The sequence below is a fragment of the Sporosarcina sp. P25 genome (genome assembly GCF_002743235.1).
Taxonomy (GTDB): domain Bacteria; phylum Bacillota; class Bacilli; order Bacillales_A; family Planococcaceae; genus Sporosarcina; species Sporosarcina ureae_B.
This window is the reverse complement of the sequence record NZ_PDYV01000004.1, coordinates 57,672-115,342: the sequence shown is the minus strand read 5'-3', so window position 1 is coordinate 115,342 and position 57,671 is coordinate 57,672. Positions and strand designations below refer to the sequence as shown.

56 protein-coding genes, 1 tRNA gene and 1 other annotated feature (2 of these 58 cut by a window edge) are annotated in these 57,671 nt (G+C 41.2%); of the genes, 6 read left to right on the top strand and 51 right to left on the bottom strand.

Going from position 1 to position 57,671, the window contains the following annotated elements; translation table 11 throughout:
- The 7 genes in view from CSV70_RS05395 to CSV70_RS05365 are tightly spaced (at most 41 nt apart) and all read right to left on the bottom strand, a layout consistent with a single transcriptional unit that may run on beyond the window.
- Positions 1–709: the 5' portion of an SDR family NAD(P)-dependent oxidoreductase gene (locus CSV70_RS05395; RefSeq protein ID WP_085131126.1), read on the bottom strand. The gene continues 92 nt to the left of window position 1, outside the view; 709 of the gene's 801 nt are visible here — the first part of the coding sequence; the start codon lies at positions 707–709; the stop codon falls past the left edge of the window.
- 36 nt (positions 710–745) lie between these two features.
- On the bottom strand, positions 746–1,792 hold the full coding sequence (locus tag CSV70_RS05390) for a CaiB/BaiF CoA transferase family protein (RefSeq protein WP_255397405.1): 1,047 nt from the start codon (positions 1,790–1,792) through the stop codon (positions 746–748).
- Between the two features lie 41 nt (positions 1,793–1,833).
- A complete protein-coding gene (locus CSV70_RS05385) occupies positions 1,834–2,985 on the bottom strand; it encodes an acyl-CoA dehydrogenase family protein (protein ID WP_085131128.1) in 1,152 nt (383 codons plus the stop codon).
- 12 nt (positions 2,986–2,997) lie between these two features.
- On the bottom strand, positions 2,998–3,462 hold the full coding sequence (locus CSV70_RS05380; protein ID WP_085131129.1) for a MaoC/PaaZ C-terminal domain-containing protein: 465 nt from the start codon (positions 3,460–3,462) through the stop codon (positions 2,998–3,000).
- 15 nt (positions 3,463–3,477) lie between these two features.
- Complete coding sequence (locus tag CSV70_RS05375; protein ID WP_085131130.1) at positions 3,478–4,632, bottom strand: thiolase family protein; 1,155 nt, start codon at positions 4,630–4,632, stop codon at positions 3,478–3,480.
- Positions 4,629–5,072 (bottom strand): Zn-ribbon domain-containing OB-fold protein, encoded by a 444-nt coding sequence (locus CSV70_RS05370; protein WP_158232282.1) that lies wholly within the window; start codon positions 5,070–5,072, stop codon positions 4,629–4,631. Before CSV70_RS05370 ends, CSV70_RS05375 begins: the two co-directional genes overlap by 4 nt.
- Positions 5,073–5,092: 20 nt before the next feature.
- Complete coding sequence (locus tag CSV70_RS05365) at positions 5,093–5,836, bottom strand: SDR family NAD(P)-dependent oxidoreductase (protein WP_085131132.1); 744 nt, start codon at positions 5,834–5,836, stop codon at positions 5,093–5,095.
- A gap of 152 nt (positions 5,837–5,988) precedes the next feature.
- Here CSV70_RS05365 and CSV70_RS05360 point away from each other — a divergent pair, with 152 nt between their 5' ends.
- Positions 5,989–7,875, top strand: a complete 1,887-nt coding sequence (locus CSV70_RS05360; protein ID WP_085131133.1) for a helix-turn-helix domain-containing protein — start codon at positions 5,989–5,991, stop codon at positions 7,873–7,875.
- Positions 7,876–7,964: 89 nt separating this feature from the next.
- Here the strand turns inward: CSV70_RS05360 and CSV70_RS05355 are convergent, their stop codons facing one another.
- The 27 genes from CSV70_RS05355 to zapA form a co-directional block, all read right to left on the bottom strand.
- On the bottom strand, positions 7,965–9,260 hold the full coding sequence (locus CSV70_RS05355) for a TRAP transporter large permease (protein WP_085131134.1): 1,296 nt from the start codon (positions 9,258–9,260) through the stop codon (positions 7,965–7,967).
- 1 nt (position 9,261) lies between these two features.
- The gene (locus CSV70_RS05350; protein WP_085131135.1) at positions 9,262–9,759 is read right to left on the bottom strand and encodes a TRAP transporter small permease; all 498 of its coding nucleotides are present in this window, start codon (positions 9,757–9,759) and stop codon (positions 9,262–9,264) included.
- Between the two features lie 67 nt (positions 9,760–9,826).
- The gene (locus CSV70_RS05345) at positions 9,827–10,906 is read right to left on the bottom strand and encodes a TRAP transporter substrate-binding protein (RefSeq protein ID WP_158232281.1); all 1,080 of its coding nucleotides are present in this window, start codon (positions 10,904–10,906) and stop codon (positions 9,827–9,829) included.
- 51 nt (positions 10,907–10,957) lie between these two features.
- Positions 10,958–11,428: an acyl-CoA dehydrogenase family protein gene (locus CSV70_RS05340; protein WP_232319193.1), complete on the bottom strand. Its 471-nt coding sequence runs from the start codon at positions 11,426–11,428 to the stop codon at positions 10,958–10,960.
- Positions 11,429–11,755: 327 nt separating this feature from the next.
- A tRNA-Arg gene (locus CSV70_RS05335) sits at positions 11,756–11,829 on the bottom strand.
- Positions 11,830–11,902: 73 nt separating this feature from the next.
- On the bottom strand, positions 11,903–12,394 hold the full coding sequence (locus tag CSV70_RS05330; protein WP_085131137.1) for a metallophosphoesterase: 492 nt from the start codon (positions 12,392–12,394) through the stop codon (positions 11,903–11,905).
- The gene (locus CSV70_RS05325) at positions 12,391–13,005 is read right to left on the bottom strand and encodes an XTP/dITP diphosphatase (RefSeq protein ID WP_085131138.1); all 615 of its coding nucleotides are present in this window, start codon (positions 13,003–13,005) and stop codon (positions 12,391–12,393) included. Before CSV70_RS05325 ends, CSV70_RS05330 begins: the two co-directional genes overlap by 4 nt.
- Positions 13,002–13,760 carry a ribonuclease PH gene (gene rph, locus CSV70_RS05320; RefSeq protein ID WP_029052969.1) on the bottom strand — a complete coding sequence of 253 codons (759 nt, stop codon included), beginning with the start codon at positions 13,758–13,760 and terminating at the stop codon, positions 13,002–13,004. Before rph ends, CSV70_RS05325 begins: the two co-directional genes overlap by 4 nt.
- Positions 13,761–13,889: 129 nt before the next feature.
- Entirely contained in the window at positions 13,890–14,678 is a 789-nt protein-coding gene (gene racE / locus CSV70_RS05315) for a glutamate racemase (RefSeq protein ID WP_085131139.1), read from the bottom strand.
- Between the two features lie 9 nt (positions 14,679–14,687).
- Positions 14,688–15,095, bottom strand: a complete 408-nt coding sequence (locus tag CSV70_RS05310) for a MarR family winged helix-turn-helix transcriptional regulator (RefSeq protein WP_085133535.1) — start codon at positions 15,093–15,095, stop codon at positions 14,688–14,690.
- A 191-nt stretch (positions 15,096–15,286) separates the two neighbouring features.
- Positions 15,287–15,499 carry a helix-turn-helix domain-containing protein gene (locus tag CSV70_RS05305; protein WP_085133536.1) on the bottom strand — a complete coding sequence of 71 codons (213 nt, stop codon included), beginning with the start codon at positions 15,497–15,499 and terminating at the stop codon, positions 15,287–15,289.
- A gap of 75 nt (positions 15,500–15,574) precedes the next feature.
- A complete protein-coding gene (locus CSV70_RS05300) occupies positions 15,575–16,024 on the bottom strand; it encodes an acyl-CoA thioesterase (protein ID WP_085131140.1) in 450 nt (149 codons plus the stop codon).
- Positions 16,025–16,246: 222 nt separating this feature from the next.
- Positions 16,247–17,041, bottom strand: coding sequence for a succinate dehydrogenase iron-sulfur subunit (gene sdhB / locus CSV70_RS05295; RefSeq protein WP_198166058.1), 795 nt, complete (start codon positions 17,039–17,041; stop codon positions 16,247–16,249).
- The gene (gene sdhA / locus CSV70_RS05290; RefSeq protein ID WP_085131142.1) at positions 17,038–18,792 is read right to left on the bottom strand and encodes a succinate dehydrogenase flavoprotein subunit; all 1,755 of its coding nucleotides are present in this window, start codon (positions 18,790–18,792) and stop codon (positions 17,038–17,040) included. Before sdhA ends, sdhB begins: the two co-directional genes overlap by 4 nt.
- 48 nt (positions 18,793–18,840) lie before the next feature.
- A complete protein-coding gene (locus CSV70_RS05285) occupies positions 18,841–19,449 on the bottom strand; it encodes a succinate dehydrogenase cytochrome b558 subunit (protein ID WP_085131143.1) in 609 nt (202 codons plus the stop codon).
- Between the two features lie 412 nt (positions 19,450–19,861).
- Positions 19,862–21,664 carry an excinuclease ABC subunit UvrC gene (uvrC, locus tag CSV70_RS05280; protein WP_099626809.1) on the bottom strand — a complete coding sequence of 601 codons (1,803 nt, stop codon included), beginning with the start codon at positions 21,662–21,664 and terminating at the stop codon, positions 19,862–19,864.
- A 51-nt stretch (positions 21,665–21,715) separates the two neighbouring features.
- Positions 21,716–22,030: a thioredoxin gene (gene trxA, locus CSV70_RS05275; protein ID WP_085131145.1), complete on the bottom strand. Its 315-nt coding sequence runs from the start codon at positions 22,028–22,030 to the stop codon at positions 21,716–21,718.
- An 85-nt stretch (positions 22,031–22,115) separates the two neighbouring features.
- Complete coding sequence (locus tag CSV70_RS05270) at positions 22,116–23,090, bottom strand: electron transfer flavoprotein subunit alpha/FixB family protein (protein ID WP_085131146.1); 975 nt, start codon at positions 23,088–23,090, stop codon at positions 22,116–22,118.
- A 36-nt stretch (positions 23,091–23,126) separates the two neighbouring features.
- Positions 23,127–23,900: an electron transfer flavoprotein subunit beta/FixA family protein gene (locus CSV70_RS05265; protein WP_085131147.1), complete on the bottom strand. Its 774-nt coding sequence runs from the start codon at positions 23,898–23,900 to the stop codon at positions 23,127–23,129.
- 24 nt (positions 23,901–23,924) lie between these two features.
- Entirely contained in the window at positions 23,925–24,698 is a 774-nt protein-coding gene (locus tag CSV70_RS05260; RefSeq protein ID WP_099660912.1) for an enoyl-CoA hydratase, read from the bottom strand.
- 26 nt (positions 24,699–24,724) lie between these two features.
- Positions 24,725–25,309, bottom strand: coding sequence for a fatty acid metabolism transcriptional regulator FadR (locus tag CSV70_RS05255; RefSeq protein ID WP_085131149.1), 585 nt, complete (start codon positions 25,307–25,309; stop codon positions 24,725–24,727).
- Between the two features lie 89 nt (positions 25,310–25,398).
- Positions 25,399–27,102: an AMP-binding protein gene (locus tag CSV70_RS05250; protein WP_085131150.1), complete on the bottom strand. Its 1,704-nt coding sequence runs from the start codon at positions 27,100–27,102 to the stop codon at positions 25,399–25,401.
- A 390-nt stretch (positions 27,103–27,492) separates the two neighbouring features.
- On the bottom strand, positions 27,493–27,906 hold the full coding sequence (locus tag CSV70_RS05245; protein ID WP_029052954.1) for a DUF350 domain-containing protein: 414 nt from the start codon (positions 27,904–27,906) through the stop codon (positions 27,493–27,495).
- A gap of 63 nt (positions 27,907–27,969) precedes the next feature.
- The gene (locus CSV70_RS05240) at positions 27,970–30,327 is read right to left on the bottom strand and encodes an endonuclease MutS2 (protein WP_099626808.1); all 2,358 of its coding nucleotides are present in this window, start codon (positions 30,325–30,327) and stop codon (positions 27,970–27,972) included.
- A gap of 16 nt (positions 30,328–30,343) precedes the next feature.
- Positions 30,344–32,050, bottom strand: a complete 1,707-nt coding sequence (polX, locus tag CSV70_RS05235; protein ID WP_099626807.1) for a DNA polymerase/3'-5' exonuclease PolX — start codon at positions 32,048–32,050, stop codon at positions 30,344–30,346.
- Between the two features lie 86 nt (positions 32,051–32,136).
- Positions 32,137–32,676 (bottom strand): CvpA family protein, encoded by a 540-nt coding sequence (locus tag CSV70_RS05230; protein WP_085131153.1) that lies wholly within the window; start codon positions 32,674–32,676, stop codon positions 32,137–32,139.
- 10 nt (positions 32,677–32,686) lie between these two features.
- A complete protein-coding gene (gene zapA / locus CSV70_RS05225; RefSeq protein WP_085131154.1) occupies positions 32,687–32,947 on the bottom strand; it encodes a cell division protein ZapA in 261 nt (86 codons plus the stop codon).
- 173 nt (positions 32,948–33,120) lie between these two features.
- On the opposite strand from zapA, the gene rnhC reads away from it, so the two are divergent.
- Complete coding sequence (rnhC, locus tag CSV70_RS05220; protein WP_099628365.1) at positions 33,121–34,050, top strand: ribonuclease HIII; 930 nt, start codon at positions 33,121–33,123, stop codon at positions 34,048–34,050.
- Positions 34,051–34,113: 63 nt separating this feature from the next.
- Here the strand turns inward: rnhC and pheT are convergent, their stop codons facing one another.
- The 3 genes from pheT to CSV70_RS05205 form a co-directional block, all read right to left on the bottom strand.
- Positions 34,114–36,525, bottom strand: coding sequence for a phenylalanine--tRNA ligase subunit beta (pheT, locus tag CSV70_RS05215; RefSeq protein ID WP_099626805.1), 2,412 nt, complete (start codon positions 36,523–36,525; stop codon positions 34,114–34,116).
- A 12-nt stretch (positions 36,526–36,537) separates the two neighbouring features.
- Positions 36,538–37,575: a phenylalanine--tRNA ligase subunit alpha gene (gene pheS, locus CSV70_RS05210; RefSeq protein ID WP_099628364.1), complete on the bottom strand. Its 1,038-nt coding sequence runs from the start codon at positions 37,573–37,575 to the stop codon at positions 36,538–36,540.
- Between the two features lie 75 nt (positions 37,576–37,650).
- Positions 37,651–37,889 (bottom strand) — a binding site (T-box leader).
- Between the two features lie 53 nt (positions 37,890–37,942).
- On the bottom strand, positions 37,943–38,713 hold the full coding sequence (locus CSV70_RS05205; RefSeq protein ID WP_099628363.1) for a TrmH family RNA methyltransferase: 771 nt from the start codon (positions 38,711–38,713) through the stop codon (positions 37,943–37,945).
- 83 nt (positions 38,714–38,796) lie between these two features.
- Between CSV70_RS05205 and sspI the strand changes: the two genes are divergently transcribed.
- Positions 38,797–39,012: a small acid-soluble spore protein SspI gene (gene sspI / locus CSV70_RS05200; protein WP_085131159.1), complete on the top strand. Its 216-nt coding sequence runs from the start codon at positions 38,797–38,799 to the stop codon at positions 39,010–39,012.
- A gap of 315 nt (positions 39,013–39,327) precedes the next feature.
- On the opposite strand, the gene CSV70_RS05195 is transcribed toward sspI, so the two are convergent.
- From CSV70_RS05195 to CSV70_RS05175, 5 genes are all read right to left on the bottom strand, one after another.
- Positions 39,328–40,950, bottom strand: coding sequence for a long-chain fatty acid--CoA ligase (locus CSV70_RS05195; RefSeq protein ID WP_099626886.1), 1,623 nt, complete (start codon positions 40,948–40,950; stop codon positions 39,328–39,330).
- A 225-nt stretch (positions 40,951–41,175) separates the two neighbouring features.
- The gene (locus CSV70_RS05190) at positions 41,176–41,634 is read right to left on the bottom strand and encodes a small multi-drug export protein (RefSeq protein ID WP_099628362.1); all 459 of its coding nucleotides are present in this window, start codon (positions 41,632–41,634) and stop codon (positions 41,176–41,178) included.
- A 105-nt stretch (positions 41,635–41,739) separates the two neighbouring features.
- Positions 41,740–42,705, bottom strand: a complete 966-nt coding sequence (argF, locus tag CSV70_RS05185; RefSeq protein WP_233191758.1) for an ornithine carbamoyltransferase — start codon at positions 42,703–42,705, stop codon at positions 41,740–41,742.
- A gap of 147 nt (positions 42,706–42,852) precedes the next feature.
- On the bottom strand, positions 42,853–43,938 hold the full coding sequence (locus CSV70_RS05180; protein ID WP_085131162.1) for a M42 family metallopeptidase: 1,086 nt from the start codon (positions 43,936–43,938) through the stop codon (positions 42,853–42,855).
- A 48-nt stretch (positions 43,939–43,986) separates the two neighbouring features.
- Positions 43,987–44,973: a diaminopimelate dehydrogenase gene (locus CSV70_RS05175; protein ID WP_099626800.1), complete on the bottom strand. Its 987-nt coding sequence runs from the start codon at positions 44,971–44,973 to the stop codon at positions 43,987–43,989.
- A 157-nt stretch (positions 44,974–45,130) separates the two neighbouring features.
- On the opposite strand from CSV70_RS05175, the gene CSV70_RS05170 reads away from it, so the two are divergent.
- A complete protein-coding gene (locus tag CSV70_RS05170) occupies positions 45,131–46,282 on the top strand; it encodes an MFS transporter (protein WP_099626799.1) in 1,152 nt (383 codons plus the stop codon).
- Between the two features lie 153 nt (positions 46,283–46,435).
- On the opposite strand, the gene recQ is transcribed toward CSV70_RS05170, so the two are convergent.
- The 3 genes from recQ to pssA form a co-directional block, all read right to left on the bottom strand.
- Positions 46,436–48,208, bottom strand: a complete 1,773-nt coding sequence (recQ, locus tag CSV70_RS05165; RefSeq protein WP_099628415.1) for a DNA helicase RecQ — start codon at positions 48,206–48,208, stop codon at positions 46,436–46,438.
- A 29-nt stretch (positions 48,209–48,237) separates the two neighbouring features.
- Positions 48,238–48,654: a hemerythrin domain-containing protein gene (locus tag CSV70_RS05160; RefSeq protein ID WP_085131165.1), complete on the bottom strand. Its 417-nt coding sequence runs from the start codon at positions 48,652–48,654 to the stop codon at positions 48,238–48,240.
- A 107-nt stretch (positions 48,655–48,761) separates the two neighbouring features.
- Complete coding sequence (gene pssA / locus CSV70_RS05155) at positions 48,762–49,295, bottom strand: CDP-diacylglycerol--serine O-phosphatidyltransferase (protein WP_085131166.1); 534 nt, start codon at positions 49,293–49,295, stop codon at positions 48,762–48,764.
- A 56-nt stretch (positions 49,296–49,351) separates the two neighbouring features.
- Here pssA and asd point away from each other — a divergent pair, with 56 nt between their 5' ends.
- The gene (gene asd, locus CSV70_RS05150; RefSeq protein WP_085131167.1) at positions 49,352–50,131 is read left to right on the top strand and encodes an archaetidylserine decarboxylase; all 780 of its coding nucleotides are present in this window, start codon (positions 49,352–49,354) and stop codon (positions 50,129–50,131) included.
- 295 nt (positions 50,132–50,426) lie between these two features.
- Here the strand turns inward: asd and CSV70_RS05145 are convergent, their stop codons facing one another.
- The 4 genes from CSV70_RS05145 to CSV70_RS05130 form a co-directional block, all read right to left on the bottom strand.
- On the bottom strand, positions 50,427–51,773 hold the full coding sequence (locus CSV70_RS05145) for an arsenic transporter (RefSeq protein ID WP_369822338.1): 1,347 nt from the start codon (positions 51,771–51,773) through the stop codon (positions 50,427–50,429).
- A gap of 174 nt (positions 51,774–51,947) precedes the next feature.
- Positions 51,948–52,967 carry a hypothetical protein gene (locus CSV70_RS05140; protein WP_143560402.1) on the bottom strand — a complete coding sequence of 340 codons (1,020 nt, stop codon included), beginning with the start codon at positions 52,965–52,967 and terminating at the stop codon, positions 51,948–51,950.
- A gap of 184 nt (positions 52,968–53,151) precedes the next feature.
- Positions 53,152–53,742, bottom strand: coding sequence for a hypothetical protein (locus CSV70_RS05135; RefSeq protein ID WP_199171593.1), 591 nt, complete (start codon positions 53,740–53,742; stop codon positions 53,152–53,154).
- 503 nt (positions 53,743–54,245) lie between these two features.
- Positions 54,246–54,740, bottom strand: a complete 495-nt coding sequence (locus tag CSV70_RS05130; RefSeq protein ID WP_085131170.1) for a hypothetical protein — start codon at positions 54,738–54,740, stop codon at positions 54,246–54,248.
- Between the two features lie 335 nt (positions 54,741–55,075).
- Here CSV70_RS05130 and CSV70_RS05125 point away from each other — a divergent pair, with 335 nt between their 5' ends.
- A complete protein-coding gene (locus tag CSV70_RS05125) occupies positions 55,076–56,500 on the top strand; it encodes a catalase (RefSeq protein WP_233191761.1) in 1,425 nt (474 codons plus the stop codon).
- Positions 56,501–56,549: 49 nt separating this feature from the next.
- Here the strand turns inward: CSV70_RS05125 and CSV70_RS05120 are convergent, their stop codons facing one another.
- Positions 56,550–57,365 (bottom strand): DUF368 domain-containing protein, encoded by an 816-nt coding sequence (locus tag CSV70_RS05120; protein ID WP_099628357.1) that lies wholly within the window; start codon positions 57,363–57,365, stop codon positions 56,550–56,552.
- A 190-nt stretch (positions 57,366–57,555) separates the two neighbouring features.
- Positions 57,556–57,671: the 3' end of a polysaccharide deacetylase family protein gene (locus CSV70_RS05115; RefSeq protein WP_099628356.1), read on the bottom strand. 1,261 nt of this gene lie beyond the right edge of the window; only the last 116 of its 1,377 coding nucleotides appear in the window; its start codon lies beyond the right edge, outside the window; it ends in the stop codon at positions 57,556–57,558.

The following is a 57,671-nucleotide window of genomic DNA, read 5'->3' as shown; positions in this document are numbered from 1 at the left end:
CTCTCGGTTGCCCTGTCCTTTTTTGAGGGATTTTGTCAATAAACATTTGACGCACTTTATCTGGAACGCCTGTCTGGTCTTCACTGGACTCAAGCGATTGTGTCATCCTTGTTTCGATGAACCCGAACGCCACCGCATTCGAATTGATGTTATAGCGTCCCCATTCCTGGGCAACGACCTTTGTTAAGCCGACGACTCCCGCTTTGGCAGACGAATAGTTGGCTTGCCCCACATTCCCTCTAAGTCCTGAAACCGATGATACGTTAATAATTTTCCGGTAATTTATAATTCCTTGTTCCTTCTCCGCTTTTGCCGCTTCCCGCATATAGGGAGCCGCCTCGCGGATTAGACGGAAAGGGGCGACCAAATGAATATCCATCACTTGTTGAAACTGTTCGTCCGTCATTTTATGGATCAAGCTATCGCGCGTGACGCCGGCGTTATTTACCAAAATATCCAATCTTCCAAACTCCTCAACGGTTTTTTCCATCAAAGTCCGTGGAAACTCCGGATCTGTAATATCGCCGCAAATCGCGAGTGCCCGACCACCCTTTTCCTCGATTTCGCTTACCACTTCCGCCGCAGGTTGTGCATCCAAATCTGAAATGATAACGGTTGCACCGTTTTCCGCAAACACCAATGCGGTTTCCCTACCTATCCCTCTTCCCGCCCCCGTTATGATTGCAACTTTCCCATTTAATAGCCTCATCCTTAAAACCCCTTTACTTTCAATATTTTGGGCGTATCAGTTTTGACTAAGCCCTTCCATTGGAATCATCTTCGCTGGAAATGGAATCTCTACCCGTTCCCCTTCTATGCTGATTGCGTTTCGATACTTCAAATGTGGATCTTTCGACAAATCGTTAATCGTGTTGACACGACTAACCGGTAAATCGACCTCACCGAAAATCGACAACCACTCGGACAATGTTTTTTTGACTATGATTGTTTCAATCCTTCGATTAATGATTTCTGCTTTCTCCATCCTCTTTGTCCAACTATTGAATAAATTATCGAGCATAAACTCTTTCATGCCCACCGTTTCACAAAATGTTTCCCAAAACTTCTCTTCTACACAAGCAATGGAAATATATTGTCCATCTTTTGTCAAATATGTTCCATAGGCCCCTCGACCCATGAAATCGGATTTCCTCGGTTCATTGCGTGCGTAATATTCCACAATGCGTGGAGACATTAAAGCAAGTGCGCTTTCCACTAAAGACACATCGATGTAAACCCCACTCGAATGGGATCGAGCCTTGTTCAACAATGCCCCTAACACCGAAATCGTAGCGTATAACGATGCCGCAAGATCCGCTATTTGGATTCCCCCTGCCGCTTCAGGACCTCCGTTTGGCTGACCACTGATTCCAAGGACCCCTGATACTGCCAAATAGTTCAAATCATGTCCCGGAACATCACGGTAAGGACCGCTTTGCCCGTATCCCGAAATCGAACAGTAGATAAGATCCGGATTCAGTTTCGCAACCTCGTTCTTACTAAAACCCAATCGATCCATGACGCCGGGTCGGAATCCCTCAATCAACACATCACTTCCCTGCAACAGTTCACGAAGAACTCCTTTATCTTCCTCATTTTTCAGATCTAGCGTCAAACTTTCTTTTCGACTGTTCAAAGTTTCATATAATCCAGGAATCATCTGTCGCACAGGATCGCCTCCGTCAGGTCTTTCCACTTTTACGACTTCCGCTCCCAATTCCGCTAAAATATTTGTCGCAAATGGACCTGGCAATAAATTCGTCAAGTCCACAACTCGTATACCCTCCAGCACTCTCACTTCCGTCACCTCTCATCCAGTCTATTTCCTTACGGTCACACGAATGCGGAAATGCCTAGCACTTCTCGTCCGATGATTAATTTTTGCATCTCATTCGTACCTTCTGCAATGGTAAAATAACGGATATCACGATAATATCGCTCAACTGGAAACTCCTTCGTATAGCCATATCCACCATGGATCTGCAAAGCCTCTTCCGCCACTCTTAACACGCGATCCGTTGCAAAATACTTTGCCATCGAGCACTCGACCTTTGCATCTTTTCCTTGGTCAAGCAACGTGCTCGCTTGCTGCCCTAGGAGGCGCATCGCATTGGTCAGTGTAATCATTTCACTTATTTTTTCTTGTATCAATTGAAAACTGCCGATTGGTTTCCCAAACTGATGACGTTCCTTTACGTACTTAATGGATGCATTCAGGCAAGCTTGTGAAATGCCCGTGGCGATGTATGCAACCATGGCACGCGCACTGTTCAAAAACTTCAATCCTTGTTTCAAACCTTCACCGACATCGCCGAGCACGTTTTCGGCAGGGATTTCGCTATTTTCAAAAACTAATTCAGCAAATGGACAGCTAACTGTACCCATCTTTTCAATTTTCGTCGCTAGAAAAGAAGTTTCCTCTTTATCTATGAGCAGAGCAGTGATTCCTTTATTCCCTAACGTTTTGTCCGTCTGTGCAATGACGATACCGATTTCTCCTTCCAGACCATTCGTTATAAAGATTTTTGTTCCGTTGATAACCCAATTATCTCCTTTTAACACTGCACGTGTTTCAACACTGGAAGCATCTGATCCGACATTCGGCTCTGTGAGAGCAAAGAAACCGAGCTTTTCCCCACGTAATAATGGTCCCAAATATTTTTCTTTCTGCTCTTCCGTCCCGTATTCGTAAATATGTGTGAGAACGGAGTTAGAAATACCTACCGTCGCTCTTAATGAAGGCCAAACACGGGATAATTCTTCAATCATCGTAAAATATGTTGTGTAATCCAGACCATATCCACCCGCCTCCACCGGCAACAATCCACCTAAAAATCCAAAAGGGACAAGTTTTTGTACAATCTCTTTCGTGACATACTTCTCCTGCCTTTCATATTCCTCCACCATTGGTGCAATTTCCTTTTCCAAAAACTTCGCCAAAGTTTCTTTAATCATCAGTTGCTCATCCGTTAATTGAAATGCCATTCCTAATTCCTCCTAGTTTTGTCTTCTCGCAATCATCATCGGGGTCACTCCCTCTTGAACGACCATCCCATTTTGATTGATGATTTTACGAACAAACTTCACAATCCCTCGGTCTTTTTTACTCGTTTCTTTCATTTCAACAATTTCAATTTCGAGATTAATCGTATCGTTAATTTTGATGGGCGCTAGAAACTTCCACGACTCCAAACCCAATAAAGCAATCAAGTTTTTACTCATCCGTCGATTCAGCTCTGTACGGGTAAACAGTCCGGACGAGATGGACAGTCCCAACAAACCGTGTGCAATCCGTTCTTGAAAAACCGTGTTTTTTGCATACTCCCTATCCACATGGAGCAAATTATAATCGCCGGATAAACCCGCAAAATTGACAACATCCGTTTCTGTAATGGTACGTGAAGGGGATAAAAATTTATCTCCGATTTGAAAATCTTCATAAAACAACCCGTTATCTTCCATCTTTCCTCACACCCTTCATCGTTGTAGTATCGTGACGGCACTATTCGGACCTGCCCCCATCGCATGTGCCAAGCCAAGCTTAGGATCGGCAACTTGTCGATGGCCAGCTTCTCCCCGCAATTGTAAGACAAGCTCATGAATTTGTGCCAATGCTGTCGCACCGAGCGGATGACCCCTTGATAATAGTCCACCGTCCGTATTAACCGGCAATCTCCCCATCAAATCGAAGACACCTTCGCGCAACAATTCAGGTGCCGTTCCTCTCGCACAAAAACCGAGTTTTTCAATGTCCCAAAGTTCGCCGGGTCCCATGCTGTCGTACGCTTGCACGACGTCGATATCCTTGGGTCCGTAGCCAGCCATCTCAAAGGCCTGGCGGGCTGATTTCTCTACAATGCCTTCCGAAGGATAATGCTGGACACTTGCCGTAATGCCGGATTGATATGATTCTTCTCCATATACACCCGACACCAAAACAGAGCTTGCCACATGAATCGCCCGATTGCTTTCTGGCTTGCTTGTCAAAACCATCGCGACCGCCCCATCCGCCAACGGACAACAATTCAGTAACCGAAGTGGAGAAGCTATCATTGCTGATTGGAGTACCTCCTCTGCAGAAACTTCTTTTTGAAATCGTGCATTGGGATTTAGCGAACCGTTTCGCCTATTTTTCACACTGACCCTTGCAAAATCTTCAACCGTAGCTCCGTATTGGCGCATGTATTCCATCGTTTCCAAGGCATAGTTGGCCGGTTGTACGTTAAAGCCCATTGCCAATTGCCACCCCGGAAAAGCAGTGCTTGGGATTGGTCCTCTTGGCATCTTTTCAAATCCGATAGCGAGTACCGTTTCGTATTGCCCTAATCGAATCGAATCATAAGCAAGTCGAAACGCGGTTGCTCCACTTGAACAGGCATTTTCCACATTGACGATTGGAATTCCTGTAAATCCAATTTCCCCTACTACTCGATGCCCAGAAGCTGTCCCTTGGTAGACACTACCTGCAAAAACGGCTTCAACTTCCCCCCACTTGGTTCGGGCATCCCTTAAGGCGTTTACAATCGCTTCAGATCCCATCGAGCTAGCGGATACATCCGGGAAAAAACCCCATTTTGTCGTACTTGTTCCTTGAACATATACATCTTTCCATTGAGTATTTTTACCCATCATCCCTTATCTCCTTCCCGAATAATTTCAGCTTTGAACTTGAAAGTCATAACATCATTGTCTTCTTCTTCATATAACTTCACTACAACCATCTCGACACGTTCGTCATTAGAGAGCGCCGGTTCATCAATGAGCTGTGAAAATATATTTACACCTTCATCTAGTTGCACAATTCCATATGTATAAGGAACTGCCCCTTTATAAAAACCTCCGGCCGGTTGTCTTTCCACTTTTGTTAGCATCAAGACACGCCCTTTGCCGGAAAATGTGATTTCTTCCAATGATTCTTTGTGACAATTCATACAGAAGTTCAATGTTTTCCGTGGAAAAAATACCTCTCCACACGCCTCGCATCGACTGCCCAATAAGTGCGGTTTGCCATCTGTTTCCAATTGCCAAAGGCCATCCATAACCGGAATCGTTTTTCGTTCAATTGTCGTCATTCCACTCATCCCCCGTTCGATTAGCCGAATCTTCCGCCTGTCACGTGTAAAATATCCCCCGTTATGTAAGAGGAATCATCCGAAGCGAAAAACATCACCGCATTTGCGACATCTTCCGTCGAGCCAACACGCTTAATCGGAGAATCACGTTTTTGAAGCTCTTTAATCTTTTCGCATTTTGGATGGTCCCGTAAGGCGTTCGTTTCAATCAGACCCGGCGCTACAGCATTCACTGTAATATTGTGCTTGCCCAACTCCTTTGAGAGCGCTTTCGTAAGGCCAAGAACACCAGACTTTGCAGAGGAGTAATTGGCTTGTCCTGGATTCCCCAAATACGCACGGGAAGTAATGTTGACAATTTTCCCGTATTCTTGGGAAATCATATACTCAGCCGTATACTTCGCAAAAAGGAAGGAACCTTTTAAGCAAACATTTATAACAAGATCCCAATCTTCCTCTTCCATTTCCGTGATTCTTGCATCACGGACAATTCCCGCATTGTTCACTAAAATATCAATCTTGCCAAACTGTTCCTTCGTTTGTTGTACGACAGCGATAACTTCGCTTTTTTGTGAAACATCTGCCGGCATGGAATGGGCGTTGAAACCATCTACTTGAAATTCCTTCACCGTCTCTTCACATGACGTTTCATTAATGTCGGTAATAATGACTGTAGCGCCTTCGGTAAGCATTTTACGAGCAATTTCTTTACCGATTCCATCCGCTCCACCTGTTACAATTGCAACCCGATCTTGAAATCTCATTATAAAACCCCTCCCTACTTTACTATTCACCTCATTTTACTGCTTCCCAAAAAGATCAACCATGTCAATTGACTACAATGTTTGTTTGAATTATTGTATAATTCATACTAATACATAGATTCCGAAATAAAAGTAATGAAGGGGGATATCCAATGACCACAAACGAAATCAGCTACAACGGTTTTATCGAAGAGCTTTTTCCGCTTATCCAAAGCAGTCAGTATGATGAAAATGAATGGGAAACTTTGAAAGCGAGGCTCCATGTGTATTACAAAGACGAAAAATTGCATTCCCACTTTTACGCACTTCAATCTTTGAAACAAAAGGCGGATTTCTTGAAATTCTCAACGAGTACGTTTGAAATCCTTCATCAAATTAATTTGGAAGTCGCCTCTCTCGCTCCGCTAACTGACATTCTAAATTTAAGCGCAACTCGTTTATTGAATACCTCCAAAGCGCACTATGTCCTCATCGGAATGATTGATCACGAGAAATCAAGCATGCGCATTGATGCAGTCGCAGGGGAAGAACAGTCCGACTTGTTGTGTTTTGAGGAACCCTTAGATTCAAAGTTCCAAATGGAACTGGCAGACAACAAAGAGGCTTTCATCTTATCGGATATCGCTGAACACTCCTCTTTTGAATACACTTTATTGCAACGCCTGGCGGAGAAAGACATCGTATCCCTCATCTGTTCGCCTTTAATCGCCAACGGGGAACGGATCGGCGTTGTCTTTTTAGCCCGGACCACTACGTATCATTCAAAGCAGCCATTATTGCAAATGCTCAATCACTTTTGTTACCAGACAGCACTTGCCATTTCAAACGCAAAACTGTATACGAATGAAGTTCGTGTGAGTAAGCTACACGACGAACTCTTTGAAGAAGCACTCAATAAGGGCGGTAACGAAGGAATATTACAAAGAGTGGCCAATTTCATTGAGGAATCAATTTTATTGCTTGACGAGTTTGGAAACTCCATTTATGAAGCTATGCCTCGAAACCACGCATACAACAAAGACCATTTCAATCATGTGGAACTGTATAAACGCATCCTTCATTCAAAAAATATTCATCAAGCCTTTTTTGAAGTATCGAACAACGGCCAAATTTATTCCGTTTTCACCATCACGTTGCATAATCAGACCGTCGCTTATTTAATTCTTGCAAAAAAAATGAATTCATATGATCCATTGAGCATTGTCGCAATCGGACAAGCAAAAAGCGTCTTGGCACTGCAAATAAATCAGGAAAAAACAAGCATTGAAGTCGAAAACCGATTACGCCAGGACTATCTGCACGATTTGATATCAGGCCTGGAAACAGAGGAAAATCTTATTCGAAGAGCACGTTATTTAAATATCTCTTTCGAAAAGACGTATTCCATTCTTGTTTTAAGCCCGAGAAAGAACGAAGTGGATGATACACAACAATCAAATCGAATTCTTGAAAGGTTTAGTTACATGATCGATCAAGAACTATTGCCACTCAGCATGATCCAAGGCCAGAAAATAATTCTTGTCACACCTGACGAGCATATTCGCACCGTCACGAACTTCGTGCTCCACTATACGGAGGAAAAGCATCCCGATTTACACTTCCGTGTAGGTATTAGCAATCCCATTCTACAAACAAAAGAATACCTTAGAGGATTCAACGAAGCCAAAAAAGCCTCTGAATTCGCTCATTCTTTCCAATTCAATGCACCGATTGTCCATTTCAAGGAACTCGGTATTATCGGGTTGTTATTCAATACGGAGAATCCCGAATACATGAAAGAGTTCATGGACCGTTACTTAGGAAAAATCATCGAATACGATCTCCAAAACAAGTCTGAATTACTAAAAACGTTAGAGGTTTTTTTAGATAACGAATCCGCTATCCAGCATTCCGCTAAAGAGCTCCATATCCACTACAACACTCTTCGGTACCGGTTGAATCGAATCGAGGACATCCTAGAGATCGATCTAACGCATACACAATACCGTCTCAACCTTCAAATCGCCATCATCATTCATCGGCTCGTTAAACAAGAGTGATGGAAAAAAATAGAGAGTGGAGGAATGAATACATTCCCACTCTCTATTTCTATTTGTCTGAAACAAGTATTTCTCCACATTTGTCTTCATCACATTTTGGATGGTAAAAACAATGCGATCTCAGGGAAGAAATATAAGATGAGAATCATAACAAAGATTGGAATAATGAACCGAGCCGCACCTTTAAAGATGGTTTCGAGTGAATAATCGGAAACACCTTTCAATACATAACAATTCATTCCAACAGGTGGTGTGATTAAGCCTAATTCAATGATCAATACGATTATCACTCCGAACCAAATCAAGTCCATATCCATCGCTTGAATAATCGGTAAAATGATCGGAATTGTAATAACAATCATTGCCATGGAATCCATGAATGCACCAAGAATGAGATACATGACAATGATCAACATAAAAATCACAAAGTTCGGCATCGATAGTGAATCGATAAAATCCGCCATCAGCATCGGAACTCTTGTAATCGCAAGAAAGTAATTCAAGATGAATGCAGCCAGTATAATGGCAAATAAAAACCCTGTCGTTTTTAACGTATTGGATGCGGACTCGATAAAATTCTTGAACGTCAATTTCCGATTGAGCAACGCGATGAGCATTGCTCCAAATGCACCTACTGCAGCGGCTTCCGTCGGGCTGAATAGACCGACATACATCCCCCCGATGACTAGCGTGAACAATAATATAATCCATGTCATCGATTTGAGCGAGTTAATTTTTTCTTTCCACCCACCCCCCGATGCTATAGGGGCGATGTCCGGATTTAACAGCACGGAAATATAGACCGTAAGCATATATAATCCGGTTAACATGATACCTGGAATAATCCCGGCAATGAGCAACTTACCAATCGATTGCTCGGTTAACATACCGTACACGATAAATGCCGTGCTCGGTGGTATGAGAATCCCCAACGTACCGCCTGCAACAATTGTCCCAGCGGAGAACGAGTCTTTATATCCGAATCGATCCATTTCCTTCGATGCAATCGCACCCATCGTTCCAGTAGTCGCCAAGCTAGAGCCTGAAGCAGCTGCAAAAATCGCTGATGCACCGATTGTTGCTAAACCGAGCCCCCCTCTTAGGCGTCCCATCCACAATCGGAACATCTTAAACAGCTCATTACTAATTCCTGAAACGAAAAGCAATTCCCCCATCCATATGAAGAGCGGAATCGTCGTTAATGTATAGCTAAAACTATGATCCCAAATAATGGTCTCAATCGCGGTAGTGAGTGTTTTCCAACCTTTTAAATAATAGATACCGAGAAAAGCCGGAATCGCCATGGCAATAGCAATCGGAAGTCGCAAAAACATGAGGATGAACATGACCACAATGCCCATTAATCCAATCATCTCTATAGTCACATTACCCCTCCTTTCCGGCAAACAAAATAACGATGGAACGGATGAACTTCAAAAGTACTTCTAGCCCCCACATCGTGAAACCTAATGCAATGATGAATCGAAACGGAAAATGTGGGACGCCAAGCAAATCCGTCGTTTTTATATTCCCCGTCATCGAATTCAATCCAATGTTTAAGCTTACCCATCCAATGAGGAGACAAATGATAAACGTGAAAAGATAGCTGATGACATCTGTGAATTCTTGTATTTTTTGGGGTAACCGATCGACAAGCAAACCGATTGAAATATGTGCATCTCTTTTTTGTGTGTATGCTAGCGCGAACATAATCAACACAACCATGCCTAGTTGCATAAATTCAACATCCCCCACTACAGGAGCTCCCAATTTGCGACTGATGACTGCATATGTCGTAAAGATCATCATACTCGTCATTGTGAGAATCGCTATCCACTTTCCAATTATCGTTAAAAAACCTATCCATTTTTCCACAATTCCCATTCATTTCACCTCCGTATAGAAAAATATGTCTTGATTGTTAACCAAGACATATTATGTTCCTTTTGAGTTAGAAAGGTAGTTTTAATCCAGCTTCAAGAAGCATGTCATTAAAATCTTCCATCATTTGGTCACCAGGATACCCTTTCGCATTCGCTTCTTCCACCCATTCATCCCAAAGCGTTTTTGCAGAGGCTTTAAATTTCGCTTCTTCTTCAGGAGCTAATTCAATGATCTCTCCCTTACCTTCAATTAACTTGCCCAGTTCGACATAGGCTTTGTCTAATTCCTTTTTGTGCGTCTCACTAAACAACTCAGCCAATTTTGGCCCAAGCACTTCGTCAAACATTTTTTGCAAGTCTTCGGGCAGCGATTCATAGTAATCTTTGTTCATGATTGGTATAACAGGCGTAACGGTTGTCCCCATTTTCAAGACATATGGTGCCACTTCGTAGTATTTATGACCCAAAACACCGATTGTCGAATAGAAAGCAGTATCCAAAGTACCTTTTTGCAAAGCTTCGTACGTTTCATCCAACGGAATCGATACTGGAACACCGCCCCATGCTTCTACGAGGGGGACATCCGATTTACCTTGGACTCTCATTTTCAATCCTTTTATGTCTTCAATTTTTCTAACTGGCTTTTTGGAGAATAAATTATATGGATCTGTTACAAAGCTTCCACCTAAATAATGAACTTCCTCTTCAATCGCATCGACAGCGTATTTTTCCCCGAACTTCGTCATGATTTCACTGCCTATCGTAGAATCTGGGAAAGCGAACGGTAAATTCCCAATCGTATAAGGGAAGAAGATACTATCAAAATAATAAGTTGAAATGACCGGCGCTAAATCGGCTATGCCGCCTTGAGTATCCTCAAAAGCTGAAGTCGCCTTCCCCAAAGTCCCTCCATGAAATACATTCACCTTCACCCGTCCATTTGTTTCTTTTTCCACAAATTCCGTCCACGGTTCATAAACGTTGTACACATAGTGATGCGTGGAAGGCTGGATGTTACTGACGTTCAATTCGTAGACTTTTTCAGTGTTTGTACCATTTGTACTTTCTGAACTACTGTCCTTTTCAGTATTACAAGCACCAAGAATTAATATTAACACCAAGCTTAACATGCCAAAAATCTTTTTCATCTGTACCACTCCTTTTCCAATGTAAGTAACCGCTTTCATTCTTAGTTCAAACTAAAAGTGCAAATCGCCTTGCAACATCTTCTTTGCAATTATTCTTTTTTGAATCTCGGTTGTCCCATAAGGAATACGCATCATCCTTGCCCATCTCCATGCTTTCTCAAGTTTCAATTCATTTGTTAATCCCATCCCTTCGTGAATTTGCATGCATTTATCAATCACCCTTTGTGCCATTTCCGTACAGAATGCTTTGATTATCGAAATTTCCTTGATTGGTAAATCGGATTGATTTTCCATCTTCCATGCACAGTTTAACAATATATTATGTCCGGCGTAAATATCAATTGCACATTCAGCTAACATCTTTGGAATCGCTTGGTGATTTCCAATTGTCATACCGAACGTTTTGCGTTCATTTTCCAACTCACGTTTATATTTTTCTTGATGTGGGACAACTTCCGTTTCAATAAATTTGTTCAGTGCCGAAATTATTTCTTTCACTCCATAATTTACAGTGAAGTCCAAACAGAATTTATCTCTTGAATTATCAAACTATCCTTACCTACAAATGAATTCTACAGAGTAAGAAATGACTCTTCTACGTCAAAAACAAACAAATATTATCATCTCATTTGTAGGGTACATACATAAGTAAACAATTAGAAAACTTATCCAATCGGAGAATAAATTTCGATCGGGTATGAGTAAAATGTTTGTGGGTGGATAAATGGAGAGGAAACCAAGCGTTTGCGTAGTAGATTTAAAAGCACGAAAAAAAAAAAGAACTACAAACGTTGTTACAACGTTTGTAGTTCTTTTTAATTTCCTAACTACTTAAAAAAGTCTTAATTACGTCCCAGGAGGGATTCGAACCCCCGACCGATGCCTTAGAAGGGCATTGCTCTATCCAGCTGAGCTACTGAGACAAACACCTGCAACCACAGGCACAAGAACTATTATATGCATAATCCAAAGATAAGTCAACACTATTTCATAAAACTATTTATTTAATATTATTTCGTCTATTATGTCGTCGTTCATACTATAAAAACTTACAGTATAAACATCAGTGATTTCAATGACTGCGTATGTTGCTTCCCTTCCACCACGTGGTTGGGTCGTGCTTCCCGGATTAACAAACAATACACCGTTGATCATCTCCGCACCATATAAATGAGAATGTCCGAATAATGCAATGGTTGCTTGTTGTTCAGCTGCTGCGTAAGAAAGGGTAAGCATAGAGCGCTTGACGTCGTGCTCATGGCCGTGGACGATGAATACAGTCTCATCGCCCATCTTTTGTACAATGCTCGCTGGAAATTGATCATCACCGTCACAGTTACCACGAACAATATGGATTCCATTAAGCAATGGATCATTTGCCAATAATTCACTATCACCACAATGGAATATTGCCTCTGCTTGCAATGTTTTAATCTGCTTCACTGTATTTACATCGCCATGTGAATCACTTAAAACAAGTAACTTCATTTCATTTCACCAAACTTCGCAATAAATTCTGGTAGCCGTTCTTTTAACTGAGCTAAAGCCGCTCCGCGATGAGAGATGGCACTTTTCTCTTCTGCAGATAACTGTGCCATGGTCTTTTCTTTACTAGGCACATAAAATATTGGATCATAGCCGAATCCATTCGTTCCTTGTCGATGATCTGTAATGAAGCCTTCACAGCTACCGGAATAAGTAGTTGTCTCGATAGTAGGACCCGCAATCGCTAGAACGCACCGAAAACGGGCTTGACGCGCCGTTTCAGGTACTTCTACAAGATTAGCTAGCAACTTATCGATATTCGCTTCATCGTTCGAAGGCTCGCCTGCATAGCGTGCAGAGTAGACACCTGGCTCACCATTCAATGCATCAACTTCTAGCCCACTGTCGTCTGCAATTACTACTTTCCCTAGTAAATTTGCAACAGTCTCAGCTTTTAGTATGGCATTTTCAACGAAAGTGGTACCCGTTTCTTCAACATCAATCGATTCTTCGATATCCTGCAATGTCAACACCGTGATACCTAAAGGGCGAAAGAGAACTTCAAAGTCTTTCGCTTTACCTGTATTATTCGTTGCGATTAATACTTCTTTCATTGCGCCTCGCCTACCTGTTGCCCAATCTTATCCGCCAACTCGCCTAATACTTCTTTTTGAATTGCAATCAATTGTTCAATTCCCGATTCAGCCAATGTCAATAAATCATTCATTTCTGCTCGGGAAAAAGTAGCTTCTTCACCCGTCCCTTGGAGTTCCACGAATTGGCCTTGTCCTGTCATCACCACATTCATGTCGACGTCGGCAGAAGAATCCTCTACATAGTCAAGATCCGTGATCAATTGACCGTCAGCTAGTTTACCAACACTTGTAGCAGCTAAGAAGTCACGAACGGGGAATACAGGCAATTTCTTTTCGATTTGCAATTTATTTGCTGCAATGACCAATGCAACGAATGCACCTGTAATCGAAGACGTCCGCGTTCCGCCGTCTGCCTGAATGACATCACAATCGATCCAAATTGTCCGCTCACCTATAGCATCCAAATCAACGACTGCACGCAAAGCTCGTCCGATTAAACGCTGGATTTCCATCGTACGACCGCCTACTTTACCGCGGGATGATTCACGGATTGTCCGTTGTCCTGTAGCCCGTGGCAACATGGAATATTCAGCTGAGATCCACCCTTTTCCACTATTACGCATAAACGGCGGTACCCGATCTTCAATCGTCGCTGTACAAATCACTTTAGTATTGCCAACTGAAATCAGTACGGAACCTTCTGGATGTATCAAATAATCTTTCTCTATCGTTACTGTACGAATATCTTCTGTTGCTCTTCCATCATGTCGCATACAATATCCTCCATTTTGATTCAATTATTTAGTGTGACGTACTCATCAAATCTACGTTCAATCCATCTTACCATATTCACAGCAAAAAACCCGAAAACGATGTACAGTTTTCGGGTACTGCCCTATCCTTTAAAAAGTTAACTTGCGTACGTCTGGCTGGGGAATGGCAAGCCAATCTTCAACGATGGCTTGAAACTTTTCCATCGAGCCTGTCGTGTAAAATATCGGCTCTTCCGCTGAAATAGATAGTAATTGCTCATCTTTTAGAATCCGTTCCACATCAATCACAGTCTCCGCCGCTGACGAAATAACATTTTTTTTATTGGAGAAATGCGCTTCGATATGTTCTTGCAATAATGGATAATGCGTACAGCCAAGTATTACAGAATCAAACGAATCGTTATGCAAGGGCAGTAATGTCTTGTCAACTATATCCTTTGCAGCCTGTGTACGATATTCTCCACTTTCAACGATGGGCACAAATTCCGGACATGCGAGTGAATAGACTTTTGCTTCCTTCTTTAAAGCCTGTATCGCTTGGTCATACGCTTTACTGTTCACGGTGCCCTCTGTACCAAGCACAGCAATTTCACCTGTTTGCGACGCATTGACAGCTGCTCTTGCCCCTGGCTCAATAACACCGACAACCGGAAAATCAAATTGCTTTCGTACTTCTTCTAACGCGATAGCTGTCGCAGTATTACACGCAATAACAAGCATTTTTATACCCATTTGCGCCAAACTGTTGACCATCTCTATCGTAAATTGCAATACTTCTTCGGCGGACCGTGGACCATACGGACAACGTGCGTCATCGCCAATATAAATAATAGGTTCATTCGGTAGGTGGTGGCGTAACTCTCTTACAACTGTCAATCCGCCGACTCCCGAATCAATTACTCCAATAGGTGCATTCAATGTAATCCCTCAATCTCTTGTCATCTGTTCATGTAGTTTAGCCAGCAATCCTGAAAACTGCTGAATTTCTTGCTCATTTGAATTTACAAGAACATCTTGTAAATACTCTTGTCTCTTCTGTATGACCTCTTCAATAATCCGTATTCCTTCAGGTAATAAATGGACACGGACCACCCGACGATCCTTTTCATCCCGCACGCGTTTCACTAGTTGACTATTTTCCATCCGGTCTACTAAATCCGTCGTGGTGCTGAATGCAAGGAACATTCTATTGGATAGATCTCCGATGGTCATATCACCATATTCCAACAACCATTGAAGAGCGCTGAATTGAGGAGGTGTAATAGTAGAGTTTTTTAATATTTTTCGACCTTGTTCCTTAATGATGGACGCAATGTATCGCAAATCTTTTTCCATCTTTACGATATCATTCGGTACGTTTTTCTGTTCATTCAACAAAAAATCAGCTCCCTGAAATGAGTCCTATCTTTTCATTGTACCGTTTTCATTGATGAACGCAACATTTTTTCCTTCGATTTTAAGCTAGAGAAGAAGTGATTGACACTGATTGCACAAAATTGATCTACTATCGTAAGCTGGGTATCATTTTAGTTCAGCTGTAATTCTCCCAATCGCAATAATTCGACTATAGCCTGTGCTCTGCCTGATACACCCAGTTTTTGAATTGTATTCGAAATATGGTTTCGTACGGTTTTCTCACTAATGGTCAGCTGTCCAGCAATTTCTTTTGTTGTAAAATCGTTTACCAGCAAAGTGAAAATTTGTCGTTCCCGATTTGTTAATAAAGAACGGTTTTGCATTTCATCCAAGATGCGCCCCTCCTCTTTACGCTTTCCCCTTAGGATATGTAAGCGTAAGGGCGGCTGTGTAGGCTTTTACGAGTTTTCAAGAAACAACTGTTTTTCTTCCTCTGTCCATGCAACAGGCCTACCATCACTTTTTCCAATTTGAACGATAGCGCCTCTACCTGTAAAGACGATTTCATCACGTTCATTTGTAGCCATATAATGTAGATCAACTGAACTTGTGCCCATAGTATTAGCCTTTACATGGATCTGTAGCTTTTCGTCAAAGTACACTTGCTTTACGAAATCGCATTGCAAATCCGCTACTATTGGAATAGTTTCACCTTTCGGATCAATCCACTTCGCCATATGGTTTAAGTGTTTCAAAAACTCAATTCTAGCATATTCAAAATATGCAAATACCTTCGTATTATTCAAATGTCCATACATATCTGTCTCTGAAAAACGTACTGAAACATCTGCATGAAAATGAAATCTTTCTACCCATTCCTCTAAATCGTCAATATAACTTGCTCTCATTTACATACACCCCTTTTTAATGAATCATCATTCATTATATCAAAATACAAGTTAACGTCAATTAACATTTATTACACTGATGATTACTAAAGAGTTGAAGACCTCGTGAAGAATTCTTTCTAAAAAGAACAATCACAAGCTAACTCATATAGTCGACAAGCTGTAAACGCCAAAAAACTGTCCAGAAGTCATAGACTTCTTGGACAGTTTGGTTTGTAGAAATTAATCTACTTGATGGTCACTTCCGAAGAAGTTCTTGAACATTTGGATCGTTGTCGCTCTACCAATTGCACCGATAGAAGTCGTCAATGGAATTCCTTTAGGACAAGCAACTACACAGTTTTGTGAGTTACCGCACTCAGTGATTCCTCCGTCTCCCATAACAGTAGCCAAACGCTCATCTTTGTTCATTGCGCCTGTCGGATGTGCGTTGAAAAGGCGTACTTGTGACATTAATGCAGGACCCATGAAGTTCGTCTTGTCGTTGACGTTCGGACAAGCTTCCAGACATACTCCGCAAGTCATACATTTAGACAATTCATATGCCCATTGACGCTTACGTTCAGGCATACGAGGACCTTCACCAAGATCATACGTACCATCGATCGGAACCCATGCTTTGATACGCTTTAACGAATCGAACATGAATTCACGGTCAACAACCAAGTCACGAACGACTGGGAATGTACGCATAGGCTCAAGTTTTATAGGTTGTGTTAACTGATCAACCAGCGCAGTACATGACTGACGAGGGCGACCATTAATAACCATTGAACATGCACCACATACTTCTTCCAAACAGTTCATATCCCAGTTAATAGGAGTCGTTTTTTCACCTTTAGCATTTACTGGGTTACGTCTGATTTCCATTAAAGCCGAAATTACGTTCATATTCGGACGATATGGAACTTCAAATCTTTCAACATAAGGGCTTGAAGTGGCAGTATCTTGACGATGAATGTCAAACACGACAGTTTTTGTAGCAGTTGCTGTTTGTTGTTCGCTCACTTTTGTCAATCTCCTTTCTTCGCTGAGTAATCGCGGATACGTGGAGGAATGATAGATGTATCTACATCTTCATATGAAATAATTGGTGCAGAGACTCCATCAAATTCCGCAATTGTTGTTTTCAAGAAGTTCTCATCGTCACGATTCGGGAAGTCTGGCTTATAGTGCGCGCCACGACTCTCATCACGATTCAATGCACCTAAAGTGATTACACGTGCTAGATATAGCATGTTTTTCAACTGACGTGTGAACATAGCTCCTTGGTTAGACCATTGCTGTGTATCCGTAATATTAATGTTTTCATAACGCTCAAGTAACTCGACAATTTTCTCGTCTGTCTGCTTCAATTTATCATTGAAACGAACAACCGTTACGTTGTCTGTCATCCACTCGCCAAGCTCTCTGTGAAGAACGTACGCATTCTCTGTACCGTCCATCTTAAGAGTGTCTTCCCATTTCTGTTGCTCTTCTTTCACTGCATCTTCGAAGATTGTGCCAGGAAGTTCATCAGCTGTACGCTTCAGATGCTTCATGTAATCGATAGCGTTTGGTCCTGCGACCATTCCACCATAGATAGCAGATAGTAACGAGTTAGCACCTAGACGGTTTGCACCGTGCTGTGAGTAATCACATTCGCCTGCTGCGAATAGGCCGGGAATGCTTGTCTGCTGGTGATCGTCAACCCATAGTCCACCCATTGAGTAGTGAACAGCCGGGAAGATTTTCATCGGCAATTTACGCGGATCGTCTCCTGTGAACTTTTCATAAATCTCGATGATTCCACCAAGTTTAATGTCTAGTTCTTTAGGATCCTTGTGGGATAGATCCAAGTACACCATGTTTTCACCGTTGATACCTAGTTTTTGGTTTACACATACGTCAAAAATTTCACGTGTTGCGATATCCCGTGGAACTAAGTTACCATAGTCCGGATATTTTTCTTCCAAGAAGTACCAGGGCTTCCCATCTTTATATGTCCAAACTCGTCCACCTTCACCGCGTGCAGATTCACTCATTAGACGAAGCTTGTCATCTCCAGGAATCGCTGTTGGGTGAATTTGGATGAATTCGCCGTTTGCATATTTTGCACCTTGCTGGTATACGATAGAAGCTGCAGAACCTGTGTTGATCACAGAGTTTGTAGACTTACCAAAGATAATACCAGGGCCGCCTGTTGCCATGATGACAGCATCCGCTTTGAATGCTTGGATTTCCATTGTCTTCATGTTTTGGGCTTTGATCCCACGGCACGTACCCTCTTCATCTTTAATGATTCCAAGGAATTCCCAGTGCTCATATTTTTGAACTAATCCTGCTACCTCGTGAGAACGCACTTGTTCGTCAAGAGCATAAAGTAACTGTTGTCCAGTTGTTGCACCTGCATATGCTGTACGGTGGTGAAGTGTACCACCGAAACGACGGAAATCCAAAAGACCTTCTGGCGTGCGGTTAAACATAACACCCATACGGTCCAATAAGTGGATGATTCCAGGAGCTGCTGCCGTCATTGCTTGTACTGGTTTTTGATTCGCTAGGAAGTCTCCACCGTAAACTGTATCATCAAAGTGAATGTCGACGGAATCGCCTTCACCTTTCGTATTTACAGCACCGTTAATGCCGCCTTGGGCACATACGGAGTGGGAACGTTTTACTGGTACTAGCGAGAACAAGTCAACCGGTACACCAGCTTCTGCTGATTTGATGGTAGCCATTAGTCCAGCTAGTCCTCCACCGACGACAATCAATCTGCCTTTTGCCATTATTGTGTCACTCCTCAATTATACGTAATTTCATTAGTTATTAGTTATTTACACAAAAGCTAGAAGTGCTTGAATTCCAATTACAGAAAGTATTAAGAATATAACGATTGTGATGTAAGATACGATTTTTTGTGATCTTGGTGATTGTGCAATTCCCCAAGTAACACAGAAAGACCATAATCCGTTTGCTAAATGGAAAGTAGCAGATACAACACCTACGATATAGAATACAAGCATAAGTGGATTCGATAAAATATCGACCATCATGTTGAAGTCTACTTCAGTTCCAAGCGCTTTTTGAATACGAGTTTCGTATACGTGCCATGCAATGAAGATGACGAGGAATACACCCGTAAAACGTTGGAGTGTGAACATCCAGTTACGGAAAGTACTGTAATGGCCCACATTGTATTTCGCTGAGAAAGCTATGTACACTCCGTAAAAAGCGTGGAACATGAGTGGAATGTAAATAATAAACCATTCCAAGAAAAGTACAAACGGCAAGTTCCCCATAAAATTAGATGCTGTGTTGAATGCTTCCTCACCGCGCGTTGCAAAATGGTTAATTACTAAGTGTTGGGCAACAAAAAGTCCAACTGGAATTACACCAAGCAACGAATGTAGACGGCGTAAGAAAAAATCTGTTTCTTTCGACAAGTCTTTTACCCTCCCTTATTTCTGAGATTATACTGTAGTGATGCGGTTCTCTATCTAGTTCGCATTCGCCAGTATCTCTCTTCGTGGTACAATATGATAACATGTATATTGTACTCCTCTGTATTGGACAGGTCAAGACGCTGTGAACTTTTCATAGTAGATTATGATTTTTCCAAAAACGTCGAATAACACTTCACTTTCTCCTATGATCTGACAACACTTGACATAGTTTGAAGCCCATACGAATAAGGGTTAGAAAGATTATCATTTGTTTTGTTCGCATTACATAACGCATTTATTTACAAAATATAAGTCTTTGAAAAAAATAACTGATTATTCAAATAAAGTATACCGAAACTCAAACCTCTATCAATAATCTGATCACTAAACACTAATGAAAGCCCCTTGATTTTTATTCAATCAAGGGCTTTTCAGACTTCTCAGGTTGCTGGAAATGAGCGAATAGCTCTTCAGCTACTTTCTGTGGCATCCCTGCTTCTTTTAATTGTTCAGATGTTGCTTCGCGTATGGCTTTCACTGTTTTAAAATGTTTCAGTAATTGCTGTTTACGTTTTGGTCCAACTCCTTCAATTCCATCGAGTGAAGAAGTCAGTGAAGATGCCCCCCGCCGCTGTCTATGGAACGTAATAGCAAATCGATGGACTTCATCTTGGACGCGTTGTAACAAGTAAAAAGCTTCACTCGTTTTCTTTAACGGAACAACCTCCGGCGGATGACCGTACAACAACTGCGCTGTATTATGTTTATCATCTTTTGCTAGTCCAGCTATTGGAATGGAAAGACCCAGTTCATCTTCCAACACTTCCCGAGCGATTTCCATCTGTCCTTTCCCACCATCAATGACAATTAAATCAGGTAAAGGCAACTGATCTTTTAAGACACGTGTATAGCGTCGTCTAACCACTTCACGCATCGCACCATAATCATCATGCGCTGCAGCAGTTTTAGTTTTATATTTCCTGTAATCTTTTCTATTTGGTCTTCCATCTACAAATGATATCATCGCGGATACCGGTTCCACGCCATGTGTATGCGAGTTATCGAAAGCTTCGATGCGAAGAGGCGTACTGATATTCATCGCTTCTCCAAGCTCTTCACATGCACCAATTGTACGTTCTTCTTGGCGTTCAATTATTTGGAATTTAGCATTCAATGCAATGGATGCATTCTTGGCAGCGAGTTTGACAAGTTCTTTTTTCTTTCCACGTTGTGGGATCAACACATTCGTATCGAGTAATTGATCTGCTAATGTAACATCAACAGTTTCCGGTAGAAGTACTTCTTTCGGCAATAAATGTTGGGCTTCTCCATAGAAACGGCCGAGATATGTTAGTAATTCATCTTGCGGATCTTGATAGGCCGGAAAAATAGAGACATCCCGTTCTATCATCTTACCTTGTCTGACGAAGAATACTTGCACACACATCCAGCCTTTATCCACTGCATAGCCAAAAATATCACGATCTGTAAAATCATTCGCATTCATATTCTGCTTTTCCATAACGGTTTCAATGTTAGTAATTTGATCGCGATATTCTTTCGCACGTTCAAATTCTAATTCTTCCGCTGCTGTATTCATTTTTTGCTGAAGTTCCTTTTTGACTTCTTTATAGCCGCCATTTAGGAATCGTGTAATGTCTGCAATCATTTCAGTATAAGCATCGGCAGGTACCTCTTTAATACAAGGTGCAAGACATTGACCGATATGATAATACAAACACGCGCGTGTAGGAATACTTTGACATTTGCGGTATGGATATAAGCGATCCAGTAATTTTTTTGTTTCATGCGCGGCCGTAGCATTTGGATAAGGTCCAAAATACTTGCCTGACTTCTTATTGACTTTACGCGTGATAATTAACTTCGGATGACGTTCGTTAGTGATTTTCAAGTAAGGATATGTTTTGTCATCTTTTAGCATGATGTTGTACTTTGGATCGTACTTCTTTATCATGTTCAATTCCAAAATTAATGCCTCAATTTCAGAATTGGTAACTATATATTCAAAATCCTCTATTTCTCCGACCAATCGCTGTGTCTTGCCATCATGGGAACCCGTGAAATAGCTACGCACACGGTTTTTTAACACTTTTGCTTTCCCTACATAAATGACAGTACCTTGACGATCCTTCATCAAATAACAACCCGGCAATTCGGGGAGGATCGAAAGTTTATGTTCAATGATTTCATTCATTATTTTCACCTACTAAAAGACCGGGCTGCTCTGCGGCCCGGTCTCTTGTATTTATGCGTGTTTTTCGATTAGTTGTGCAAGTGCTTCTTTCGGTTGGAAGCCTACTACTTTCTCAGCTACTTCTCCGTCTTTAAACAGAAGAAGTGTTGGGATCGACATGATACCAAACTGGCTAGCAGTTTCTTGGTTATCATCCACGTTTACTTTTACAATGTTCGCTTTTCCTTCAAGTTCTCCTGAAAGTTCTTCAAGTACAGGAGCGATCATTTTACATGGTCCACACCAAGGTGCCCAAAAGTCTACTAGTACTACGCCTTCTTTTACATTTTCAGCAAAGTTCGAATCGGTTGCATTGATAATCGCCATTCTAATTTCCTCCTTAGTCTTTAACTATATTCGTATTATATCATGGAGGTATAGAAGGAGCTAAAAAAATGCCTGTATCACTTTATTAGCTTACTTTGATCTTTTTAATTTCTTCGATCATGATTGGAATGATTTCGAAGATGTCACCTACGATACCGTAGTCTGCAATTTTAAAGATGTTCGCTTCTGGATCTTTGTTAATTGCCACGATGACTTTCGAGTTGGACATACCTGCTACGTGCTGGATCGCCCCAGAAATTCCAGCTGCAATATACAAATCTGGTGTTACTACTTTACCCGTTTGACCAATTTGTAGTGAATAGTCGCAGTAATCTGCATCACACGCTCCACGCGAAGCACCGACTGCACCACCTAGAAGATTTGCTAATTCTTTTAAAGGCTCAAATCCTTCAGGTCCTTTGACGCCACGGCCGCCCGCTACGATTACTTTCGCTTCAGATAGATCCACGCCTTCAGTTGATTTACGTACTACGTCTTTGATAACAGAACGAAGATTCGTAATTTCGACAGTTTTCGCTGTTACGTCACCTGAGCGGCTTGCATCATGTGCTAATGGCTCGATGTTGTTCGGACGGATGGTGATAAATTGCAAACCTTCTTTGATTTCCACTTTTTCAAATGCTTTACCAGAATAGATCGGGCGGATGAACTCTGCGTCGTCGCCTTCTCCTTCGATTTTTGTAACATCTGAAATTAATCCCGTTCCAAGTTTACTTGCAATTTTCGGTGATAGATCTTTACCCATTGCTGTGTGTCCAAATACCACACCATCAGGAGATTCATCTTCGTAAACTGCTAGGAATGCCTGACCAAAACCGTCTGGTGTGTAGTGCTTCAAATGCGGGTGCTCAACCGCTACTACACGATCCGCTCCATAATGAATCATTTCTTCGCCAAGTGACTGAACTTGATCCCCTATAAGAACAGCGACAACTTCTCCGCCGTCTGAAATATTCTTAGCTGCTGCAATTGTTTCAAATGATACGTTGCGTAGTTCTCCATCACGTGCTTCACCTAAAACCAACATTTTCTTTGACATAATGTAGTCCCTCCTAATTACGGTTCTCTATATGAATTAAATTACTTTCGCTTCGTTACGCAATAATTTTATAAGTTCAGCTGCTTGATCTGCTGGCTCTCCTTCAAGTACACGCCCTGCTGCTTTCTCGGGTGGTAAGAAGACTTCCTTCGTTTCCGTCTTCGCTTCCACGTCATCTTCCTCTAGGTCCAAATCATCGAACTCTAGGTCTTCAAGTGGCTTTTTCTTCGCTTTCATAATACCAGGCAAAGATGGATAGCGTGGTTCGTTCAGTCCTTGTTGTGCTGTCACCAGAAGCGGTAGGGATGTTTCAATCGTTTCTGAATCCCCTTCTACGTCCCGCACAACCGTTGCGTTCGTTCCGTCGATCGTTAATTCTGTAATTGTCGTAACATAGTTAATGCCTAGTAATTCTGCAACACGGGGTCCCACTTGTCCTGAACCGCCATCGATTGCTACGTTACCTGCCAAAATTAGATCAGCATCTTTATCTTTTAGGTAATCTGCAATGACTCTTGCGGAAGTGTGTTCGTCTATCTCATCAATGTCGTCTTCAATATTGATGAGTACCGCTTTATCTGCACCCATTGCCAATGCTGTTCGCAATTGTTTCTCGGAATCTTCGTTACCGATTGATAATACAGTTACTTCCCCACCGTGTTCGTCACGTAGTTTAATAGCTTCTTCCACTGCGTACTCATCGTATGGATTGATGATGAATTCTGCGCCATCTTCAGCAATGGCACCGTTTGAGATTGAAATCTTTTCTTCCGTATCAAATGTTCTTTTTACTAATGCATAAATGTTCATTAATAGAACCTCCCTTTTTGATAATTACTTCCCAGTAAATGTAGGTTGACGCTTTTCAATAAATGCTTGAATACCTTCCTTAGCATCTTCGGATACGAACACTTCTCCAAATGACTTGGCTTCTTCTTCGACACCTTCATAGAAGGACTGATCTTTTGAGTAGGAAAGCATACGCAATGCATGTTTCACGGCAATCGGACTCTTTTGAGCAATTTTCTTTGCCATCTTTAATGTTTCAGCCGATAGTTCTTCATCTGCATATGCATGATTGGCAAGTCCCCATTGTACTGCATCTTCACCTGAGATTGGATCACTCGTCAACATGATTTCTGCTGCCTTCGCTACACCAACCAAACGCGGCAAACGTTGCGTACCTGCAAACCCAGGAATAAGACCTAATTGCAATTCAGGCAAGCCTAATTTCGCACTCTTCGTAACTAAACGAATGTGGCAAGCCATAGCAAGCTCTAAACCACCTCCAAGTGCCGCTCCATGAATGGAAGCGATTACAGTTTTAGGGAAGTTTTCTAAACGCTCGAAAACTTCTTGTCCTTTACTAGAAAGCTTCGAGAACGCTGCTCCTGTGTCCATCGTTGTGAATTCTTTGATGTCCGCACCCGCTGAGAAGAATCGACCTTCACCATATAGAACAACAACGCGAACTTCATCGTCATGCTCTAGGCTGGTTAACAACTGATCCACTTCCTCAATCAATTTTGAAGATAGTGCATTCGCTGGCGGATGGTCAATTTTCGCTAATGCGACATGACCGTCTTTCTCCAAGTTAATCAATGTCATCTACTATCTCTCCTCTAATACAATGCTTACTTTTGTTCATAGCCATGCAATAGCATATCGGTAACTTTAGGTGCTAAGTTGACCAAATTAAACTTCTGTTCGTTCATCACCCAAGAGGTAATCGTCTCGTCCATAGTGCCAAATAGCATCTGCCTCGCTAGTCTAAGGTCAAGCTCAGGAGACAACTCTCCTTTCTCTACCCCTTCTTCCAGCAAAATATCCAACAAAACCGTATATTCTTTCAACACATTATTGATTTGAAGTCGCAGATCTTTATTTGACTGTCTGAGTTCCAATTGTGTGACGATCGCTAAATGATGATCTTCTTCTAGTATTCTAAAATGGTTTTCTACAACCAATTGCAATTTTTCTGCGATCGGAAGATCTTTTTTTAATATTTCTTTAATATTTTCTACAAAAATCGCCAATTTGTCTCTGAATACGGATATTAGAATGTCTTCTTTATTTTTAAAGTACAAATAAATGGTTCCATCCGCGACTCCAGCTTCTTTAGCTATTTTCGAGACTTGTGCTTGGTGGTACCCATTCTCTGCAATAACAATCACTGCAGCATCTACAATTTGTCTATATTTAGGTTTTGTTCGCTTCATTAATGATTCACCACCAAAAAGAAAATATGAATGATGATTCATTCATATCTTCATGTTAATATTCTTTTGGGTTATAGTCAAGCATTTAATTACGAACTTTTTAATGAATTTTGAACTTCCGTTAATTTCTTTCGTTCTTCTTCCACTAATGTTCTGCGCAGTATTTTACCTACCGCCGTTTTAGGAAGATCTTCTCGGAAGTCATAATGCTTTGGAACTTTAAATGCAGCAAGTTGTTTTCTGCAATACGTATCTAATTCTTTTTCTGTTACGGAATATCCTTCTTTTAAGACAATATACGCTTTAACTGTTTCACCACGATATGGATCCGGTACACCTGCTACGATACATTCTTGAATAGCTGGGTGCTCATACAGGACTTCTTCGATCTCACGTGGATAGACATTGAACCCGCTTGCAATAATCATATCTTTTTTACGATCGACAACATAGAAGTAGCCGTCCTCATCCATATACCCTAGATCTCCTGTCAAAAACCATCCTTCACGGAATGATTCCTGTGTGTCATCAGGTCTATTCCAATAACCTTTCATTACTTGAGGTCCTTTTATCGCAATCTCCCCAATTTCTCCTACCGGCAACGGTTCTGATGAACTTGGGCCAAGTACACATCCATCTGTATCAGGCCATGGAACTCCAATAGAGCCACGCTTTTCCAATCCATCCCACACAAAGTTAGCCATAGCGACTGGAGATGTCTCAGTTAAGCCATATCCTTCTACAAGCTTTCCACCGGTTACCGCTTCAAACTTTTCTTTCACTTCAATTGGTAATGCAGCAGATCCACTAATACAAGCTTTAATAGAAGATAGATCATATTTTTCCAAATCAGGATGATTCAATAGCCCAATATAGATCGTTGGTGCTCCCGGGAATAATGTAGGTTTTTGTTTATCAATATCTTTCAATGCCGTCTTGAAATCAAATTTAGGTATCAAGACCATTTTATGACCTTTCATTACAGCAAAAATTAAAACTGTCGTCATACCATAAACATGGAAAAACGGTAGAATGCCCATAATCGTTTCTTCGCCATCAGCCGTTTTGTATAACCATGCACTGCACATTTCAGTATTGCTAATTAAATTGGAATGTGTCAGTTCTACACCTTTTGGCGGTCCTGTAGTTCCTCCGGTATACTGCAATAATGCAATATCACCATTTTCATAAGCTACATGAATTGGATCGGGTTTTGTCGTTTTCATTATTTCTGTATATACATGATGCATACCACGATGCTCCACTTTCACCATCAACTTATGTTCTTTTTTCTGAATGAATGGATAGACTAGATTTTTTGGGAATGGGAGATAATCTTTGATCCCCGTAATAATAATATTTTCAAGCGCAGTTCCGTCCATGGCTTTCGTGACACGGGGGAACAAAATATCAAGTGATATAATCACTTTTGCACCCGAATCAGAAAGTTGGTAGTGCAATTCGCGCTCTGTATATAATGGATTTGTCTGAACCACAATTGCACCTGCATAGAGAATTCCAAAGTACGCGATAGCGCTTTGCGGACAGTTCGGTAGCATAATGGCAACGCGATCACCTTTTACGATCCCTAACTTTTGTAAATAGGTCGCAAATTTTAAGGCGGACTCGTGAAATTCTTTAAACGTGATGTCTTTCCCCATAAAATGCATCGCTGTGTTGTTTGAATATTTTTTGCCCGACCTCGTTAGATAGTCTTGCAATGGAATATTTTCATAAGCTAAAGTAGTCGGGATTTCTTTTGGATATGCAGCAAGCCAAGGTTTCTTTGTCATCTTTACAACTCCTTTACACTAATATAGTAGTTTGAATATTCCTTGTTCATTAGTATATCGATAAACTAATTAGTTTACAAGATAAATATGAAAGCGCTTTATTTATCTGTATAAATGCCTCTTAGTCTATGTGAGTGTAATGACTATTATACATTTTTAAGAGTTTGAGAAGCTGGCCATGCGAAGCGGGGAGGCAATTTGTGCTTCAATCCCCTCGTAAACACTAAACAATCCTCCGTTTAGTTTTGATCTTTTACGTTTTAAATGTAAAAAACACACCAAGACCGAGGTCAAGGTGTGTTGGTGACAAGCCAGTATACTCCGACAAGGACGAAGAGTACACAGACTACTAATAATATCTTAATTAATCTTTCCATAATATGCGGTCTCCTATGAAATACTGGCGCCGATGACGAATGACAGACCTACCGAAATGCAGAGTGAGATGAAGCCGACGGAGCGGTTGTCCGCTTGAATCTCCTCGTCCACTTTAAACTTCGGTGTCAGGAATTCGAACAGCAAGTAGGCAAAGACAAGAAGCACGAAACCGAATAAGCCCCAGCCCATCATCTGCGGCAAACTGTTGTGCTGCTCGATTGAATAGCGGAAAATATTTGCGACACCAAATATCTTTCCGCCTGTCGCCATCGCCACTGACAAGTTTCCTTTACGAATCTCTTCCCAGTTTTTATATTTTGTTACAATTTCAAATAGCACCATCGACACGATCAAGCACAGTGTAACGACACTGAAATACCCGGCCGTCTCAACCAATGGATGACTCCAAAATCCCGTATGATTCATAACGCTACACCTTCTTTATGTTCTCTTGCTTGTCATACGATCCAAGCAGCTGAAAGGTTTCATTTATTTTAATTCTACTACAGTAACGCCACTTCCGCCTTCGCTTGCTTCACCAAAGCGATAGGATTTCACGCGTGAATGTTTTTTCAAGTATTGTTGAACACCTTGTCGAAGTGCCCCCGTTCCTTTACCGTGAATAATGTTCACTTGATGGTAGTTGGACAATAACGCGTCATCAATATACTTCTCAGTGCGTACTAGAGCATCTTCATATCGTTCACCACGTAAATCGAGCTCCATTTTCACATGCTCAGAACGACCTTTTACTGCTGAGACTGTGACATGTTTCTTTTCTTTCTCAGGCTTCGTATATTGCAGTCCAGACTCCTGTAATTTCATCTTCAAAATACCAATTTGAACGATCCATTCTTTATCTGAAACCTTCTCAACAAGAGTTCCCTTTTGTCCGTATGCGAGTACTTTTACTTCGTCCCCTATTTGTAATGGACGAGGTCCCGCTTGTGCTTTAATGGTTTTCTTTTTCTTTTCTTCAGGTGCCGCGCCTTCCAAACGCTTTCGGGCTTCTATTAGCTCATGCTCTTTGACACTAGCTCCGGCATTCATTCGTAAAGCACGTAAGTCTGAAATAACCGCTTCGGATTCTGTCTTTGCCTGATCCACGATTTTTTTTGCTTTCTCTTTGGCTGCTTCTGTTAAACGGTCTTTTTGCTCTTCGAATTCTTGGAGTTTATCGTGTAATTCTTTTTTCAGCTTCTCTGTTTCCAAAAGTACGTCATGTGTTCGTTCAGCATCTTTTTCGGATTGTACACGGCTCGTTTCAAGAGAAGCGATCATAGAATCTACTTCTCCACGATTTTCTCCGGTGAAACTCTTTGCACGATCTATTACATGACTTTGTAAACCTAATCGTTTAGAAATTTCAAACGCATTACTTCGTCCCGGTACACCGATTAGTAAACGATAGGTAGGACTCAACGTATCAATGTCGAATTCAACACTCGCATTGGTCACACCCGCCCGGTTAAAGCTATACGCTTTTAATTCTGGATAATGAGTCGTTGCCATTACACGTGCGCCAGTACCATGCACTTCATCCAGAATGGATATGGCAAGAGCAGCACCTTCTTGAGGATCCGTCCCTGAGCCTAATTCATCGAATAATAATAGAGAGCGATCATCGAACTTCTTCAATATATTCACGATGTTGACCATATGGGAAGAAAATGTACTCAAGCTCTGTTCAATCGATTGCTCATCCCCGATATCTGCATAAATCGAATCAAAGACAGCAATTTCAGAACCGTCAAGTACTGGAATAGGCAGACCTGATTGTGCCATCAACGTGCAAAGTCCCACTGTTTTTAGCGTAACGGTCTTCCCACCTGTATTTGGACCAGTGATCACAATCGTCGTAACGTCTGTACCAAATTCAATCGTATTCGCTACCGCTTCATTAATAGGTAGGAGTGGGTGACGCGCTTTAGAGAGACGCATATAGCCATCCGCGTTAACGGCTGGTTTCGTACATTTATTGGCAGTACCGTATTTCGCTTTCGCTAAAATGACATCAACTTCTGCCAATAGCTGTACTAATGTGAATAACTCATGAGCAATTTCTTGAACACTTGCAGACAAGGCAAGCAAAATCTTTTCGACTTCTTCCTGCTCTTTAACTTTCAGTTCACGAATCTCGTTATTTGCCTGAACGACTGCATCCGGTTCGATGAATAATGTTTGGCCAGATGAAGACATATCGTGAATAACACCGCCATAGTGAGAACGATATTCCGCTTTAACGGGAATACAATAACGATCATTACGCATCGTTACGATTGCGTCAGAAAGCATTTTCGATGCGTTCTTCCCTTTAGTATAACTTTCAAGACGTTCACGCACACGGCTTTCTTGGATACGTAAGCTCTGACGAATCGAACGTAACGCGGATGATGCACTGTCCATCACTCGACCATTATCATCGATTGCTGCATTAATTTCATGTTCGATTGCTGTCAAGACCGGCATCGCTTCTTTACGGGCGATTAAATGAGGAATAGAAATCTCGCCTTCAGTTGCAACAGCTTCTAAAAACTGACGAAGAATTCTGCTGGCACGGATAGTATCTGCAATTTCCACCAGTTCCATTGCGCTTAACATTCCACCAATTTGCGCTCGTTTCGCATGGGATCGTATATCATGGATTCCACCCATCGGGACATTCCCACGGATTCGTAGAAGCGCCAAACCTTCATCTGTTTCCTCAAGTAACCGATTGACATCTTCCAGACTTTTTGAAGGTACTAATTGCTCTATATGTGCACGGCCCACAATGGACGTACATTGTGCCGCTACTTGTTGAATGATTTTATCAAATTCAAGTGTTTTTAAGACACGCTTTTCCAATGTCTTACACTCCCTTTCATTTACGAATCACTTTCTCAATAAATGTTTCAAGTGGCCATGTGTTGATTACCTGCTCAGCAGGAAGCCAAGCTTTTTGTGCATATTCCACGCCAATCGGCATAATATCAAGTTGTTCTGTCGCGTGCGCATCTGTATTGATCGCAATATTGACACCAGCTTTCATAGCTTGGATTACATGTTCTGTGCGCAAATCCAAACGATATGGACTTGCGTTCACTTCAAGTATTTTGCCGTATTCGCTCGCCCATTTGATGAGTTGCTCGATGTCTGGATTATATCCTTCACGTTGACCAATAATACGGCCTGTCGGGTGGGCAATCATGTGCACGTGTGGATTTTTACATGCAGCATGTAGGCGCTCCATAATCTGCTCCTGTGGTTGATTGAAACTAGAGTGAATGGATGCAATGACAAAGTCAAGTTGCTCTAGAATCTCATCTTCAAAATCTAATTTTCCATCCGGTAGAATATCCATCTCGGTTCCACAGAATACTTCAATGTCATCATACTTCGCGTTCACTTCACGTATTTCTTCAATTTGCTGTAATAGACGCTCAGGTGTTAAACCATTTGCCACTTTTAAATACTGCGAATGATCGGTGATGACCAGATGTGAATAGCCTTTTGCACGACAAGCTTCCACCATCTCTTCTATTGAATGCCCGCCATCTGACCAAGTAGTATGCATATGAAGATCGGAACGAATCAGTTCAGGCGTGACAAGTTTAGAAATCTCACTTGCCCGATCGAGTTCCGTACCGTCCTTGCGGATACTTGGTGGAATAAATGGCAAATCAAAATGAGCAAAGAATTCTTTTTCACTAGAAAATGTCTGTACATGGCCTGATTCATCTTCTACACCGTATTCACTAATTTTCTGTTTACGGTTTTTAGCCAACTGGCGCATCCGTATATTATGCGCGGCAGAGCCAGTAAAGTGATGAAGTGCTGTCGCGAATTGGTCTTCAGTGACAAAACGAAAATCTGCATCGATTGGGTGTTCTGTATCAAGCGAAATCGATAGTTTAGCATCGCCTGCTGCGATCACTTTTTCTATTGGTAACGCCGCTAAGATTTTTTCACGAACAATTTGCGGTTTGTTCGTTACGAGAATCCAGTCCACATCCGAACTTTCTTCTTCGCGCCTACGATAACTGCCCGCTACTTGAAACTTCTGAATTTCATCAATCAACTGTAGTTCAGCCTGAACGATATCCACGATTTTCGCCACTTGCCAAATCGGTGTCTTGCCCGAACGATTTGCGAGTATTTCCATTTCACGCAATAAGTTTTCTTCTGTCTTTTTACCGAATCCCGGAATTTTGCTTACCTCTTGTCTTTCACAAGCTGCTTGAAGTGATTCAATCGAATCGATGTTCAACGCTTCCCGTAATTTGGCTATTTTCTTTCCGCCTAATCCAGGTATATTCAAGAGAGGAATCAAACCTTTTGGAACCTTCTCTTCAAGCTCCATCAAGACATCTGAAGTTCCTTTTTCCATTAAATCCGTAATGACCGCACCGGTTCCTTTACCAATTCCCTTCAACGACAAGATATCATCCATCTCAGCGAGACTTCTTGTGTCCAATTCCAGAATCGAAGCGGCTTTCCTGAACGCAGCTACCTTAAAATGGTTTTCTCCTAGTAACTCCATATATAATGCAATTTTTTCAAATGTACGAATGATCGTCTTTTTATTCAAGTTAGTGTCCTCCCCACTCTTTTAAAAAAGCTTCCACGCGTTCGGGAAGCTTTTGGTTCATATGTACAGTACATTATTTACAAGCGTTAGCCTAGATAAACGAACCACCAATTTCTTATTGCCGAGGAAATAATTGGTGTATGTTCGAATATTGCTTTTGCCAGCAATGAATGACTTAATGAGTTTTGAATGACTTCAGCAGGAAGCATCGCAAGTAAAGATAATAAGAAAAAGATGATGACGTAGAATTCAATAAAGCCCAGTCCAGCCCCAATTAGACGTGCGCCGAAACCAAGAATCGGAATATGCTTGATAAAATCCAACATAGAACCAACGAATTGCAAAATCAGCTTCATTCCGATAAAAATTAAAATAAATGCGATCAAACGATAAAACGTCATATCCATATCCAAGTTTTCGAACGTCCAGCTAAGTGTATCAACTGCAGTTGCCCCCGGATATGGTATCCATAATATTAATTTTTCTGCAAATGGCTTGTAGAACTTATACGCCACGATTACCGATACAATCAATCCTAACATATGGATGAGCTGTACGATGAATCCGCGTCTAAAACCCGCAATCAAGCCGCCTACAAGCAGTAAAATAATGAGTAAATCTATCATGTTTCGCTCCTCAACCCTTCAGTTTTTTCACTTCATCTTCTAATTCTTTTACTCTCTCTTGTAATTTTAGAAATTCATGCACATTATTTACCGCCGTCAGAACAGCAATCCTTTTGCTGTCGAGATGTCGATTATGCTTACTAATTTCGCGCATTTTTTCATCAACGAGCGAGGCCACATAACGCACATGTGAAGATGGTTCCGTACCAACAACTGTATATGTTTGTCCGTAGATTTCAACTGTCACTCTTGCCCTTTTAGTGTCCGCCATTTTTATGCCCTCCCCTAAAAACCCTCTCATAATCATACCATGAAAATCAATTACTTGTGAATCAATTATGCCTCATATTGACATGAGGTTCGAATTTCAGACATTTTCTTTCATTAGAAACTCTTGTTTCAGGTATACTGAGAAATAGATCATTTCAAGGAGTGGGTAAATAAATGAGTAATCAGGTCATTGTCCTGTCTGAAAAAGAAATGCTGGAAGTACTTCGCTTCTATGAAACAAATAAAGTCACTCGTAATGCACCAGGTGTCATTTTCGCAGCTAAGATTGCGGATACGTCTATTACTGCTTACCGGTCTGGTAAAGTGTTGTTTCAAGGTGCAGGTGCAGACAGAGAGGCTGCACGTTGGGGAACTCTAGGAACTGTAACGAAAGTGACACCATCTGGAGCAAAAGGTGACACATTACCTGCAAATTTCGCATCGCTATCCGTTCTCGGCTCTGATGAGACAGGGACTGGGGATTTCTTCGGTCCTATCACAGTAGCCGCCTGTTTTGTCAGTAGTGACCAGATTGAATTGGTAAAGGAACTAGGAGTAAAGGATTCCAAACAACTTACAGATGCGTATATGCAGCAAATCGCAGATGATCTGAAACGAGTTGTAACATACTCTGTGCTGACGCTTGATAACATGAAATATAATGAGATTCAGAGCAGAGGATGGTCGCAAGGTAAGATCAAGGCTATTCTTCATAATCAAGCGCTTCAGGAAGTACTGGATAAAATGAGTCCTGTCTTACCGGAACACATTCTCATTGACCAGTTTGCGGATCGACGTGTCTATTATAATTATCTAAAGGATGAATCTAGTATTATCCAAGACAAAGTGCTGTTTTCGACAAAAGCAGAAAATCTCCACGTATCGGTAGCCACTGCTTCTATTCTGGCACGGGTTGCATTCCTTGAAGCAATGGATCAATTAAGCAGTCAAGCTGGTGTGACATTACCAAAAGGTGCTGGACCTAAAGTGGATCAAATAGCTTGTCAAATCATCCGTAAAAAAGGAGAGCCATTTCTACACACCATCACAAAAGTACATTTCGCCAATACACAAAAAGCATTGAAACTCGCTTATAAAAAATAATAGGACTGCAATTAAATAAAGCAGGCTACCTGTCAGAAAACTGATAGATAGCCTGCTTATTTATTATGATCGGAGTTGTGCGTTCGCTTGTACAGTTAACGCGTCCAATACTTTACTATGCGCCTGTACTACGTCTTCATCCGTTAACGTACGCTCAGGATCGAAGTATGTCAGAGAGAACGCAACGGATTTTGTTCCTTCTTCTACGTTCTTCCCTTCGTACAAATCAAACAACTGAATTTTTTTCAGTAATTTGCCGCCTGCTTGCTGGATAATTTTCTCCAAGTTTGCTGCAGATGTGTCTCGGTCCACTACTAAGGCAATATCACGAGAGATGGAAGGGTAGCGCGGAACAGCTTCATACAAAAGCTCTTCCGTTGCAGTTTGCATAATAGCCTGCAAGTTCATTTCCATGACATATGTGTCCTGTAAGTCACGCTGTTTTTGAATGGTTGGGTGTACTTGACCGATGATACCCACTGACTGATCGTCCAACCATACTGTCGCTGTACGACCTGGGTGCATTTGATCTACTGTCGCTTTTGTGAATTGTAGTCGTTCTAGCAAACCTAACTGCTCAAACAATCCCTCCACAATTCCCTTCATGACGAAGAAGTCGACTTTTTTCGTTTCACCTTGCCATGCATGATGAACCCATTTGCCAGTCAATACGGCTGCAACGTGTTCGACTTCTTTCGGCAAACCATCTTCTTCTAAACCAAGGAAAACAGATCCTGTTTCATAAAGTGCAATCGATTCATTTCGACGAGCCACGTTATACGTTGTCGCATCGAGAAGGTGTGGAATGATGCTTTGACGTAGAACGCTGCGCTCTTCACTCATCGGCATAAGCAATTTCGTTACAGGAGCTGTCTCTAGCGCGAAAGCTTGCGCATCTTTCGGTGAAGCCAATGAATACGTCAAAGCTTGCGATAGACCTGCCGCTTCAAGGTATCTACGGACAATACGACGCTTCGCCTGATAAGGAGTCAAACCGCCTGGTGTACTTTCTACGATGGGTAATGTTTTTGGAATTTCGTCGTAACCATAGAGACGCGCGATTTCTTCAATCATGTCTTCTTTGATTTTCAAATCTTGACGTCGTGTCGGAATATCCATTACGAGTTGCCCATTGATTAATTCTGTCGGGATTTGTAAACGATCCATAATCGTTTTCATTTCATCCATAGCTATCTTCATACCTAGACGATTATTTACATAGTCCGGTGAAAGAATAATTTTCTCGGATGTTTTGTCGAGTTCGTCGAACGTAACAGATCCTTCAAGAACTTCTCCACCTGCAAGGTCAGCCATCAATTGTGCCGCTCGCTCTGCTGCTTCTGCTACACGATTCGGATCCACACCTTTTTCAAAGCGTGTGCTTGCATCACTGCGTAAGCCGACTTCTTTAGAAGTTTGACGAACAGAACTTGGTGCAAAATACGCGGACTCGATGACAACTGTTGTCGTACCTTCATACACTTCTGAATTAGCGCCGCCCATTACACCTGCAAGTGCAACTGGCTCTTTGCCATTCGTTATGACTAGTTGCTGATCATTCAATGTGCGCTCTACTTGATCAAGTGTTACGATTTTTTCGCCTTCATGAGCATGACGCACGACAATCTCTTTTGTTTCAAGACGATCATAGTCAAATGCGTGAAGAGGCTGACCATATTCCATCAATACGTAGTTCGTGATATCCACTACGTTATTATGCGGTCGGATACCCGCAGACATCAACGTGTTTTGCAACCACTGAGGTGATTCTGCAACTTTGACGTTCTTCACTACTTTTGCCACATACATGGGATTGTCTTCTGCTGCTTCTACAGAAATCTTCAAAACGTCTTGAGCTTTCTCAGCAGATTCCGAATACGTAATTTCCGGCAATTTAATATCTTTCGATAAAATCGCCCCTACTTCGTACGCAACGCCGAGCATACTTAATGCATCAGAACGATTTGGCGTTAAATCCAATTCCAAAATACGATCGTACAATCCAAGATGCGTCAATGCGCTATCTCCAGCACGGACATCATTCGGTAACACATAGATTCCTTCTGCATACGCTTTAGGAACCAACTTTCCTTCTATACCGAGTTCTTGTAGTGAACAGATCATACCGTTAGACTCTTCACCACGAAGTTTCGCTTTCTTGATTTTCATTCCACCAGGCAAGACAGCTCCTGGTCGTGCGACAATAACATTTTGTCCTTCTGCGATATTTGAAGCTCCACAAATAATTTGTGAAATCTCTCCACCTACATCGACTTGACAAATATGTAATTTATCCGCCTCAGGATGCTTTACACAACTACTCACGTGTCCAATGACAATATGATCCATACCGAAAGAGCGATCGATGATGCCGTCTACTTCTATTCCGGAACGAGTGATTTTTTCTGCCAGTTCTTCTATGGACAGTTCGTTCCAATCTACGTAATTACTTAACCAATTTGTTGATACTAACATCCATATTCCTCCTTATGCCTCTGACCGGTGAAATTGTGATATAAACCGAATATCATTTGTATAGAATTGACGAATATCTTCCACTCCGTATTTTAACATCGCAATTCTTTCCGCTCCCATACCGAATGCAAATCCTGTAACTTCTTCTGGGTTATAGCCGGCCATTTCTAAAACGTTTGGATGAACCATACCCGCTCCTAAAATTTCGATCCAGCCTGTTTTCTTACAAACGTTACAACCTGTTCCGCCACACTTAAAACAAGAAATATCCATTTCAACTGAAGGCTCAGTGAATGGGAAGAAGCTTGGACGCAAACGGATTTCACGCTCAGCACCGAATAATTTCTTTGCCAATAAATCCAGTGTGCCTTTCAAGTCACTCATGCGGATGTTTTCGCCCACAACAAGTCCTTCAATCTGTGTGAATTGATGAGAGTGCGTCGCATCATCTGAATCTCGGCGGCATACTTTACCCGGACAAATGATTTTGATTTCAGCCCCATCTTTCGCTTCCATCGTACGCGCTTGGACAGGAGAAGTGTGTGTGCGCAATAAAATGTCTTCTGTAATATAGAAGGAATCTTGCATATCACGTGCCGGATGACCTTTTGGCAAGTTCAACGCTTCAAAGTTGTAATAATCCTTTTCTACTTCGGGACCTTCTGCGATCTCGTAGCCCATACTAATGAAAAAGTCTTCAATTTCCTCTACTACTCGTGTTATCGGATGATGATTGCCAAGTTCTATTGGACGGCCTGGCAATGTCACATCAATCGATTCATTTTCCAATTGTTCTTGGATCGCTTGCTGTTCAAGTGTTTCTTTTCGTTCTTCAAGAATTCCTGTTACACTTTCACGGATTTCGTTGACGAGCGCCCCCATCTTGGGACGTTCTTCAGCAGGTAGTTTACCCATTCCTTTTAACAGATCGGTAATCGGACCTTTTTTTCCGAGGTACGCTACGCGCACATCGTTCAATTCTTTGACAGTAGTAGATTCTTTAATTTTCAGCATTACCTGTTCTTTCAGTTCATGCAACTGTTCTTTCATTTGTACTTGCTCCTCTCTCTATTTCCGTGGGGGGATTTAACGAAACTTTCCGGAAAACAAAAAACTCGCCCCTATAAAAGGGACGAGGTCGATTTCGCGGTACCACCCTGATTAGTTTGCATCAAAAAACAACGATGCAAAATCACTTGAATTGGAATAACGGTCCTATGCCGGCACGCCTTTACATGTTTGGTCCAAGCGCGCAGCTCGCGGGGTGAACTTCAATGGAGAATCGTTTTCCACACTTTCAGTCAAGGTGTGGAATCCCTGGTAAACGTGTCTCACCATTTACTTTTCCCGGTCATTGCTATTTTCTTTGATTCGCCTTCTAGTATACCGTAAATCGATTACGCCTTCAATAGAGATGTCATGGCTGACGAAGTGTATACAACAAAACACCTGTAGCAACTGCCACATTCAGTGATTCCGCCTGACCGTACAACGGAATTTTCACTACCTGGTCGGCCTGGGATAGTAATTCGCTATCGACACCGCTGCCTTCATTTCCTACAAGTAGGGCAAATGAAGTGTGTGCTTGCAATTCATTGAGGGTAACAGCTTGCTGCAAACCGGTGCCAATGATCGGTACTTGTTGGTTTTTCAAACGATCTATCCAAACGGACAACTCTTCACGTACTACAGGAATATGGAAATGAGAACCTTGCGCGGAGCGAACCGTTTTCGGATTGAATGGATCTGCACATCCTTTACCTAAGATTACCACATCCAGACCTGCTGCGTCTGCAGTACGAATCATCGTACCCATATTTCCTGGATCCTGTACAGCATCAATTAACAACACTCGCTTCCACTGATACTGATCTGTTTCTGCGTAGTGGGGTTGTCGACAATAGGCAAAAACACCTTGTGTCTGCTCTGTTTCGGAAATTTCCTTAGCGACTGCAGCTGTCAATTCAATAATTGGCGCTGTCCAATGTGCCGGAATTTCAATATCTTCGCGTACAAGTAATTGAATAACCAAATCGGGCTGTTTAATGGCTTCTTCGACAAGATGAAAACCTTCCACAAGGAACTCTTTTGTTTGATCGCGTTCCTTTCTAGTCGTAACTAATTTCTTCCAATGTTTCACTAATGAGTTTTGAGTTGATTCAATTCGTTTATTCAAGAGGCTGAACATCCTTTTTTTCTTTTTAGTGTATCAAATCGACGTATATTTAGCGACTTTTGTGGAAAAGATGAGAATAAAGGAGGCTGAAGAACATGAATTTCCAAATACGCGATGCGATCTCAGCAAACATGACAAACAATAGCTCCACTGACGTACGAGGTGTTATCGACGATGCCATTCAACGAGGCGAAGAACACCTATTACCTGGATTGGGTGTGTTTTTCGAGCAACTATGGAAACGGGCAGACGAAACAGAAAAAGTAGAAATCACTAACGAACTATCACAAGCATTCGCCCAAGCACAATAAAAGACCAGTAAAGAAAAGATAAACCCTTCACATTGATTAAAGTGTGAAGGGTTTATCTTTTGAACTATATTTTCTTACCATCGCATTTTTCAGAAAAAGCGCTAGTGGACCGAAGTGTAAGGCGGCGACTCGGGGAGGATCAGCCCGATAGGTTAGACAACTAAAGGGAGCAAGAGCCGTAACGAAGGACGGCTTTTGCGAGTAAAAGCGAAGCGTTAGGAGCACTTCTTTGAACTTGCGACCTAGTTGGCTAACCGCGGGCCCTCCCGAACGCGTCCGCCTGGAATGCAGGGAAACGGTGCACCCGCGTGTCTTTTACTTCTTCGTATAGCGCTCTTTCAACTGATCACGCAAAGCCGCCTTCAAAAACTTCCCAACAGACGTCTTAGGAATCTCCTTGACAAACAAAATCTCATCCGGAATCCACCAACTCGCAAACTGCCCCTTTAGCGAATCTTTCAACTCTTGCACTTTCGCGTCACTCTCCGCCACATTCTCATTCAACACTACACAAGCCACCGGGCGCTCCATCCACTTCTCGTGCGGAACCGCAATTACCGCTGCCTCGTACACGTCGCCATGTGACATCAAAGCATTTTCCAAATCTACAGAAGAAATCCATTCGCCGCCACTCTTGATCAGGTCCTTCGTACGATCCATCAACTTCAAATAGCCATCCTCTGTCATAACCGCTATATCTCCTGTATAAAGCCAACCATCTTTAAACGCTTCTTCTGTACGCTCATCTTTATAATATTCACTTGCAATCCATGGGCCTCTGACAGTCAACTCACCCATCGTCAGACCGTCCCACGGTACTTCCCCTTCTTCATTGACTACACGAATATCAAGTCCCGGCATGACCAAGCCTTGTAACGCACGCATATCGATTCTCTCATCTACTGTCAAATTATCCATGGAAGAAGTTAATACAGATAAACTGACAAGTGGGGAAGTTTCCGTCATGCCATAGCCGACAATGAATGGAACTTTGTATTTCTCTTCATAAGTACGAATTAAGCCTTTTGGTGAAGCAGAGCCACCACACACAATAGCACGCAGTGAAGAGATATCACGTGGATTTTGTTCCAATTCTTTCAGTACAGCGAGCCAAATCGTCGGTACGCCTGCAGTAAGGGTTACTTTTTCACTTTCAATTAGATCAAGGAGTACCGTCGGATTAAATCCTGGTCCCGGCAAGACTTGTGTCGTGCCGTAGAAAACACTTGCGAACGGAATTCCCCATGCGTTGACGTGAAACATCGGTACAACGGACATGGCAATATCTCGTTCACACACTCCCATTGCATCCGATAATCCAAGTGCGTAACATTGTAGAACTAATCCCCGGTGCGTATAAATAACTCCTTTTGGTAGTCCTGTCGTGGCTGATGTGTAGCAAAGACCAGCTGGTGTATTTTCATCCAAATCTTGTGGATAGTCGTACTCATCTGAGGCACTTTCTAACAGTGCTTCATAGGAATGCACATTTTCTAGTGTAGTCTCAGGGATTTCTTTACTGTCCCCCATGACCACAAAATGTTTTACCGTTTTCAACATGGGTGCCATTTTTTCAAGATGAGGGAAAAATTCTGCGTCTACTAACAAGATTTCATCTTCTGCGTGATTGATAATATATATAATATGTTCAGGTGATAGTCGGATGTTGATCATATGCAGGATTGCACCCGTACAAGGCACCGCAAAATACGCTTCTAGATGACGGTGATGATTCCAAGCGAACGTCCCAACTTTCGTTCCATGCTCCATTCCTAACTGAGTCAGTGCATTCGATAGTTTACGTGTTCTCTTTGCCCATTCACGATACGTAAAACGCTGTATACGCTGTTCTCCTGTTCGTGAAATAACCATCTTGTTTGGAAAAAATCGCTCTGCGCGTGTAATAAATGTAGATAGAATCAGTGGTGTTTGCATCATATCCATCCGCTCCTCTTTCGTTTAGAAGTGAAATTATCAATCCGTCGTGCATATTCCAAAGCATGTCCTATTCATTTCAATGAAATCTATGCGCAGATGGAATGATTCTCAGGATGTACTCTATGCGCAAATAAACCACTCTATGAATACGTACTATCTTTACTTTCTGAATATAGTATACACATTATCAAACTATTCTGTCTACACGATTCAGCAGTATATCGCTTATCCTATTTTTTGACGAGTCCAAAAGAAGGCATCTACACCCAAAACGGTTAGTGTGCCGAAGACGATCGACCAAATAGCAAGGCTTAACAGTAACCAAAAAGCTGTTTGTGATTTAGATGAACCGAGGGCAAGTGCTAGGAATGCTGCCAGATGGGAGCCAATCAGAACTGGCCCGAGCAATGCTAGACCTGGAACACCAAAGCGTTTCCAAATTTTCTCCGCACGCTCTGTACGCTTTGACGGAGTTTTTACATCGGTTTTCTTTTTGCTTTCCCACCAGTTTTTCAATTTCTGAAAAACTATAATTTCAAGTACTATAGTTAAAGCGTTTCCTGCAAAACCAACCACTATAGCAGTTGGCGGAGACATCCCCCGTAGAATTCCCAAAGGAACCGCCACCAATACTTCAAATCCCGGAGCTGCACCCGCAAGAAATACAAGTAAATACGTAATCAACTATTTTCCTCCCCTATTTGGATTCCATTCAGTATATCAAATGAAAGATGGCACAACATAAAAAAACTGCTTTCCGAATTACCAGGAAAGCAGCTAATCGATTTATTATAGTAAAGATGCGAGGATCGCTTTTTGTGCATGCAGACGGTTTCCTGCTTGCTGGAATACATACGAGTTATGCCCGTCGATTACGGAAGTCGACACTTCTTCTTCACGGTGTGCTGGTAGACAATGCAAGAACACATAATCTTTTTTCGCATGGCCAACCAATTGATCATTGATCTGGAAGTCTTTGAAGTCTACTAGACGCTTCGCCGCTTCCTCTTCCTGCCCCATACTAGTCCAAACATCCGTATAAATTGCATCTGCATCAGTGGAAGACTCAATCGGATCGTACGTCGACGTCACGCTTCCGCCATTCGACTCAGCAATTTTCTTCGCCTTTTCAAACAATCCTGCGTGGTATTCATATCCTTTAGGTGTCGCGACAGAAACATGCATGCCCATATGTGCACCGGCAATTACTAATGAATGCGCAACGTTGTTTCCGTCCCCAATATAGGAGAGTTTCAAGCCTTTCAAATCGCCTTTAACTTCTTTGATGGTTAGTAAATCCGCCATCGCCTGGCACGGGTGGAATAGATCTGTTAATCCGTTAATGATTGGGACTGAAGTATGTTCTGCCAATTCTTCCACCATTTTATGGGATTTCGCACGGATCATGACACCATCTAGAAACTCGGATAATACTTTTCCAGTATCTGAAACAGATTCTCCACGTCCAATCTGTAAATCCCGTGCATTCATGAACAAACCATGTCCGCCCAATTGGATCATGCCTACTTCGAATGAAATACGCGTACGTGTAGAGTTCTTTTCAAATATCATGCCTAGTGTCTTACCCGCCAAGATGTCCGGTGTCTTACCAGCCAATGTATCTTGCTTCATGTCATATGCTAGTTGTATGAGATATGCAATTTCCTCACTAGAATAATCAAGCAGTGTTAAAAAGTCGCGTCCTTTTAAGCTATCCTTATCTATGCCTGTAGTTGTTTGATTTGTCTTTACCATTTGTTGATCCCCTACCATCCATTTGAAGTATGTGTAAACTAGTATACAATTGTATATTTATGAAGTCAAATGAATCTTTATTACTTTTCATATTATTTCATTAAAAAACAGCGATGCTTTTTCGGCACCGCTGTGTGAGCGTATAAATTATTCAAATGTGATATTTTTCACTGTATTTGCGTCTAGGCGCTTAACTATTTCGACTAATAGTTTAACTGTATTCTCAAAATCTTGACGGTGAAGCATTGCCGCATGACTATGGATATAACGAGTCGGTATACAGATAGCCAATGTAGGAATTCCTGTTCCGCTTACGTGGATTGACCCACCATCCGTTCCGCCACCGGACATCGTCGCGAATTGATACGGAATATTCAGCTCTTCTGCTGTATCGACTACGAAATTGCGTAATCCTCTATGAGATACCATTGAAGCATCATACAACAAGATCTGCGGACCCTCTCCCATTGTACCAACAGATTCCTTTGCTGTAATACCTGGTGTATCCCCAGCAATTCCTACATCTACTGCGAAACCGATATCCGGTTGAATTTTATTCGTCGCTGTTTTCGCTCCACGCAAACCTACTTCTTCTTGAATAGCACCTACACTATACAAACGATTCGGGTGCTTTTCACCTTTTAGCTGCTTCATCACTTCAATAGCAATGGCACAGCCGATACGATTATCCCATGCTTTTGCAAGCAAGTAATTTTCGTTTTTCATGACCGTGAATTCGAAGTACGGCACAATCATATCGCCCGGAAGAACGCCCCATGAAAGAACTTCTTCTTTTGACTCTGCGCCTACGTCAATGAACATGTCTTTAATATCGACAGGTTTCTTGCGAGCTTCAGGCGGCAAAATATGTGGCGGCTTTGAGCCGATCACTCCTGTAATCGTTTCACCAGAACGTGTAACGATCGAAACACGTTGCGCCAACATGACTTGTGACCACCAGCCACCTACTGTCTGAAAGTAAATGAAGCCTTTGTCATCGATTCGTGTCAACATGAAGCCTACTTCATCCAAGTGCCCCGCGATCATAATCTTCGGTCCGTTTGCATCGCCTTCTTTGCTAGCGATCAGTGAACCTAATCCATCATGATCGATTTCATCTGCATATGGTTTGATGTGTTTCGTCATGACGTCTCGAGCTTCGCGTTCATTGCCCGGAATTCCTCGTGCATCTGTTAAGTCTTTTAACATCTCCAACGTCTCATCTAGTTTCATAAAAGATTCTGCCTCCTCATTCTACAATCCAAAGTGATGACTCATGTATTACAGTAATTCTTTACGAATAGTTGCAGGTGATTTAGGTGATAACAACCCTGGTGCGATGTCATAGACTGTTTTCGCTCCAGTATCGCCTTTTTGCTGCAATTTATAAGCTGCTCTTGCATACGCGACTAAGACACTCGATGTAAATTCGGGATTGCTATCTAATTTAAGTGAGAATTCCATGACTTGATCAGTATGCTTCCCCGTGTTGCCGCTTCGAATGACGAAACCACCATGTGGCATCTTTGAATGATCAAGACGAAGTTCTTCTTCCGTAATAAAATGAACGGTCGTATCGTAGTCTGCGAAGTAGTCAGGCATGGTGACAATCGTTTCACGAACTCGATCTTCACTTGCACCTTCTTCAAGAACGACATAACATTCACGTGTATGTTTATCTTTAGTTGAAAGCTCAGGATGCTCACCGTTACGCACACGATTGATCGCGTCCTCAGCGGGCAATGTATACTGAACGCCTGCTTTCACACCGTCAACACGGCGCACTGCATCAGAGTGACCTTGGCTTAGTCCTTTCCCCCAGAATGTATAGGTTTCACCTTCAGGCAAAATGGATTCTCCCATTAAGCGGTTGATCGAAAATAAACCCGGATCCCAACCGACAGAAATAATGGCAGTAGTTCCAGCTTCTTTCGCTACTTCATCAACTGCTGCGAAGTACTCCGGAATCTTTGCATGCGTGTCAAAGCTATCTACTGTTGTAAAGTGTTTCGCAAGTGCCGGCCCTTGTTCAGGTAAGTCATTTTTAGATCCACCGCATAAAATCAAAACATCAATATCTTCTTTAAAAGATTCAATTTCATCCAACTTATAGACAGGTACTTGCTCTGAAAGTAATTGTACGTCTTTCGGTTCTCTTCGCGTGAATACACCAACTAATGTCATATCTTTATTTTGACTGATAGCTGATTCTACTCCACGCCCTAAATTACCGTAACCAGCGATTCCTACTCGAATTTCTTTCGTCAAGATCACTCATCCCCTTTTTGTTTCTTGTTTACGTTTCTCATTTTACCGGTAAGGGTGATAGATTGCGAATAATTATCTTTGAGCAGTTCGGTTCAATTCGAAAAGTTTCATGGTAAAATAGATTGTAGTTGAATTATTTGTAAAGTAGGGATCTTTCATGCGCTTTTTTGTCTATCTAATTGTTTTCTTCTCGTTCTTTGATTTATTTTCACAGCTACCGGTCATTAGTCCGTTTGCTACAGGTCTTGGCGTTTCCGCTTTCATCGTCGGATTATCTGTTGGTATTTACTCGTTTGCAAATGTTTTCGGGAATATCATTTCAGGTATTTTGACAGATCGCAAAGGACCCTTTTACATTCTATTATTCGGTTTGTTCACGTCGGCTTTGTCGCTGTTCTCATACGGATTGATTTCCGGTTCTGGTTCATTAATTGGCATTCGATTTTTACACGGCTTGACAGAAGGTTTGATCATTCCTGCCGCCTTCACGTTTCTCGCTAATGGCTCCGAACGTTCTAAGCGTGGGAGGAATGCTGCGATCTCAGGTGCATTTGTCGGGCTTGCGGCCATTTTCGGACCTGCCTATAGCGGAATTGTTTCCGTTAAGACAAGCGTCGTGACCATTATGGCCATCAATGGTGTATTTATGATTCTGTTGACAATTGGCGCCGTTATATTTTTACGTTCCTTTACATACGTGAGAAAAGTGAAGACAGTGAAGCAAAAAGCAGTAAAGCCGTTAGCTTTTTTCCGCCACCCTGGTATCATACGGGCATTCCTTGGCGCGTTCTTCCTGATGTTCTCACAAGGTGTGTTGGCATTGGTGCTCCCTTTGAAAGTAGAGCACCTTCAGTTTGATGCGAAAATGACAGGCATGCTGTTGAGTGTGTTTGGTCTAGTTGCTGTGTTGGTTTTTGTTTTACCGATCAACCGTATTTTCGATATCGTCCGCCCGATGGTCACATTGGCAGCTGGCTTGCTATTAATGAGTAGCAGTATGTTGTTCTTGTCGCAAGTCGACGAACTATCGTTGATGATGTTGGCAATGGTTATCTATGGTACGGGGTTCGCATTCCTATTCCCTTCTATCAACTCGTTACTTATTGATTCCACGGAACCTGAAACGAGGGGGAAAGCGTACGGGTTCTTCTACGCATTCTTCTCCTTTGGCGTCGTAGTGGGGTCTAGTGCGATCGGTATATTAGATTTGCAATTCCATCATGCCTTTATGCTTGCAAGTGGCATTTTGTTGATCGCGGCCATTTTCACCTTAATCGGTCTGCGAAAAGATATCCGTCCTACAGAGTAATATCGATTTGTTTAATAAATTATATGTGAAAAGGTATGTCCATCGAGGTCACAAGACTTCAACGGACATACCTTTTTTGCGTGGTGTAATGGGAATAAAAAAGAAGATGTCACAAGAAGTCGTTGCTACACGACTTTCTGGACATCTCCTATATTACGCTTGCTGCGTAGAAAACGAATCGATAATCTCGAGGAAAACTTCCCCATAACGTTCAAGCTTCGTTTCGCCTACCCCTTGTACAGCCAATAACTCTTCATTCGTGGCAGGCATTTTAGTTACCATATCCCGCAATGTTTTATCCGAGAAAATAACGAATGGCGGGACACCCGCTTCTTGTGCTAGTTTCAAGCGCATCGCCCGTAGTTCGTTGAATAACGGATCCTCTTTAGCGACGACAGTTGTCACCATCTCGCCTTTACGCCAGACTTTCACTTTTCCTAACAACACATCTTTTCCGTCTTCACTGACGAAGATAGTCGGATACGGCCCACTTTCAACTTGTAAATAATTCTTCGAAATCAAAAATTCAATGAAATCTGCCACGTCTTTGGCGTTGCGTCCTTTCATCAATCCGTATGTCGATAGCTCATCGAAGTTCAATTCTTTCAACTTTTTGTTTCTCGATCCTGTCAGTACTTGCGCAACCATCGTCTTACCAAAACGTTGCCCCATTCGTATAACACAGGAAAGTACTTTTTGTGTATCGACTGTTACATCAAACTGCTCACGCGTGTCAGTGCAGTTACCACAGCGACCGCAATCTTCGACATCCTCTTCGCCAAAATACTTGATAATGTGTTTTTGCAGACAGACTTCGGTATGGCAGTAATCAACCATCACTTGCATCTTTTTGATTTCATTCGATACACGGGAAGGATCTGGAGATTGTTCGATGAGGAAGCGTTGCGTTAAGACGTCTTGCGAGGAGAATAACAAATAACAATCGCTGTCGAGTCCGTCACGCCCTGCTCTCCCAGCCTCCTGATAATAACTTTCCATATTCTTCGGCATTTGATAATGAATGACGTAGCGTATATTGGATTTATCGATCCCCATACCAAACGCGTTAGTTGCGACCATCACGCGTGCGTCTTCCATAATGAACCGATCTTGTTGATGTTGCCGTTCATAGTCCGGTAATCCTGCATGATATTTCGCAACTGGAATACCACTTTTCTCAAGCAGCGAATATACTTGCTCGACCGCTTTCCTAGTCGCAGCATAGATAATGCCAGCTTCATTTTTATTTTTCTGCGTGTACTCTTTGACGAATTGATCCCGATTTTGACCTTTCACTACCGAAAATAGTAGATTACTCCGCTCAAAACCGGTTACAACACGGCTAACAGGAGGTATATGTAATTGCTGGCATATATCATCCTGTACTTCAGGCGTAGCGGTTGCAGTCAATGCAAGAATAATCGGTCGGTTACTTAAATAATCAAAAACTCGGTGGATATTACGATAACTTGGACGGAAATCATGGCCCCATTGTGAAATACAATGTGCTTCATCGATCGCAATCAGCGGTATCGTCATTTTTTGCAATTGATTGAGAAAGGATTCGGAATCCAATCGTTCAGGTGCAACGTACAACAGCTTATACTTTCCTTCGAGTGCATTATCCATCGTGCCAAAGTATTCTTCCGAAGATAACGTACTATTAATATACGCCGCTGGAATGCCCAACTGATGCAATGCATCGACTTGGTCTTTCATCAAGGAGATCAGCGGTGAAATGACAAGAACCGTCCCTTCCATTGCCAATGCCGGTACTTGATAGCAGACAGACTTACCGCCACCTGTCGGCATTACGCAAAGTGAATCATCACCTTGTAATACTTGTTCAATCACTCGTTGCTGCCCTTCCCGAAATGCTGAATAACCAAAATACTTATCCAATATATCTAACGGATTTTGAATGATTGCCACCACCTTCCCTTAGTTACTAGTTTTTATGAGAACAATAACCGCTCTTCTTCTCGGCTATGTAATTCATTCACTACAATCAAGCCATTGAATTTCTGTATAATTTCAGTTGTTACGGTTGGATCTTCCTCACGTAACGCCTCGATGTCTGCAACAAGTATTCGCATCAAATCATGGTCGCGTGTAAGCTGAATAATGTCTCGCTCCAATTCAGGCCGCTCTTCCATTACTTGTTTATAAAAACCTTCTTCTTCGGCATCTGCATGACTGATGACACGGGTCTTCCAATAATCCAATAAATGATCACAGGCTTGCTGAACCATTTCAGTTTCATCTTGTTCTACATATTCGATTAAATCATCTGTTTTCATTATGGCACCAGAAAGTCCGCCTTCATGAATCGCTTTATGTGAATGAAGCTGTCTTAATGCAGGTCCTGACATGCTGACCACTCCTTCTAGTTTTCCTTAAGCATAACAGAATTTCTAAGTCAGTGATAGCTTCCTACAATGAAAAGAGCCTCACAGAAAAATTCTCTGTAAGACACTTTTCACACTTTCGCTATTCGAATGCGACTGACCATAAGCCATGCGAGTAGACACATATAAATCACAAAGTAAGGTGCAATCAAATACGGAACTACAAAATAACTCAATGTTAGCAAGACACCAGCTGCTGTTATAGGCATGCCATAATATGAACCATCGAACTCTTCTACGTTATAGCGAGCCAAACGAACGGCGCCAGCTAAAATATAAAAAATCACAGCGGACAAACCAATCCACATCGTATCCGTCAACGCCGTGTCATAGATCAGAATAGCAGGAGCTACACCAAATGAAACTAAATCGCTGAGCGAATCAAGTTCTTTACCAAATGCCGACTCTGCATGATAATGCCTAGCCACCATACCGTCAAACCGATCAAATAATGCAGCAAAGAAGATGAACATCAAACTCATATGTGCATGACCTTGAAGCACGAGTAATATCGCTATGATCCCTAAACTCAAATTAAAAAGTGTTATGATATTCGCCAATTGTGATTTTAGTTTAGTATAATCAAAATATCTGAATGAAAACAAGTTACGACCTCCTCGTATATTTCTTTAGTATAAGCTTTTAATGAAAGGAAGAAAAGATGAAAACACGTATTTTTAAATCATTCGTAGAATTAACAGGATCACCAGTCAGTTCAGCGCTACTTAAAACTTTGACGACTTCTCGAATTAGCAAGCCGTTAATTAAGCCTTTTGCATCGTTCTATCATATTCAAGTAGACGAAGCGGAATACCCAATAGACCAATATACTAGTCTTAACAGCTTTTTCACTCGTTCATTACAGGCGGGCAGTAGACCGATTGATAGCCACCCAAAGAATTTAATCTCACCAGTTGACGGTGTATTAAGCGATTCAGGCAGCATCGATACACAACAACAATTTATAGTAAAAGATAAAACATACAGTCTACATTCGCTGCTTGGCGATTCGGAAAAAGCCGCCCGCTATACGAATGGCTATTACTATCTATTCTATCTTTCTCCAAGACATTATCATCATTTCCATTATCCTATTTCTGGAACTCTTATGAATCGCTATGCATTAGGTTCTACTTCGTATCCCGTTAACGATGTGGGAATTCGCATGCGTAATGATGTATTTTCTTCCAACCATAGAGTCATTTCGGAACTCTCGACTGACTTCGGACATGTAGCAATCGTTAAAGTCGGAGCATTAAATGTAAATAGCGTTCGCATTGCAAATTCAGAAACTGCTTGTGTGAAAGGACAAGATTTTGGTCATTTTGCATTTGGATCCACTGTTATTTTATTCGTAGAACAGAATAACGCATTCAGTCCAGAAGAAATGCCTTTTACAGAAGTTCAAGTTGGTGATCGGATCGGAGTGTGGAAATCTTAAGTAGATGAGGTTTTTGAATGGAACCTCTACAAGAATATAAAGTATTTACTATGCACTCCATATTTTTTCTCAATATCCATTATTCGAAGGCTACTGAAATAGTATACTCTTTAACAATTAACCCATTTCTCCTATATTGTCATACGCACAGTAAAACGGTCCGAATAAAAAGGCAAACCGATTATACGGTTTGCCTTTTGAAGTAATATAGAACTAATTATTCTTATTTTCTTACTATACTTCCAACTACATCTTGTTAAAGATAAATCACTGTTGAAAAAGCAAGTGCTTAATTTCAATGAAAAACAAGTTTAATCCAAAAGTATAATAAAAATAATGTGACGATCGTGGTGAGTGGAATCACTTTGAATGAGATGTTGGTATAATCCCTCCATTTTATTTCAATGCCGTGCTTACGCAAGATACTAAACCAAATGAGTGAAGCTAATGTTCCAATCGGCAACAGTAATGCACCTATATCACTTCCGATAATATTAGCCAAGTAGATGGTTTTTAAGGTAATGGGATCTATACCCATTTCAGTTAAAGTTATCGTGCCTATCATCAACGCGGGATGATTATTGAATATATTGGACAGAAAGGAAACGATTCCACCCATCAAAATACTTGCAGACAGTAGCCCTTGATTGACAATTGGCTCACTCCAGCTAACTAGTAATTCAGTTAGACCAACGTTATGCAATCCATAGATGATGATGTACATGGAGAAAGCAAAAACGAGTATGTGCCAAGGAGTTTTTTTGATAATATCCCAAGGAGTGATACCTAGTTTTATCCAACGCCAAACGAGTAATACTATAGATCCCACGACAGCAACAAGTTCTATTGGCACATTAATATACGATGCAATGAATAACATACATCGCATACAGAAAACAAAGAACAATATTTTCAACATAAAGAATGTGCGATCTTTATTACTTGTAAACAAATTGCGCCGATGCAACTTTTTAATATACTTCTCCTCGAATACCTTTTCTATATAAACTGTATCTGGTAGGGTTCGCGGCAATTTTTTTCTCATAACAACGAACATTAAGATGGACATAAAGAGCAATCCGATTGTAGCAGGTACAAACATCATGGCTGTATGCATCCAAAGCGATAAATCTACTATCTTTAATGCAATTAAATTCACAATATTGCTAACGCCAATCGGAGCACTAGAAGCTGTTGCGATTAATGCACCACTTAGCAAATAAAGGATTTGCTGCTCCGTTTTTAATTGCAAATGTTTTAAAAGTAAAAGTAGTATAGGCGTTGTAATTAATATACTACCATCATTGTTAAACAACAATGTCATGAGAAAACATAACAATTGTATGTTCCAATACAATCGGTAGCCTGACTGCTTGGAAAATGAAGCAAGTCTAATGGCAGCCCAGTGAAAAAAACCAAAGCTTTCCAATATAACAGCCATTACAATAGTTGAAATTATCGTTACAGAAGCTCCTCCAACTTTATCGATAATATCTAGCAAATCGGTACTTGATACGATTCCCATGACAAGAATAAGAACTGCCCCAATAGTAGCAGGCCATGCTTCGTTAATTCCTTTGGGTCGCCAAAAGATGACGATCATTGTTGATATGAATACTATATAAGTGAATATGATTTGCATGGTCACTGTGTCCCAACTCCTTTCCACTTAAATTTTCTTACATCTTTCATCCTGTCTTGTATGTATATTCGGACAACAAGTCCATCGTAGTGTCGTTAGTCCATTCTCCAATCATCTTTAGATGAATACAAAAAAACGCTGAACAATCCCTTATTCGGACTGCTCAACGTTATCTTATTTGGATATAATAGTGCGGTGCATATCAGCTGCATGCTTTAGTAGCGCGGTATACTGCCCCTCCGTTATAACTGTTTCTATCGAATCATTTTCATAATGAAAATTGGATGAACAAGAATTCTTTGCGGCGTGCTTCATCAATGCATAGTATTGCTTTTCTAACATGGCCATCTGTTCTTCAGAACTCATTTGCATTTCGGTATGATTAATAATCTCCAAATTTTCGATTTCTTGCTGAGGAATAAAGTCCATAGGTACATCTAATGAATTTCTCACATGTGAATCCTGCAAACAGTCAATACACGTCAAAAATTTCTCGTTTCCTATATGGTGATCTAGAGGAGTTATCATTTTAAAAAGTTCAATGTTCTCTTCACTTTCAATAGAGGTCATAGTTTGCTCCAAATCACTGTTTGCCTTCGCCATAAGATCTCTAAACGAGGTGTTATTTAATATTCGAATCTCTTTAATTGGAAGTCTCTCACTATCTTCTATCAATATTTCATCTTGTTTGTAAATCTCTTCCTGTTCATTTGTATCTACTACTTTTAAATCGAGAGACTGATCGAAAGTACTAACTGGTTTATGAATATTTTCAATACTCTCGTTGGAAAGTACAATAGCTTCTTTAATTATTTTTTTAGCTTCAGTATCTTTTTCATTACTTACTACTTCTACAGCAACCGGTTGCTCTTTCTTCACCTGTTTAGGTTTAGAATCCACCGTTTGTTCTATCCTATTACTTCCCTTGCGTATGGTTTCAATGGAGGTTACCGGAATCAATTGTAACTCTTCCTTATTTATTAACAGAAAATATGACTTCTCGATTTCACTTAAGACTCCATACATTGGCCGTTTACTAAATTCATTCAACGTCACCCATTGCTCACGTAGCTCGAATAGAGATGGAACATCATAATCCTGATCATATTTTGTACTACTCAGGTCTTTTGTGTTTTTAGTGATTGATGTAATAGATGGAACCAAGATATACAAAATAGATTCATCAACTACCATCAGTATATACTCCTGATGTGAGCCAATCAGTACCCCTTCTATCGGCTTACCATATGAAAGTGATACGCAAACTCTATAGCCTGTAAAATTTCGAAAAACCGTTCCACAATCCCTTATATTCAATCGATACACCTCCTCTATAAAATGATCACCTCTTCTTTTATAGAAGAGATGATCAGTAACTTTATCCTTTCTTTTCGCCTCTATCTTTATTTCCGCTTTTTTCTTTACTCTCACTTTTTTCTTTATTCTCAACCTTTTCTTTACCTTGACTCTTTTCCTTTCTCTCACTTCTATCTCTGTTCTCACTAGTTTCTTTTTTGTCCTTATCTTTTACTTCTTTTGTCCGTTCCACTTTTACTCCATGACTAACGTTTCGAATATGAAACATGGAAAGTCGAATGACCTCTTCATTAAAAACAATGACAATGAAATCATTTGTTACTTCCTTTACAACACCCTCTAAAGTTTCAGGTCCACCACGATTAATTTTCACCCATTGATATTCAAGCTTTTTCAATACCCCTGGAAAATCTGCTTCATCAATTAAGGTGAAATCCTTCGGCAACTCTACATTAATAGACATTTCATTTTTTGAGTTATCTGTAATACTCTTGATGTGATGTGTTTTATAGTAGACAATTCCATCATTCTCCGTTAAAAGTGTTAAATATTCATCATTTCCTGCTAATAGTTTTCCGATTCTTGACTCTGGTCCTCCTCGGTCTACTCTTATTACCTTACCTACTAATGTATTTAACGTCTCTTTATTCATTCCATTGTAGCCTCCTTTGTGGTGTCCTATTATCTATATGTCACTTAGGTATAGTCAGGTTAGGTCATTCGCCCATTTTGAATTTTTGTTACATATTAACTTCTTCTCCATTCGTCTAGATTCATTTTTTAATTTTACTTAAAACATTGATAGATACACATTTCCTTACATATTGAATAGGATGGTGTATATCTGATGAAGGGTGGAAGTTAATTTTATTGAAGTAAAAGAAGGTATTCTTCATCATATAGAGGGAAAGCATAGGGTAAATAACTAAATAGAGCGGTTAACAAGTAGTATAGAGCGGTTGTTTCATAGGTTTGAGCGGTTAGAACATGCCATAGAGCGGGTATGCAAGAACTATGAGCGCTTGAGGATAGGTTTGAGCGGTTAAGCCATTTCTATGAGCATTTATTAATTCACCAAGCCCCTCTCTAATATGTCAATCTTCGAATATACAAAAACGACTTGCCTTCTCTCTATAGAGGAAGCAAGTCGTTTTATCAGATGTTATCTAGTACTTTCACAATCTCTTCATAATCAGGATGTCCTTTATGAAGATACATAACGAAGTGATCTACCTTGATCACGCCCAACTGCTCTGTCTTACTGCCGATATAGACAGGAAGATTACCTGTATCTTCAACTATTTCAAGACGTTTGTCAGATGGATCTAGTTTATAAAGATGCAATGGAAGCAAAGCATCTCCATTGATCGTTACAGTCATACCACTTTCCGCTCTAAACATATCCATCGCAGCTTCAGCAGGTTCGCTTACTGTGAAGCCTGTCTCTTCTAGCTGACTTACCACTTTCTGATATAACTCTTCATCTTCCACTGCCGCCACAACGACTTCCTCTTGTTCTAGAATTTCAGGGGTTAGTTCAGGTATGTTTTCTGCTGGTTTTGCTTCTTCTTTATCGCTGCAAGCAACTAATACTAATGATAAACAGCTTAGTACTGTGGCATAAATAAACCACTTTTTCATAATGCTCATCTATTGATATCCTTTCTACGTGAAACCTTTTCTATCATTATTATACATCATTCTACAATTATTCTTAATATAAATCGTATTTCTAGACAAATAGTTGGCTACAAATTATGATAAATATACAGTACATAATAACTTGTACTTATTAGTATTAATTATTAGTTGATAATAATTATAAATAAGGCTTTCTTTTTGTATTAGGCTTTGATACAATTATATTCATAGGTTACAAACCAACAACTGAGGAGGAATAGATTTTGAATAACAATGATAATAATTCTCAAAAAAGAAAATTGACAACCGCTGCGGGAGCACCAGTAGTTGATAACCAAAACTCTATGTCTGCTGGTCCAAGAGGTCCGCTTCTATTGCAAGATGTTTGGTTACTTGAAAAGTTAGCACATTTTGATCGCGAAGTTATTCCTGAACGTCGTATGCACGCAAAAGGATCTGGAGCATATGGTACTTTCACAGTGACGCATGATATTACAAAGTATACGAAAGCAAAGTTATTTTCAGAGATTGGTAAACAGACGGAGATGTTCGCACGCTTTTCTACAGTTGCAGGCGAACGTGGTGCAGCCGATGCAGAACGCGATATCCGCGGATTTTCTTTGAAGTTCTATACTGAGGAAGGAAACTGGGACATGGTCGGAAATAATACACCTGTATTCTTCTTCCGCGATCCATTGCAATTCCCAGACTTGAATCACGCAGTCAAACGTGATCCACGTACAAACTTACGTAGTGCAACAAACAACTGGGATTTCTGGACTGGACTTCCTGAAGCACTACATCAGATCACTATTCTAATGAGCGACCGTGGTATTCCTCGTTCATTCCGTGAAATGCATGGTTTCGGTAGCCATACATTCAGTATGATCAATGCAAATAACGAACGCCACTGGGTAAAGTTCCATTTCCGTTCCCAGCAAGGTATTGAAAATATGTCAGATGAACAGGCTGCAGCAACTGTTGCAACGGATCGTGAAAGTTCACAACGTGATTTACTCAGCAATATCGACAATGGCAATTTCCCTAAATGGAAAATGTATATTCAAGTTATGACGGAAGAAGAAGCAATGGAAATGCCATATAATCCATTCGATTTAACAAAGGTTTGGTACAAAAAAGACTTCCCATTGATTGAAGTCGGTGAATTCGAATTGAACCGCAACCCTGAAAACTACTTTGCTGAAGTAGAGCAAGCTGCGTTTACACCAGCCGCGGTCGTTCCAGGCATTGGATTCTCGCCTGATAAAATGTTGCAAGCCCGTCTATTCTCTTATGGCGATGCGCAGCGTTATCGCTTAGGTGTCAATCACCACCAGATTCCCGTTAATGCTCCAAAATGTCCGTTCCACAGCTTCCACCGTGATGGGGCAATGCGCGTTGATGGCAATTTGGGCTCTACTCCTCACTATGAACCAAACAGCTATGGTGAATGGCAAGAACAACCAGACTTCAAAGAGCCGCCACTAAAAATTTACGGCGACGCAGACCACTGGGACTTCCGTGAAGATGACGATGACTACTTCACACAACCTGGAAAGTTATTTAATATTTTGAATCTAGAAGAGCAGCAGCGTCTATACGAGAATACTGCGCGAAATATGGGTGACGCTCCAAAAGAAATCAAAATCAAACATATCCGTCACTGCTACCTGGCAGATCCGAAATACGGTGAAGGTGTAGCGAAAGCGTTGGATATTTCCATGGCAGATGTAGATATTGAAAATACAACAACGATTGTAGAAGAATAACAGCATATAAAAAACCGCTTGGAGAATTACTCCAAGCGGTTTTTGCAATCTACGCTTTATCGCCTACACCATTTAATATATTGGCAATCAGAAGTCCAAGAACAACTGCCATCACACTCATGACAAACGGCGTACCACTTTCAGGCATGCCTGGAAAAATCACGAAAACCGATCCGATGATTAACCCCATGATGACGGCAAACATCCCCGTATGGAAATTAGCAAGAAGGTAGCGAATTAGTTTACTGCTGATTATAAACCCGAAGACTATACCACAACCCGTCGCGATAATAACCGGTATATTAAAGTCTGAAATAGCTGTAATGACTGTCGCATAAACACCTAATAACAGTAAAATGAATGACCCACTGATACCTGGCAACAGCATCGCCATACTCCCCGCCCATCCCGATAGGAATAGAATGATCGTATTTTTCACTGTTAGATGAGTGATAGATATTGGATCAATCGGATTCATAAAAGCAGTAGAAGCTAATGCTGCTGCCACCACTACCATCAACATCATATGACGGAATGTAAAGTTCTTTCTCAGTCCTGCTTGCTTTGAAACAAATGGAATAACACCCACAATCAACCCCAAAAAGAAGTATTGAGTAGGTTCATGATAATGCTTCAATAAATAGGAGATAACTTTACTAAATAGAATGATTGTCGCACCCATCCCGATACCAAGAGGAATGAGGAAACCAATATGTTTCTTCCAGTCTTTACTAAAAAATCCGCTTATTGAAATAAGCAACTGATCATAGATGCCTAATATAAATGCAATCGTTCCGCCACTTACTCCGGGAACCAAGTCACTGATGCCCATCAAAAACCCGCGGTATAAATTTCTCCATTCCATTCTCATTGTTCCTCCAATTATTTCAGTCCGTTTAGTATATCACGCTGTGCTACACTAATTACAGCTTACCATTATTTATTTTCTTTATATGTTACAGCTATTTGGACAGAATATAAATTTCTGTACGTTAATAGGACTGTACAAAACAAAAGTTGTTCCATTGTTAGACAAAAACAATGGAACAACTTCATTAATAATCATCCATTTCAGATACCGTCACGAATTTATAACCTTGAGACTGCAAATTTTCAAGTACCGCGTCCAGTCCATCAGCGGTCGATTTATGAATATCATGCATCAAAATGA

What these genes read in the sequence shown, in the direction of transcription:
- CSV70_RS05170 (WP_099626799.1), top strand. Translation starts at nt 45,131, where the DNA reads ATGCGCTTTTTTGTCTATCTAATTGTTTTCTTCTCGTTCTTTGATTTA.
- asd (WP_085131167.1), top strand. Translation starts at nt 49,352, where the DNA reads ATGAAAACACGTATTTTTAAATCATTCGTAGAATTAACAGGATCACCA.
- CSV70_RS05345 (WP_158232281.1), bottom strand. Translation starts at nt 10,906, where the DNA reads ATGAAAAAGATTTTTGGCATGTTAAGCTTGGTGTTAATATTAATTCTT.
- CSV70_RS05180 (WP_085131162.1), bottom strand. Translation starts at nt 43,938, where the DNA reads ATGAAACTAGATGAGACGTTGGAGATGTTAAAAGACTTAACAGATGCA.
- argF (WP_233191758.1), bottom strand. Translation starts at nt 42,705, where the DNA reads ATGGTAAAGACAAATCAAACAACTACAGGCATAGATAAGGATAGCTTA.
- CSV70_RS05255 (WP_085131149.1), bottom strand. Translation starts at nt 25,309, where the DNA reads ATGAAGCGAACAAAACCTAAATATAGACAAATTGTAGATGCTGCAGTG.
- CSV70_RS05365 (WP_085131132.1), bottom strand. Translation starts at nt 5,836, where the DNA reads ATGAGATTTCAAGATCGGGTTGCAATTGTAACAGGTGGAGCGGATGGA.
- CSV70_RS05350 (WP_085131135.1), bottom strand. Translation starts at nt 9,759, where the DNA reads ATGGGAATTGTGGAAAAATGGATAGGTTTTTTAACGATAATTGGAAAG.
- CSV70_RS05370 (WP_158232282.1), bottom strand. Translation starts at nt 5,072, where the DNA reads ATGACGACAATTGAACGAAAAACGATTCCGGTTATGGATGGCCTTTGG.
- CSV70_RS05195 (WP_099626886.1), bottom strand. Translation starts at nt 40,950, where the DNA reads ATGATGCAAACACCACTGATTCTATCTACATTTATTACACGCGCAGAG.
- CSV70_RS05205 (WP_099628363.1), bottom strand. Translation starts at nt 38,713, where the DNA reads ATGTTCAGCCTCTTGAATAAACGAATTGAATCAACTCAAAACTCATTA.
- CSV70_RS05130 (WP_085131170.1), bottom strand. Translation starts at nt 54,740, where the DNA reads ATGAGCATTATGAAAAAGTGGTTTATTTATGCCACAGTACTAAGCTGT.
- pheS (WP_099628364.1), bottom strand. Translation starts at nt 37,575, where the DNA reads ATGAAAGAACAGTTGCATGAACTGAAAGAACAGGTAATGCTGAAAATT.
- CSV70_RS05260 (WP_099660912.1), bottom strand. Translation starts at nt 24,698, where the DNA reads ATGACATTGATTAACTTGGAGAAAGACGGTCATGTCGCATTAGCGAAA.
- CSV70_RS05360 (WP_085131133.1), top strand. Translation starts at nt 5,989, where the DNA reads ATGACCACAAACGAAATCAGCTACAACGGTTTTATCGAAGAGCTTTTT.
- CSV70_RS05140 (WP_143560402.1), bottom strand. Translation starts at nt 52,967, where the DNA reads ATGGTAGTTGATGAATCTATTTTGTATATCTTGGTTCCATCTATTACA.
- trxA (WP_085131145.1), bottom strand. Translation starts at nt 22,030, where the DNA reads ATGGCGATTATCAATGCAACCGATTCGAACTTTGCTGAAAATGTAAAA.
- CSV70_RS05300 (WP_085131140.1), bottom strand. Translation starts at nt 16,024, where the DNA reads ATGAGAGCAAGTTATATTGACGATTTAGAGGAATGGGTAGAAAGATTT.
- CSV70_RS05245 (WP_029052954.1), bottom strand. Translation starts at nt 27,906, where the DNA reads ATGAATCATACGGGATTTTGGAGTCATCCATTGGTTGAGACGGCCGGG.
- CSV70_RS05385 (WP_085131128.1), bottom strand. Translation starts at nt 2,985, where the DNA reads ATGGCATTTCAATTAACGGATGAGCAACTGATGATTAAAGAAACTTTG.
- CSV70_RS05375 (WP_085131130.1), bottom strand. Translation starts at nt 4,632, where the DNA reads ATGATGGGTAAAAATACTCAATGGAAAGATGTATATGTTCAAGGAACA.
- rph (WP_029052969.1), bottom strand. Translation starts at nt 13,760, where the DNA reads ATGCGACATGATGGAAGAGCAACAGAAGATATTCGTACAGTAACGATA.
- pheT (WP_099626805.1), bottom strand. Translation starts at nt 36,525, where the DNA reads ATGTTAGTATCAACAAATTGGTTAAGTAATTACGTAGATTGGAACGAA.
- CSV70_RS05250 (WP_085131150.1), bottom strand. Translation starts at nt 27,102, where the DNA reads ATGACAAAGAAACCTTGGCTTGCTGCATATCCAAAAGAAATCCCGACT.
- CSV70_RS05325 (WP_085131138.1), bottom strand. Translation starts at nt 13,005, where the DNA reads ATGAAAGAAGTATTAATCGCAACGAATAATACAGGTAAAGCGAAAGAC.
- sspI (WP_085131159.1), top strand. Translation starts at nt 38,797, where the DNA reads ATGAATTTCCAAATACGCGATGCGATCTCAGCAAACATGACAAACAAT.
- CSV70_RS05230 (WP_085131153.1), bottom strand. Translation starts at nt 32,676, where the DNA reads ATGATAGATTTACTCATTATTTTACTGCTTGTAGGCGGCTTGATTGCG.
- CSV70_RS05160 (WP_085131165.1), bottom strand. Translation starts at nt 48,654, where the DNA reads ATGTCAGGACCTGCATTAAGACAGCTTCATTCACATAAAGCGATTCAT.
- CSV70_RS05270 (WP_085131146.1), bottom strand. Translation starts at nt 23,090, where the DNA reads ATGTCAAAGAAAATGTTGGTTTTAGGTGAAGCACGTGATGGAGAACTA.
- CSV70_RS05125 (WP_233191761.1), top strand. Translation starts at nt 55,076, where the DNA reads ATGTCTGCTGGTCCAAGAGGTCCGCTTCTATTGCAAGATGTTTGGTTA.
- CSV70_RS05265 (WP_085131147.1), bottom strand. Translation starts at nt 23,900, where the DNA reads ATGAACATTTATGCATTAGTAAAAAGAACATTTGATACGGAAGAAAAG.
- CSV70_RS05380 (WP_085131129.1), bottom strand. Translation starts at nt 3,462, where the DNA reads ATGGAAGATAACGGGTTGTTTTATGAAGATTTTCAAATCGGAGATAAA.
- CSV70_RS05305 (WP_085133536.1), bottom strand. Translation starts at nt 15,499, where the DNA reads ATGCAAAACCGTTCTTTATTAACAAATCGGGAACGACAAATTTTCACT.
- CSV70_RS05145 (WP_369822338.1), bottom strand. Translation starts at nt 51,773, where the DNA reads ATGCAAATCATATTCACTTATATAGTATTCATATCAACAATGATCGTC.
- CSV70_RS05310 (WP_085133535.1), bottom strand. Translation starts at nt 15,095, where the DNA reads ATGGAAAAAGATTTGCGATACATTGCGTCCATCATTAAGGAACAAGGT.
- CSV70_RS05330 (WP_085131137.1), bottom strand. Translation starts at nt 12,394, where the DNA reads ATGAAGTTACTTGTTTTAAGTGATTCACATGGCGATGTAAATACAGTG.
- CSV70_RS05120 (WP_099628357.1), bottom strand. Translation starts at nt 57,365, where the DNA reads ATGGAATGGAGAAATTTATACCGCGGGTTTTTGATGGGCATCAGTGAC.
- sdhA (WP_085131142.1), bottom strand. Translation starts at nt 18,792, where the DNA reads ATGGCAAAAGGCAGATTGATTGTCGTCGGTGGAGGACTAGCTGGACTA.
- rnhC (WP_099628365.1), top strand. Translation starts at nt 33,121, where the DNA reads ATGAGTAATCAGGTCATTGTCCTGTCTGAAAAAGAAATGCTGGAAGTA.
- zapA (WP_085131154.1), bottom strand. Translation starts at nt 32,947, where the DNA reads ATGGCGGACACTAAAAGGGCAAGAGTGACAGTTGAAATCTACGGACAA.
- uvrC (WP_099626809.1), bottom strand. Translation starts at nt 21,664, where the DNA reads ATGAATGAAATCATTGAACATAAACTTTCGATCCTCCCCGAATTGCCG.
- CSV70_RS05135 (WP_199171593.1), bottom strand. Translation starts at nt 53,742, where the DNA reads ATGAATAAAGAGACGTTAAATACATTAGTAGGTAAGGTAATAAGAGTA.